Consider the following 57,671-nt stretch of genomic DNA (forward strand, 5'->3'; position numbering starts at 1 on the left):
CGCCTGTAACGGAAATCATAACTGTAAACCAAAGTTGATACTATATGGAATGTCCTTCTAGACACACTTAAATCATTTGTCTTAAAGGATCGGGCGCACTTACCCGGTTTTTCTTAGCAACGAATTATGTGAAAGTGCGTTGTAACGGAAATCACAAGTTTTGAATAGAAGGCTGTCTTATTCTTCAGGTTATAGTGCAGTAGGTTTGTATTTTCTTAAATGGACCGGACGTATTTTGTCAGGTTTTAATTACACTGAAAGGAAGAACAATAATGGACCAAGTATTTCAGCACTTTAGGAAAGATGAACAACCATTTATTGAACAAGTTAATGGTTGGTTAAGAGAAACGCATGATCGCTATGCACCGAAATTGATTGATTTTCTAGATCCAAGACAACAGTTTATTGTCCAATCTTTGGTTGGCCAATTTGATGATGTACTATTATCTTCTTTTGGTGAATTTCCAGAAGCTGAACGCAAACGAATGCTGATTTCCCCTCCTTACTTTGAAGCAACTGAAGAAGACTATAATATTTCAATGTTTTCAATTAGTTACCCATCAAAATTCGTTAAATTAGAACATCCAGATGTATTAGGTTCTCTTATGTCACTTGGTCTTGATAGATCTAAATTTGGAGATATACGTGTTGATGATAGTAGAGTTGAATTTGCTGTCGCATCAGAAGTGGCTGATTTTGTAAGTATGAATATAACTTCAATTGGTAAATTCAAAGTTAAAGTGGAAAAACTGTTACCTGATCATCCATATTTAGAAAATAATAATGTATGGGTGGATGAAACTTATACTGTGAGTTCGATGAGATTAGACAATATTACTGCATCATTATTTAATATTTCAAGACAAAAAGCTTCTATGCTTATTCATAGTGGGAAAGTTAAAGTGAATTGGGCAGTCCGTGAACAACCGGCGTTTGAACTTCATGAATTCGATTTATTATCTATTAGAGGATATGGGCGAATCCAAATAGGCTTAATTGAAGGAAGAACGAAAAAAGACAAAATTCGACTTCAAATTAGCAGAATCGATCAGAGATTATAAAAATTTCAAGAAAATTCGTATTTGTACTGCAAACAATGACAATGAACTGTATAATAGTTGGAAACGATGTAAGAATGAGAAGGGGAGAATATAAATGCCACTATCACCACTAGATATTCATAACAAAGAGTTTGGTCGTGGATTTCGAGGCTACAATGAAGACGAAGTTAACGAATTCTTGGAACAAGTGATTAAAGATGTTGAACTTCTATTAAAAGATAAGAAAGAACTTGAAGAGAAATTGAAATCGTCTAGTGAGCGCGTGGGACACTTTACTACTATCGAGATGACGCTACAAAAATCAATCGTCGTTGCCCAAGAAGCTGCAGAAGAATTACGCAGAAATTCTCAAAAAGAGGCGAAATTAATTGTAAAAGAAGCAGAGAAAAATGCAGATCGAATTGTCAATGAGTCCTTGACAAAAGCTCGTCGTATTGCGCTTGAAATTGAGGATTTGAAAAAACAATCAAAAGTATTCCGTAATCGTTTTAAGATGCTAATAGAAGCCCAACTTGATTTAATAAATACAGATGACTGGGATCATTTAATGCAATATGAAATAGATACAAGTGATTTAGATCGATTAAATTCAAAAGAAGATTAGGCTTAGCTTGACGACAGCGGAATCATTCCATATAATATCTACATATATTAATAATAAATAGTTTTGACAAAACGTTGATAGAGACAGTACTTTGAAAGCACAGTATAGCGATTCGAGGATAGTGAAAGCTCGAACAAGTTGCGAACAAAAGAAAATCACTCTTGAGTTAAATCACTGAACTTGATTATGTAAGTGATTTCGGTTTCACTCCGTTAATGTGATCTAAGCTGGCAACATGTAAATGGTGCAACTAGGGTGGTATCGCGAGTAATAACTTCTCGTCCCTTCATTGGGATGGGAAGTTATTTTTAGTTTTAAGAAAGAGCTTGGTGGTACTTTCCACTTGACTCTCACAGGAGGGTCATAAGACGGTGGGTAGTATCCACGTCTATAGGCTTCTAACATTATTGAGGAGGTTTTTTAGTTGGAATACAAAAATACATTATTAATGCCTAAAACAGAGTTTCCTATGCGTGGAGGTTTACCTACAAGTGAGCCTGCAATGCAAGCAAGATGGGATGATATGAAATTATATAAAAAAGTTTTAGATCGAACAAAAGATCGACCAAGTTTTATCTTACATGATGGTCCTCCATATGCTAACGGCGATTTACACATGGGTCATGCTTTAAATAAAGTATTAAAAGATATGGTCGTACGTCACAAATCGATGACTGGATTCTATGCACCATTTGTTCCGGGTTGGGACACACATGGCTTACCAATCGAGCAAGCATTAACAAACAAAGGCGTAAAACGTAAAGAAATGACGTTAGCTGAGTTTCGTAACTTATGTGAAACCTATGCATATGAACAAATTGATCGTCAACGAAATCAATTTAAACGACTAGGAGTTCGTGGAGATTGGGAAAATCCATACGTTACTTTAAAACCATCTTATGAATCCCGTCAAATTGAAGTTTTTGGTGAAATGGCAAGAAAAGGTTTTATTTTTAAGGGGTTAAAACCAGTATACTGGTCTCCATCAAGTGAGTCTGCGTTGGCTGAAGCAGAAATTGAATATAAAGACAAAAAATCTCCTTCGATCTATGTTAGTTTTGAACTAACAAATGGTAAAGGTATTGTTGCAGAAGGAACAAAAATTATTATATGGACGACTACACCATGGACAATTCCTGCTAATTTAGGAATTTCAGTACATCCAGAAATTGAATATGCAGTTGTGGACGTAGCTGGCACACACTATCTTTTAGCAAAAGACTTGTTAGAATCTGTAGCTTCTGTATTGGAATGGGAGTCTTATGAAACCGTTCAAATTGTTAAAGGTGAGCAAATGGATCGCATGGTTGCAAAACATCCGTTATACGAACGTGATTCTTTAGTGATGTTAGGTGATCACGTAACAACTGAATCAGGTACAGGTTGCGTTCATACGGCTCCTGGACACGGGGAAGAAGACTTTTATGTAGGGAAAGCTTATGGTCTTGAAGTATTATCACCACTTGATGATCGTGGAGTTATGACGGCTGAAGCACCAGGGTTTGAAGGTTTGTTTTATGATACAGCAAACAAAAAAATTACAGAAGCTTTAGAAGCTGTCGGTGCATTAGAAAAGTTAACATTCTTTACGCACTCGGCACCGCACGATTGGCGTACGAAAAAGCCTGTTATTTACCGTGCGACTTCCCAATGGTTTGCATCGATTGATGCATTCCGTGCTGAATTATTACAAGCAATTAAAGATACATCCTTTACACCGGCATGGGGAGAAATTCGTCTCTTCAACATGGTGCGTGACCGAGGAGATTGGTGTATTTCTCGCCAACGTGTTTGGGGAGTACCAATTCCAGTCTTTTACGCTGAAGATGGAGAGCCAATTATTACTGAAGAAACGATTTCACATGTATCAAGTCTCTTCCGCGAACATGGTTCAACAGTTTGGTTTGAACGACAAGCAAAAGAATTGTTACCACAAGGATTCTCACATCCAGGTAGCCCAAATGGTCTTTTCACAAAAGAGACGGATATAATGGACGTTTGGTTTGATTCAGGGTCATCCCATCAAGCAGTACTTGATGAACGTGATGATTTAGTTTACCCTGCTGATCTTTATTTAGAAGGATCAGACCAATATCGTGGATGGTTTAATTCATCATTAACAACAAGTGTAGCGATTAATGGGCACGCCCCTTACAAAGGAATATTGAGCCATGGATTTGCGCTAGATGGTGAAGGTCGCAAAATGAGTAAATCAATTGGTAATGTTATTGACCCGGCAAAAGTTATGAATCAATTAGGTGCTGATATTCTTCGTTTATGGGTTGCTTCTGTCGATTATACAGCTGACGTTCGAGTTTCTGATTCCAATTTTAAACAAGTCTCTGAAGTGTATCGTAAAATTCGTAACACTTGCCGATTCCTACATGGTAACGTAACAGACTTTAACCCAAAAGCTGATAGAGTAGCATTTGAAGATTTACGTGAAGTGGACCAATACATGTTCATGAAACTTCAAGAATTGATTGAAACAGTTCGTAAAGCATATGATAGATATGATTTTGCAAGTGTTTATAACGCAGTAAATAATTTTGTTGCTTCTGATTTAAGTTCTTTCTATCTCGATATTGCAAAAGATGTTGTATATATTGAAGGACAAGATCATTTACACCGACGTGCTATGCAAACCGTAATGTATGACACATTAATTGCACTATTAAAACTGACAACACCAATTCTCCCGCATACAACTGATGAACTTTGGGTCTTTTTGACACACGAAACAGAGGAAAGTATTCAATTGACGGACTTCCCAGAGGCAACAACTCATGCATCGTTTGAAAATCTACGGACGAAGTATCAACAATTGATGCTTGTACGCGATGATGTCTTGAAAGCTTTAGAAGAAGCTCGAAACGCAAAAATAATTGGGAAATCTTTAGAAGCGAAAGTAACAGTTTTCGTGAATAAAGAGTTATTAGATGCATTTGATACTAATAAAATTGATTTTGCTCAGTTCTTTATTGTTTCAGAGTTTGAGCTTGCAGGTCTTAAAGAAGAAGCTCCTGAAGATGCATTAAATCTTCATGTTGCAGCAGTTATTGTAACGAAAGCACAAGGCGAAAAATGCGAACGTTGTTGGACAATTTCGTCAAAAGTTGGCGACAATGACAAACATCCAACATTATGTCTTCGATGTGCAGATGTGGTTGAAAAGTATTACGTTTAAAAGAAAAGAGCTGTCCCCTTTGGACAGCTCTTTCTGTCTGTTTGTATTATGTGGTAAACTAGCTTAGATACTTGCGTAACGGGGGAAGATACTTGTATATGTTTTATTTAGTTGCAATTGTTATTGTGGCAATTGATCAGTGGACAAAATGGCTAGTAATAAAAAATATGGAACTAGGGGAACGAATTGTATTACTTGAACCAACATTTGCATTTCTATCTCACCGCAATCGTGGAGCAGCATGGGGAATGTTAGAAGGTCAAATGTGGTTATTTACAATCGTCACGATAATTGTAATCATAGGTATTTTATATTATTTCCATAAGGAAGCTAAAGGAAAGCCATACTTTCAACTTAGTTTAATGGTTTTACTTGGTGGAGCAATTGGGAATTTTATTGACCGTCTAATGCATGGTGAAGTCGTAGATTTTATTGATGTTCTTATTCCAATAATTAGGTATGATTTCCCTATTTTTAACATTGCAGATGCAGCATTAACAGTTGGGGTAATAATGTTGATTATCGTATTATATTTTGAAGAAAAAGCAGAAAAAGCTGCAAAGAGAAAAGGTGAATAGATGGAAGATTATACGTATAAAATTTCAGAAGAACAAAAAGGTGAACGTATCGATAAAGCTCTAGTTTTACTTGAGTCTGATTGGTCTCGTAGTCAAATTCAAATTTGGTTAAAAGATGGTGCTGTATTAGTAAATGGTGAAACTGCAAAACCAAATTATAAAGTAAAATTAAATGATGTCATTACCGTCAAAGTTCCTGACGTGGAAACACTTGATATTGAGGCAGAGAATTTAAATCTTGAAATTGTATATGAAGATGAGGATGTACTAGTTGTAAATAAACCTCGTGGTATGGTTGTACATCCAGCACCTGGTCATGCATCAGGTACTCTTGTTAATGGCTTAATGTATCAAGTAAAAGATTTATCTGGTATTAACGGAGTCTTGCGTCCAGGAATTGTACACCGTATTGATAAAGATACTTCAGGATTATTGATGGTTGCGAAGAATGATAAAGCACATGTGTCATTAGTTGATCAACTTGTTCATAAAACGGTTACTCGAAAATATACAGCCTTGGTTCATGGGCATATCCCTCATGATAAAGGAACGATTGAAGCACCAATTGGGCGTGATGCTCGTGATCGTCAGAATATGGCAGTAATTGATAAAGGAAAACATGCAGTTACTCATTTTCGTGTTATCGAACGTTTTGGTAATTTCACATTAGTCGAATGTCGTTTAGAAACAGGGCGTACTCACCAAATTCGTGTTCATATGAAATACATTGGATTCCCTTTAGCAGGAGATCCAAAATATGGACCGAAAAAAACGATAGATTTTGACGGGCAAGCGCTTCATGCTGGTGTTGTAGGTTTCATACATCCACGCACTGAAGAATACATGGAATTTGAAGCCCCATTACCAGAAGTATTTAATGTTCTACTTGAAGAATTAAAAATGAACGTTGACAGCACAGAGAAGTAAACCTATACTAAATAATAACGAACTGAATAGTACAACCTTTAAAGACAGTCCAGAGAGACTGAGAAGGTACAAGTGAAAAGTCATAAAAGCGCATATAATGTGTTTTTTTAGCAAACTTATTCTAAACTCACACCCTCTCATCCACTATGGACGAGAGGGTTTTTATTTTGAGGAAAGGAGTGTACGTGATGGTGGAAAAAGCAAACATACTTGATGGACAAGCTATTAATCGTGCGCTAACTAGAATTGCACATGAAATTATTGAACGTAATAAAGGAATTGAAACATGTATTTTAGTTGGTATCAAAACACGGGGAGCGTATTTAGCAAACCGTTTAGCTGAAAAAATCGAACAAATCGAAGGAAAACCTATAAAATCTGGAGAACTTGATATTACACTTTATAGAGATGATTTAACCATGAAAACAAAAAATAGAGAACCACTTGTTCAGCAAGTCGATATTCAACATATTGTAACTAATCAAAAAGTCATCTTAATCGATGATGTACTCTTTACAGGGCGCACCGTAAGAGCAGCAATGGACGCAGTGATGGATTTAGGTAGACCAGCTCAAATTCAATTAGCTGTATTAATTGACCGAGGTCATAGGGAATTACCGATACGAGCAGACTATGTAGGGAAAAACATCCCAACAGCAAGTTTGGAGCGAATTGTCGTTCGATTAAATGAAACTGATGACGAAGATAGCGTGACGATTCACGAATAACGAAATGGGGACAACGATATGACGAATATTCAAACGGTTTTAGACATACACGATAAACCATCACCAGGAAAATTAACCACACTGAGTATTCAACATATGTTCGCCATGTTTGGTGCAACTATCTTGGTTCCACAGTTAGTTGGATTAAGTCCAGCTATCGCACTTTTAACAAGTGGAATAGCAACTTTAATATTCTTGTTCGTAACGAAATGGCAAGTACCAGCTTATTTGGGATCATCTTTTGCCTTTATCGTGCCGATAATGGCGGTTACGGAGATATCAGGTATTGGCAGTGCGATGATAGGAAGTTTGTTTGTGGCACTTGTTTATTTTATTGTTTCATTGGTAATTTGGAAAACAGGTTATGAATGGATCATGAAATTATTACCGCCGATTGTTGTGGCTCCCGTAATAATTGTTATCGGATTAGCGTTATCACCTGTTGCAATTGACATGGCTATGAACATCGATACAAATGGTGACAATATAAAAGAATACAGCATGTTACACTTCTCCGCAGCTCTTGTCACATTGGCTGCTGCAGTAATCACTACACTTTTCTTTAAAGGTATTCTTAGTTTAATGCCAGTTCTTATAGGCATCATTGTTGGATATGTATATTCATTAATTATCGGCATTGTGGATTTTTCAACTGTATTAACTGCAAAATGGATTAGCGCACCGGATTTCTTACTTCCAGGAATTGATTATGAATTTATCGTAACTCCAACGTTACTATTTCTTATGGTGCCGATTGCGATTGTAACTATTTCTGAACACATCGGTCATCAGTTAGTTCTAGGTAAAATTGTCAATCGAGATTACATTAAAGAACCAGGCCTGAATCGTTCACTACTTGGTGATGGTTTGGGAACGTTTATAAGCGGACTAATTGGTGGACCACCTAAGACAACTTATGGAGAAAATATCGGCGTTCTTGCTATTACGAGAGTGTACAGTGTTTATGTTATTGCAGGTGCAGCTATTTTAGCCATATTATTTTCATTCCTTGGCAAAGTTATGGCTCTTATTGCTACTATCCCTACAGCAGTTCTTGGGGGAATCTCCATCTTGCTATTCGGGATCATTGCGTCTTCAGGTCTCCGTATGTTAGTTGATAACAATATTGATTTTGGAGATAAGCGAAATTTGGTTATTGCCTCGATTATATTAGTAATCGGTATTGGAGGAGCGAAACTTCACTTTTCGGATACATTTGAACTAGAAGGTATGGCATTAGCTGCAATCATAGGTGTTCTTTTAAATCTTTTATTACCTGGTAAATCTCAGGAAGCAGTTCAAATCGAAGATAACATCAAAAAAAAATAAATCCTTTTAAAACCTAGTCCAGAGAGGCAGGTAAAGGGAAACCAACTGTTAAAGTTCCAATGGATCTTTACTTAGGTTACCCCTTAAGCCTCTCAACATTGTTGAGAGGCTTTCTTTAGAGGTTGTTCAAAAAGACCACTGAAAATAGAACTCTTTTGAGATAATCTTTATTTAAAGAAGTAGGGAGGCAATATAGTGAAGAATCTCTTAAGCATGAATGACTTAGAAATAAATGAAATTGAAATGATTTTAGATAGAGCTCTAGAACTTCAGCAAAAAGCCTCTAGTAGTTTAAAAAAGCAATTTACAGTAGCGAATTTATTTTTTGAACCTAGCACGCGAACGAAATTGAGTTTTGAAATGGCAGAACGAAAACTTGGACTGCATGTATTATCTTTTGAAGCAGGAACATCTAGTACGATTAAAGGTGAAAGTTTGTATGATACCGTCAGAACATTGGAAGCAATCGGAGTCGACGCGGTAGTCATTCGTCATGAAAAAGATCAGTTTTATGAAGAACTCTTGTCAGGTTTAAACCTTGCCATCATTAACGCTGGTGATGGGACGGGACAACACCCATCCCAATGTTTATTAGACCTATATACGATTAAACAAGAATTTGGAAAGTTTGAAGGCATCAAAGTAACAATAGTAGGGGACATTTCACATAGTCGAGTTGCCAAATCAAACGCACTAGCACTAAAAAAACTAGGAGCTCATGTCACATTCCTATGTCCTCCAGAGTGGCAAGGTGAATTTCATTCAATTTCTAAATGGGAAAAAGTATTACCGACTACAGATGTTATTATGTTATTGAGAGTACAACATGAGCGGCATATAACAACAAGTTCTTATACTAGAGAAGCGTATCATGACCAATACGGTCTTACACAAGCGCGTTATGATCAATTAAAAGAAACCGCAATAATCATGCATCCTGCTCCTTTTAATCGAGATGTAGAAATCGCAAGTGAATTAGTTGAGAGTGACAAATCACGTATTTTTAAGCAAATGCACAACGGAGTTTTCGTTCGGATGGCGATACTAGAATCTGTATTAGAGGAGAGATAATGATGAAGAAATTCATTCACAACATTCAATTGCTAAATGATCAAAACTATTTAATAGAGGGTTCTTTATTAATTGAAAACGGCCGCATCATCGATGTGAACCCGAAATACCCTCCCCAAGTAGATGAAATTATTGATGGTAAAGGACATTTTGTCTCTGCAGGATTTATTGACATTCATGTGCATTTACGACAGCCGGGCGGAGAACAAAAAGAAACGATTGAAACAGGTACGCATGCCGCTGCAAAAGGTGGGTTTACTACAATTTGTACAATGCCAAATACAAGGCCAGTTCCAGATACAGTGGAAAACTTAGAGCATGTTAATCTTCTTATAAAAGAAAACGCTAAAATTCGAGTTCTTGCTTATGCATCAATCACCATCCGCGAAGCTGGAAAAGAACGAACAGATTTAGCTGCATTAAAGGAACATGGTGCATTTGCATTTACAGATGATGGTGTAGGGGTGCAGGAAGCGGGTATGATGTTTGAAGCGATGAAAGATGCAGCAAGTTTAAACATGCCAATTGTTGCACATTGTGAAGATAACTCCCTCATTTACGCTGGAGTTATGCATGATGGCAAGAGAAACAAAGAACTTGGATTAAAAGGTATACCAGCTATTGCAGAATCTGTTCATATCGCCCGAGATGTATTACTTGCTGAAGCAGCGGGTGCGCACTATCATGTTTGTCATGTTAGTACGAAAGAATCTGTTCGTGTAATCCGAGATGCAAAAAAGGCTGGTATTCATGTAACTGCTGAAGTCAGTCCTCATCACTTGTTACTGTGTGAAGATGATATTCCAGCAAACGATGCGAATTGGAAAATGAATCCCCCACTTCGAGGGAAAGAAGATTTACAAGCTTTATTAGAAGGATTAGAAGACGGAACACTTGATTTCATCGCAACAGACCATGCACCTCATACAGCACAAGAAAAAGGAAACGGGATGGAACAAGCTCCTTTTGGAATTGTTGGACTAGAAACAGCCTTCCCTCTTTTGTATACGCATTTTGTAAAGACAGGTAAGTGGACTTTAACTCAGTTAATTGATTGGTTGACTCAAAAGCCAGCAGATGTTTTTGGCCTACCATACGGACGCTTGAATATGGGAGAGTCAGCAGACCTAGTATTTATTGATCTAGCAAAAGAAAAAAACATAGATACTGCTGAATTTGTCTCGAAAGGAAAAAATACCCCTTTCCAAGATTGGACATGTACTGGGTGGCCCGTTAGAACGATGTTTGAAGGAAATATAATTTGGGAGGATGAGAAATCATGATGACAAGAAGTCTTATTTTAGAAACTGGCGATGTATTTAATGGAATTTCATTCGGTAGCGAGAAAGCAAGTGAAGGAGAAGTCGTATTTACGACTGGTATGACAGGCTACCAAGAAACTTTATCTGATCCATCTTACTGTGGACAAATTGTCACTATGACTTATCCATTAATCGGGAACTACGGAATTAACAGAGAAGATTTTGAGTCGATTGAACTTGCGATAAAAGGAATGGTTGTACGTGAAGTTGCTGATTCACCTTCAAACTTTAGAAGTAATGCCACGTTAAATGAATTGTTTGTTTTGAAAAATATCCCCGGCATCGAAGGGATTGATACACGGAAACTAACACGAATCATACGTGAATTAGGTTCTGTAAAAGGTATCTTAACCGAGGCGGGCGTTGAAGTAAATGTAGATGAAGTAGTAACTAAATTAAAAAATACTACATTTAGAACAGATCAAGTAGCGCAAGTATCTACGAAACGTCCTTACCCAAGTCCAGGTCGAGGACAACGTGTAGTATTAGTTGATTTTGGCATGAAACATGGTATTTTACGTGAACTAAATAAACGAAACTGTGATGTAGTAGTAGTTCCTTATAACACTACTGCAGAAGAAATATTGGCTATTTCTCCTGATGGTATTATGTTGTCAAATGGACCTGGAGATCCAAAAGATGTACCAGAGGCTATTACAATGTTACAAAACTTAATTGGGAAGATTCCGATTTTTGGAATATGTTTAGGTCATCAACTCTTTGCTCTTGCATGTGGAGGAGATACATTTAAATTGAAATTTGGTCACCGAGGCTCAAATCATCCAGTCAAGGACTTAGAATCTGGTCGTACCGATATCACGTCTCAGAATCACGGTTTTTCTGTAGATCCAGACTCCTTAATAGGGACTCGTCTAAAAGTGACACATATCGCATTAAATGATGGCACTGTAGAAGGTTTAAAGCATTTAGATGTAGCAGCATTCACTGTCCAGTATCACCCTGAAGCTTCACCAGGACCAGAAGATTCCAACCACTTATTTGATCGTTTTATCGAATTAATGCGTGCCAATGTGAAAGGAGACAAACAACATGCCTAAACGTCAAGATATAAAAACAATTCTCGTTATTGGGTCTGGCCCAATCGTTATTGGACAAGCAGCTGAATTTGATTATGCGGGAACACAAGCTTGTCTTGCATTGAAAGAAGAAGGATATCGGGTAATATTGATTAACTCCAATCCAGCAACCATTATGACAGATACAGAAATTGCAGAGAAAGTGTATATTGAACCCATAACACTTGAATTTGTAAGTCGTATTCTTCGAAAAGAACGTCCAGATGCGTTACTTCCAACTCTTGGAGGTCAAACTGGTTTGAATATGGCGATCGAATTAGATCAATCAGGCATATTAGATGAATTAAATATTGAAATATTAGGTACAAAATTAGAAGCAATTCATAAAGCTGAAGATCGCGATCTCTTTAGAACATTAATGAATGAATTAAATGAGCCAGTACCAGAAAGTGATATTATTCATAACTTGGATGAGGCTCATAATTTTGTGAAACGAATTGGATACCCGGTTATTGTGCGCCCGGCATTCACTCTTGGAGGTACAGGTGGAGGAATTTGTCACAATGATGAAGATCTTCAGGAAATAGTCACAAGTGGCCTTAAATATAGCCCAGTTACCCAATGTTTATTGGAAAAATCGATTGCAGGGTATAAAGAAATTGAATACGAAGTAATGCGAGATTCTAAAGATAACGCTATTGTTGTGTGTAACATGGAAAACGTTGACCCCGTGGGTATTCATACGGGAGATTCAATTGTTGTCGCACCCAGTCAAACACTATCTGACCGAGAATATCAAATGTTACGTAATGTGTCATTAAAAATTATTCGTGCCTTGAAAATTGAAGGTGGATGTAATGTTCAGTTAGCGCTAGATCCTCATAGCTTTAACTACTTCATCATCGAAGTGAATCCACGTGTTAGCCGTTCTTCTGCATTAGCATCAAAAGCAACTGGTTATCCAATTGCAAAATTAGCTGCTAAAATTGCTATCGGCTTAACATTAGATGAAATGATGAACCCAGTTACGGGTAAGACTTACGCATGTTTTGAACCCGCATTAGACTATGTTGTTACAAAAATACCTCGTTGGCCATTTGATAAATTCGAATCGGCAAAGCGAAACTTAGGAACACAAATGAAAGCAACAGGCGAAGTGATGGCGATGGGCAGAACCTTTGAAGAATCAATACTGAAGGCTGTACGGTCTCTTGAAACAGGCCAATTCCACTTAGAATTAAAAAATGCAGATAAAATGAGCGATGAATGGATTGAAAAAAGGATTCGACGTGCTGGAGATGAGCGTTTATTCTTCATAGGAGAAGCTTTAAGACGCGGTGTGACAATTAATACGATTAATGAATGGAGTCAAATCGATTTATTTTTCCTTCAAAAATTTAAAAATATTGTAGATTTTGAACAAGTTCTTGCTGCACATCCATTTGACTTTACAGTTGCCAAAAAAGCTAAGCGTATAGGGTTTGCAGATCCTACTATAGCAAAATTATGGGGAACTACTGAACTAGAGATTTACTATTGGAGAAAGGAACACAACTTGGTTCCGGTTTACAAAATGGTTGACACTTGTGCAGCCGAATTCGAATCAGAAACACCTTATTTTTATGGCACATATGAAGATGAAAATGAGTCCATTAAAACAGATAAGGAAAGTGTTATTGTTCTTGGATCAGGTCCTATCCGGATTGGGCAGGGCGTAGAATTTGATTATGCTACAGTTCACTCCGTCTGGGCAATTAAAGAAGCAGGGTATGAAGCCATTATTATTAATAGTAATCCAGAAACAGTTTCTACTGATTTCTCGATATCAGACAAGCTTTACTTTGAACCATTAACGATTGAAGATGTTATGCATATCGTTGACCTTGAGCAACCAAAAGGGGTAGTCGTTCAATTTGGTGGGCAAACAGCAATTAATTTGGCTGCTAAATTAGAAGAACGTGGTGTTCGCATCCTTGGTACTACTTTGGAAGATTTAGATCGAGCTGAAAACAGAAACAAATTTGAGCGTGCTCTTCATGAAATTGGAATTCCGCAGCCTATGGGTAAAACAGCAGTCTCACCAGATGAAGCAGTATTGATAGGAAACATGATTGGTTATCCTGTACTTGTTCGTCCTTCATATGTATTAGGAGGACGTGCTATGCAAATTGTCTACAATCAAGAAGAACTAGCGCATTATATGGAAAATGCCGTTGAGGCGAGTCCAGAGCAGCCTGTATTAGTTGATAGGTACTTAACAGGAATCGAAATCGAAGTAGATGCTATCTCAGATGGAGAAAATGTTTGTATACCAGGAATTATGGAACACATAGAGAGAGCTGGAGTCCACTCAGGAGATTCAATAGCTGTGTACCCTCCTCAAAATTTATCAAAAGAACATATTGAAACGCTCGTAGATTATACAACACGTTTAGCAAAAGGATTAAATATTATTGGGTTATTAAATATTCAATACGTAATCTCTAAAGGAGAGGTTTATGTAATAGAGGTAAATCCTCGTTCAAGTCGAACTGTGCCTTTCTTAAGCAAAATCACGAATATTCAAATGGCTAAAATTGCTACGAAAGCAATATTAGGACAATCCTTACCTTCACAAGGAATTGCTAATGGTCTTGCGCCTTCTCCACGTGGTGTATTTGTGAAAGTTCCAGTATTCAGTTTTGCGAAACTACGCAGAGTTGATATTACTTTAGGACCTGAGATGAAATCAACGGGTGAAGTTATGGGGAAAGATAGCACATTAGAAAAAGCTCTCTATAAGGGATTAATTGCTGCAGGAATGGAAATCAAAGATCATGGTAATGTTCTGATGACTATTGCTGATAAAGACAAAGAAGAAGCAGTTTCTATTGCTAAACGATTTATATCGATTGGTTACCAAATCTTTGCTACAGAAGGTACAGCAGAATTATTAGAACAGGCTGGAATTCAAGTTAGAACGGTTAATAAAATTGGTAGCAAACAGCCTACACTGCTTGATTACATTCAAAAAGGCGAGGTACAGTTTGTCATTAACACGTTTACAAAAGGACAAAAACATGAGAGTGATGGTTTCAGAATACGAAGAGAATCTGTTGAAAATGGAATTGCCTGTTTCACTTCATTAGACACAGCTGAAGCAATGCTTCGAGTCATTGAATCTATGACATTCCAAGCAGAGGAAATGCCGAAACAGGGGGTGTTTAAATGATTCGACAAGAGCGCATGCGTGTCGTAAAGATTAAGGAAATTGCTCATAATATTTTTGAGATGATATTAAGTGGACAACTCGTTCATGATATGAAGAGTCCTGGACAATTTGTTCATATACGTGTCTCAGACAGCTATGAACCCTTATTACGACGTCCGATCAGTATTGCCTCTATCGACCGTGACAAATCGGAATTCACTATCATTTACCGTGCAGAAGGAAGAGGTACTACACTTCTTTCATTAAAAAGTATAGGACAAGAAGTCGATGTACTTGGTCCACTAGGGAATGGTTTCCCTGTTCATGAAGCAATAGCTGGAGAGACAGTTTTATTAGTGGGAGGAGGAATTGGAGTTCCCCCTCTTTACGAATTATCAAAAAAACTTGTTGAAAAAGGTGTTAAACCTATCCATATTCTAGGTTTTCAAACTAAAGAAGTTGTTTTCTATGAAGAGGAATTTCTTGAACTTGGAGAAACACATATTGTCACTGTCGATGGGACGAGTGGTCATCAAGGTTTTGTGACAACTGTCTTAGCGGATTTAAAACCAGACTTTACAACATATTTCACATGTGGTCCAACAGCAATGCTTGTCGCTATGGAAAACATGTTTCCTGATAAAAAAGGATTTTTATCGTTTGAAGAACGTATGGGGTGTGGACTTGGTGCATGTTTTGCATGCGTTTGTAGAACTACAGAACAAACAGCCGTCGATTATGTGAAAGTTTGCAGCGATGGGCCAGTATTTCCAGCTGGGGTGGTGCAAATATGAATCGTTTAGCTGTAAATTTACCAGGATTATCATTAAAAAACCCAATAATGCCGGCTTCAGGTTGCTTTGGATTTGGTAAGGAATACGCACAGCTTTATGACCTTTCAAAACTAGGTGCGATTATGATTAAAGCAACTACACTTGAAACACGATTGGGCAATCCGACTCCTCGGGTAGCTGAAACATCATCAGGAATGCTAAACGCAATTGGGCTTCAAAATCCAGGTTTGGAAAAAGTGATTTCTAATGAACTTAAATGGCTCGAGCAGTTCGAAGTACCAATCATTGCAAATGTTGCGGGTACCTTAACGGAAGATTATGTTGAAGTTGCCAAACACATTTCAAAATCCAAAAATGTTCATGCACTTGAATTAAATATCTCGTGTCCTAACGTCAAATGTGGGGGAATTACATTTGGTACAGATCCAATTGTAGCTGCTGAACTTACAGCAGCAGTAAAAGCGGTATCACAAGTACCTGTATATGTAAAATTATCCCCTAATGTAACTGATATAGGAGAAATAGCTCGAGCTGTAGAAGCTGCTGGAGCGGATGGTATCACTATGATTAATACACTTGTAGGCATGCGATTAGATACAAGAACGGGGAAACCAGTCATTGCGAATGGAACAGGGGGGTTATCGGGCCCTGCTATTAAACCTGTTGCGCTAAGAATGGTATATGAAGTAGCCAAACAAGTCTCCATTCCAATTATCGGTATGGGCGGAATTGCAACAGTAGATGATGTCATTGATTTTATGTCTGCAGGAGCAAGTGCAGTAGCAGTTGGAACAGCAAACTTCGTAGATCCATTTGTTTGTCCAACTATTATCGAACAATTGCCTGAGAAGTTAGATTGGTTAGGCTTAAACCATGTCACTGAATTGATTGGTAGGAGTCACTTATGAATATTAAAAACCCAATAATTGCACTTGATTTTTCAACTAAAGCAGAGGTATTTAAATTTTTGGAACCCTTTGATGAAAGACTGTTTGTGAAGGTTGGAATGGAACTTTATTTTCAAGAGGGTCCAACAATTGTCAATGAGTTAAAAAATCGAGGGTATGATGTTTTTTTAGATTTAAAATTGCATGATATTCCTAATACCGTTAAATCTGCAATGAGAGGACTTGCAAGTCTTGGAGCAGATTTGGTTAACGTCCATGCAGCTGGTGGCATTCAGATGATGGAAAGTGCGTTAGAAGGCTTAGAAGCAGGCACTCCAGCAGGACAACAACGCCCTTTAATTATTGGTGTAACACAATTAACATCAACAAGTGAACAGCAAATGAAAGAAGAGCAACAAATTAACCTATCTTTACAAAATTCAGTTCTACATTATGCAGCTCTTTGTAAACAATCGGGGCTAGATGGAGTTGTTTGTTCAGTTTTGGAAGCGGCAGATATTAAGAATCAATGTGGAGATGACTTCCTACGTGTAACACCAGGCATTCGCCTACATGAAGGACTGGGACATGATCAAATCCGAATTGCTACTCCAAGAATAGCAAAAGTGGAAGGTTCTTCGTTAATCGTAGTTGGCAGAGCTATTACACAATCAGCAAATCCGGTAGAAGCATACAAACAAGTGAAACAACAATGGGAGGCAAAATAATGACAAGTCAACAACATGAAATTGCGAAAGCTTTACTATCAATTGGTGCTGTTGAATTACGCCCACAAGATCCGTTTACATGGACGTCTGGAATAAAATCCCCTGTTTATTGTGACAATCGATTAACGATGTCAAGTCCAGTTGTTAGAAAAAAAATTGCAGAGGCATTGGCCAAGAATATTCAAGAATTTTTTCCGGAAACTAATGTGATTGCAGGAACAGCAACTGCTGGAATTCCACACGCTGCTTGGGTGAGTGATGTACTCAATTTACCCATGGTATATGTTCGTTCAAAGGCCAAAGAACATGGTCGTGGAAATCAAATTGAAGGAAAAATTGAATCTGGTCAAAAGGTAATTGTTGTGGAAGACTTAATTTCCACCGGTGGTAGCAGTATTGATGCAGTTCGAGCTCTTGAAAGACAAGGGTGTGAAGTACTAGGTGTGGTCTGTATTTTTACCTATCATTTAAACCGAGCGGATGAACTGTTTAAAGAAGCTGGAGTTCCTTATGTTAGCTTAACCAACTTTGACGCTTTGATCGAAGAAGCTACACTTGCCAATCAAATTAGCAAAGAAGACAAACCTCAACTAATTGCATGGCATGAAAAATTAAAGCATGGACAATTATAAGGTTGAATATGAAAAGGGCTGTCCCAAAAGTCATTAAAAATGACTTTAAGGATTGCCCTCTTTTAAATAACCAGTATTCCCGGTATTTTAAGGAGTAGGTTCTAGTATGATACCGCTGATTTGCGCTCCAGGCGGACGCTTTCCACGGGGCGGATGGCGAGCCTCCTCAGGCCAACAGGGTGTTGGCCCGAGGAGACTGAAACCATGCCCGCGAAAAGCGTCCACCGTAGCGGAAATAAACGGGTTTCTATGGTTACCCTTCTTAAAAGGACCAGGCGCACTTACCCGGTTATTCTTACAAGATAAGAAACCACCATAGCTTACGTTTCACGTTAGCACCATCTACCATGAAAAGTATTCCTCAATCAAAAAAAGGTTAGTGGTATTCGATAATACATATAATAACAATACGACCAGACCGAACATAATGTGGTGGATACTGAAATAATATATTCTTCATAAGAAACTGGTTGTGACAGTAAAGAAAGAAGTACCATTTACGGTGTTAAGAGCACGTATACAAAAAAGACTATAGAGTGCCAAGAACCCCGTGTTCATGGTGTTTTTAGTATATGGAGACTTACATGATAAAACAGAATTTCTTTAATTGACTCTCGTTAACCTGATTAATGTTAGTCGCGATTTCCTTTTTTAGCAACGCAGGTTTCTTCTCAGAGAAAGTAAATTTTTTTCAGTGATATATTCTTGTTTAGAAATTCTATTTAATTTAGGTATGAGAACAGATCGGACGATTTTTTATATATATTTTTAAATCTATATTTGATCACGGTTATTTTAAACAGGTGAATAATTGTAGTGCAAGGTGGCGACTCCAGCGGAAAAAGCGAGTCCAGTGAGACCCCGCAGGAGCGCACAATGGAACAAAGGCGAAAGAACGCCTCAACGCGAGGCAACGCCTTCGTGACCAACACCCTGTTGGCCTGAGGAGGCTCACGGACCGCCCGCGGAAAGCGTCCGCCTGTAACGGAAATTACAAGATATCAATAGAAGGCTGTCATATTCTACAGGTTATAGTGCAGTAGGTTTGTGATTTCTTAAAGGACCTGGCGTACTTTGCCCGCTTTTTCTAAGGGACTTATTCTCTTCCGTTAGCAAATTGCAACCTTCTTACATCAATTAATATTGCCCATCATGGGATGGGAGATATTCTAAAAATGAATCTAAAGCTTAATCTTTATCAACATATAATCATTGAGAAAAAAGCAACTTGAGCGTATGAACTTACTTCGGTTGTATATCTTATCTAGAAGTTTCTTCATATTTGATATCAACTACTTTTTCGGTTTTGGTAATGTATTCAATTCTTACAAAAACCCCAAATTCCTTGTTAGCCTCTTTTAACCATAGCTTAAATGTTTCAATTGTTGATTCGCCTACAATCTCGCTTCCTACATGCTTATAGTCAATAATGTTCGCATTGGGATATGTTGATTGCGTCTCTTTCATAGCAATCTGACCCCACTTAGCGTAGGATGGGATTTTTTGTATTACATGAGCAACAGTTGAGAAATGTGTTGGTGCTGGATTAAATGTAATCAAAATGAGTGCTGTTCCAAGTACAATCAATATTTTAAGCATATGATTTCATCTCCTTTTTTATAGGATGAGTTATATGCTTAAAATCATCCCAAATCGTGACGTTTTAAAAACAATTACTTTCATATGAGTATTTATTTCGTTTTAGGAGAAACTTGTGTAACCGATGAGTTTTTTAAAGTTAACTTAGTTGCTGAGTTTGGTAATTCAATTGAAATGTACTAATAAAATAAATGAGATGGGAGATATATTTCCAGGCTCTTTTTAAAATTCAATAGTGGAAAATTGTGATTACCTAATAGAGATTAGAAAACCTAGAAGAATAGATTGTTGTATATAGAGGGAATTTTATATGGAGTCATGGTCCTTGTATACAATATAAAAGAAGAAAAAAGCCGAGGAAGTGACGAAGTCACTTTCCTCGGCTTTCATTCAATAGTTTATGATGCAGTGGATTTGTCGTCCAAAGCGATCCTGAAACTAAAGCTGATGAAGTATAAGAAATCCTTTTACAACTGATTATCATTTGTACTTCCTACAAATACCGGAAAAAATTTATCCATTTCTCTTACATTGTATTTGCAATAACTAAGGACCATTACTTCCGTAATTTCCTCACAATATCCTCACTAGGTGTCACAAATACTGTCTTTTGTTCAAAATAAATAACGAAGCCTGGTTTGGACCCATTTGGTTTTTTTACATGACGAACTTGGGTATAATCGACAGGCACTGAAGAAGATTCACGCGCTTTGCTAAAGTATGCAGCTAACATAGCGGCTTCTAAAATTGACTCTTCATCTGGTTCAATATCATGTATTACAACATGGGACCCTGGAATATCTTTCGTATGGAACCACGTTTGAGATTTGCTTGCAAGTTTAAAGGTTAAATAATCATTTTGCTTGTTGTTTTTCCCAACTGAAATTGGCAATCCTGTAGAAGACACAAAAGACTCTGGTGTTGGCTTAACTATTTTTTTCTTCTTCTTAGAAATTTTTGCCTTCATCCAGCCTTGTTCTGCTAATTCTTCACGAATTTCGTTAATGTCTTGAGGTGATGATTGCATCACTTGTTGTTGTAGCATTTCTAAATAATCAATATCATCTTTTGTTTTATCAAGTTGTTGTTGCGTTTTTAATAAAGCAGTTTTTGCTTTGTTATATTTCGTATAAAAACCTTGTGCATTCTCAACAGGAGTTTTTCTAGGACTTAATGCAATTTTTACTACCGCATTATTCTCGTCATAGTAATTCACGACCTCAGCTTCTGCCATCCCTTTTTCAAGAGTGTATAAGTTTGCCATTAACAGTTCACCATGAAGTTGGAATGTTTCCAGTTTTTCAGCGTTCGTTTTATCTTTTGTAAGTTTTTTCGTTTTTAATTTCAACTTGCCAAGTTCATTTTGTAACCAGCGTTCTAAGTCACCAGCCTGTTGTTTCACTCGGTCACGTTCAGCACGTGCAAAGTATACTTTATCAAGTAGGCCTCCAAGAGACTGATAAGGTGTTTTATTTCCATCAATATGTTTCAAGTCGATACTTGAAAAAATTGCTTTGTTTCCACTTTCTATATACATGCCAGATGGAGTGTTTTGATCAAAACTTTCTAGGAAATTAGTATACACTTTGTAGCTTTCCTGTTTAACATTTCCAAGACGATAAGCAAGTTCTTTTGCATGTAAAGGAGAAAACCCTGCAAGTTGTGAAAGAAATTCATGAGGTAAATCCTCAGATTCCAAAATAGATAGAAATGTTGATTCATCCACTGTATATGGATTGACCTTATCTTGTTTTGGAGGTGCAATATGAGGCTGACCTGGTAATATAGTTCTATAGCTATTAACAGATGGTGATAAATGTTTTAAACTATCTAAAATAAGATTTCGAGAAGGGTCTACTAATATAACATTACTATGTCTACCCATTATTTCGATATGTAATTCTCTTACCATATCGTCACCGATTTCATTTTTACTCTCAACACGTAATATAATTACTCGATCCATATCAAGTTGAGAAACTGAAGAAATAAAACCACCTTCTATATGTTTTCTAAGTAGCATACAAAACATAGGTGGTTCTGAAGGGTTATCAATGCTTTCGTTCGTAACATGTATTCTTGAATATGAAGGGTGAATCGATATAAGCAACCGGCTATTCTTACCACCAGCACGAATTTGTAATATAATTTCTTGTGAGTTAGGTTGATGTATTTTAGAAATTCTTCCAGATACAAGATGCTGAAGTTCATGTGTCATTGCTTTTGTAAATAAACCATCAAATGCCATAAGTACTCCTCTTTCAAAACGTTTTGCTCTATCTTATCATTTTATAAGGGGAATGTGATATAATTATCTTAGTTTGTAACAAAGATAGTTGGAGTTCTGATAGGAGAAATGGCCGTAAAGAATTAGAGATTTAATAAAATAGGTTTGGTAAAGTTATAGTAGCCGAACTAATCATCTCTATTTTTCATCAGAGTTAGCGCTTTCTAAGCGTCTAGTTCAAGATATAACGAAAAAGATTTCCAATTGACACAACCTATGGTATAAACCCGAGCTATGCTTATATGTATAGTGAACAATGCTTTGATGACCCTTTTATGGTGAATTAAAGTACAGTGTAGGTTATGATAAGGCAGAATAGATAAAAAGAGGGATTGAATGCTAAAAGAGCGTGGATTGTTAATCGTCCTTTCAGGACCATCTGGCGTTGGGAAAGGCACTGTGCGAAAAGAACTGTTTTCTCAACCCGACACAAATTATGAATATTCGATTTCTATGACGACAAGAAAGCCTCGTATAGGCGAAGTCGATGGTGTTGATTATTTTTTTAAATCCCATGAGGATTTTGAAGAACTAATTGGGGAAGGTCGTTTATTGGAATACGCTTCTTATGTAGGTAATTATTATGGCACACCATTGGATTACGTAAATGAGACGCTAGACGCAGGTAGAGATGTATTTTTAGAAATTGAAGTACAAGGTGCATCGCAAGTTCGGGATAAAGTACCTGACGGATTATTTATTTTTTTAGCACCACCAAGTCTTTCTGAATTAGAGCAGCGTTTAATAGGTCGCGGTACAGAAACAAATGAAGTAATTGCTTCGCGTATTTTTGCTGCAAGACAAGAACTTGAAATGATGAACTTGTATGATTTTGTCGTCGAAAATGACGAGGTGCAATTAGCATGCGATCGCATTAATGCGATTGTCACTGCTGAACATTGCCGTAGAGAACGTGTTGAAAGAAGATATCTGTCTATGTTGGAAGGGGAATGTTAATGTTATATCCATCAGTTGATGAACTAAAAAGCAAAATCGATTCAAAATACTCACTAGTGAGTTTGGCATCAAAACGTGCACGCCAATTACAAGAAGAAGGCGGAGAACGATTATCTTCTTATAAATCCGTAAAATATGTTGGAAAAGCATTAGAAGAGGTAGCTTGTGGTGCTCTAACCAAAGAAGACCAAGATGAATCAGCTATTTACGAAGACGAAATATAAACCCTATTAGTAACGAAAACTCCCTAAGACAGATAGATGCTTTGGGAGTTTGTTGTTTGAGAAAGGAAGAATGGTCATGCTAGCAAACAAAAAAATCTTATTGTGCGTATCTGGTGGTATTGCAGTTTATAAAGCTGTTGCGCTCGCTAGTAAATTATCACAAGCTGGAGCAGATGTTAAAGTTATTATGACGGAATCAGCTACAAAGTTTGTACAGCCCCTGAGCTTTCAAGTTATGTCTCGAAATGATGTGTATACGGATACGTTTGATGAACAAAATTCAAAAGTCATTGCTCATATCGACTTAGCTGATTGGGCAGAGTTAGTTATTGTTGCTCCCGCGACCGCGAATGTTATCGGCAAACTAGCAAATGGATTTGGCGACGATATGATGACTACAACACTTTTAGCAACAACTGCGAAGGTATGGATTGCCCCAGCAATGAATGTACATATGTATGATCACCCAGCAGTAAAACGCAACATAGAGACACTTGCCCAGGATGGTTATCAATTTATTGAGCCATCAGAAGGGTTTTTAGCATGTGGCTATGTGGGTAAAGGAAGACTAGAAGAACCAGAAAAAATTGTGTCGTTAGTGGGATCATTTTTTCAACATAGCAATTTTCTTTTAAAAGGGAAGAAAGTAATCATTACAGCAGGTCCAACTCGTGAGCTAATAGATCCTGTAAGATATTTAACTAATTTTTCTTCTGGAAAAATGGGATATGCCCTTGCCGAAGCGGCCGTCAAAATGGGTGCTGAAACCATCCTTATATCAGGTCCAGTTTCTCTACCAATCCCTTATGGGGTGAAAGTTGAGCATGTGGAAAGTGCAGAACAAATGTTGCAAGCCGTTTTAAATCATTATGTTGGTGCTGACATTGTAGTCAAGACAGCAGCAGTAGCTGATTATCGACCTAAAGTTATTTATGACAAGAAAATGAAAAAAAAGGTTGGCGACTCAACTTTAGAACTAGAACGGACAAGCGATATTTTAATGACACTTGGTCAAAAGAAAACGACTCAACTTTTAGTAGGTTTTGCTGCTGAAACAAACAACGTCGAAACGTATGCTAAAGAAAAGCTATATAAGAAAAATGCTGACTATATTATTGCGAATGATGTTACACAAGCAGATAGTGGTTTTGGTACAGATAAAAATACAGTTACCGTTATCGGCAAAGAAAATTATGTTCAACATTTTGATAACATGACTAAAAAAGAATTAGCCTTAAAACTATTTGAAACAATATTGGCACACCAACAGGAATTGCAACATGTACGCTGAGGTAATTGTTGACGTATCAGCTTACCCTATTGACAGGCCGTTTGATTACTTGGTTCCAGAGGTGTATCAAGCAATAATTGAAAGTGGAAGTCGCGTAAAAGTCCCTTTTGGTAATCGCCAAGTTCTTGGGTACATTACAGCCCTAAAAAACGAGACAGATGTTCCAACAGATAAACAAAAACCAATTGGTGAATTATTAGATATTGAACCTGTTTTAACGCAGGAGATGCTTGCAATGACCAAGTGGTTAAAACGACAAACATTATGTTATGAGATTGATGCGCTTCAAGTAATGCTTCCATCTGCGATGCGTGCAAAATACGAAAAAATGCTACGAATTGTAGACGTTAATGCAGAGTTGCCTGAAAGTGTTCAAGCGCTGTTTCAACATAAAGACAGTGTCGAACTAAAAGCAGATGAATCAAAAGAGCTACTATCTATTATTAAGAAATTAGTGAAAGCAAAGATTCTCGTTTTAGAAACATCTGTTAAACAAAAGACTGCTGTGAAAAAAGTGAGAATGGTCAATATTGAACCGGATGTAGATCGCTTACAAATGATTTATGAAAGTATTTCTAATCAAGCCAAAAAGCAAAAAGATGTAGTCAAATGGATGATGGATAATGTAGGTACATGTATTGCTTCAACGGACCTGTTAAAGCTACTTAATACTTCAAATGTTGTCTTAAACGCGGTTATTGAGAAAGGTGCAGCCACTTTTGAAATGGAAGAAGTGTACCGAGATCCGTATGCAGAAAGAACAATTGACGTTTCTACAAAGCACTCATTAACGGATGAACAACAGCTCGCATTGAATGAAATTATTCATTCATATAATAAACATGAGGCCAGGACATTTCTTTTGCACGGAATCACTGGCAGTGGTAAAACCGAAGTTTATTTACAAGCAATTGAGCGTTCATTAAGTGATGACAAAGAAGCCATTGTCCTTGTTCCCGAAATTTCACTTACTCCTCAAATGACCAATCGATTTAAAGAACGTTTTGGTTCTCTTGTTGCTGTATTACATAGTGGTTTATCTGTGGGAGAAAAGTATGATGAGTGGCGTAAAATTAAACGTGGTGAAGTAAAAGTAGTAGTTGGTGCTCGTTCAGCAATCTTTGCTCCTTTTCAAAATATTGGTTTGATCATTTTAGATGAGGAACATGAAGGTACCTACAAACAGGATGATTCCCCTCGCTACCATGCAAGAGATGTTGCTATATGGAGAAGTGAATTTCATAACTGTCCTGTCATTTTAGGAAGTGCAACTCCTTCCCTTGAATCCTACGCACGAGCCAAGAAAGGTAATTACACTTTGTTAACCTTGGAAAATAGGGCAAGAGGTCAAGAACTACCACAAGTATCAGTTATTGATATGCGCGAACAACTAAAAAATGGGAATAGATCTATGTTTTCATTAGAATTAGCTGAAGCTATTCACAGTCGCCTTGAAAAAGAAGAGCAAATGGTATTGTTCTTAAACAGACGGGGCCACTCATCATTTGTCTTGTGTAGAGATTGCGGTACCGTGGTAGAGTGTCCAAATTGTGATATTTCTCTGACGTATCATAGGCATCAAGAACGGTTAAAATGTCATTATTGTGGAGAAGAATCCCGAGTACCGAATATATGTCCAGAGTGTAATAGTGAACATATCCGATTTTTTGGAACGGGGACCCAAAAAGTTGAAGAGGAAATTGCTCGTTTGTTTCCAACCGCTCGAGTACTACGTATGGATGTAGATACAACGCGTAAAAAAGGTTCCCATGAGCATATATTAAACTCGTTTGGAGAAATGAAAGCGGATATTTTGCTTGGTACTCAAATGATAGCGAAAGGGCTTGATTTTCCAAATATCACGTTAGTAGGAGTATTATCTGCAGATACAACTCTTCACCTAGCAGATTTTCGAGCTGCAGAAAAGACATTCCAGTTGTTAACACAGGTAAGTGGACGAGCTGGAAGACATGATAAAAAAGGTGAAGTAATTGTTCAGACATATAGTCCTGAACACTATGCAATTCAATTTGCACAACACCACGATTTTATCGCTTTTTACCACCAAGAAATGATTAATCGCAAACAATTTACTTATCCACCTTTTAGCTATGTAGTACTTATTCAATTCACGCATGAAGACGTTTTAATGACAGCTGAATATTCTCATAAAGCAGCTAAGTGGCTCAACGAAAATCTATCCGATACAGTAGAAATTATTGGACCTACAGCTTCATCAATAAGTCGAGTACAAAATAGATATCGCTATCAATGTTTGATAAAATACAAAAAAGAACCTATGCTCCCGGATATATTACAACAATTAATTCGTATTTACCGTACAGATTGGATGAAAAAAGGAATTTTGATGTCAATTGACTTGAATCCTTCTTCTATCATGTGAGCAGAAACGAAATGAGGAATGACCGTTGACCGTTAGAACTATAGTGAAACATCCAAGTGAAATATTAACAACTCCGACAAAAAAAGTAACTAAGTTTGATCGTAATCTCTCTTCATTATTAAAAGATATGTACGACACTATGCTTGATGCAGATGGCATCGGAATTGCAGCGCCGCAAGTCGGCGAGTCGATTAGTGTTGCTATTGTCGATCTTGGCGAAGGTGATGACATAATCGAAATGATTAATCCCGAAGTGCTACAAGTAGAAGGTGCTGTAGTTGAAGTAGAAGGCTGTTTGAGCTTTCCAGAATTGTACGGGGAAGTTGAACGTCCATTTTTCGTGCGTATTAAAGCACAGGAAAGAGACGGCAGTTGGTATGAACTTGAGGCAGAAGATTATGAGGCAAGAGCAATCCTACACGAAATAGATCATCTAGATGGTATTTTATTTGATTCAAAAATCTTACGTGTAGTAGATCCTTCTGAGCTTGAAGCGGATGAGGAGGACAAGATATGACCTCACTAGTGTTTATGGGGACTCCTGATTTTTCTGTACCTATTTTGACCATGCTAAAAGAAGAAGGTTATTCAATCTTAGCAGTAGTGACACAGCCAGATCGGCCTGTAGGACGCAAGAAAGTGTTAATGCATACCCCTGTAAAAAAAGAGGCATTACGACTTGGATTACCTGTTTTGCAACCTGAAAAGTTAAAAGGCTCGAAGCAATTAGATGAAATTTTGTCTTTAAAACCAGATCTTATTGTAACAGCTGCATTTGGGCAAATACTTCCAAACGAGTTATTAGAATCACCGGAGTTTGGCTGTATAAATGTACATGCCTCTTTACTTCCAGCATATCGCGGAGGGGCGCCTATTCACCAAGCCATTATTGATGGGCAACAAGAAACGGGTGTAACCATTATGTATATGGCTCAAAAATTAGATGCTGGAGATATAATTTCACAAAAATCAATACCAATTGAACAAAATGACACAACAGGAATTCTTTTTGAGAAATTAAGTATTGTAGGTAGAGACTTACTAAGGGAAACGTTACCTACAATTTTTAACAAATCAAATGCAAGGTCTGTACAAAATGAAGAACTTGTAACATTTGCTCGCAACATCTCTAGAGAACAAGAGCGAATTGATTGGAATCAGTCAGCACAGGACATTTTTAACCAAGTGCGAGGTTTAAATCCATGGCCAGTGGCTTATACAACTCTAAATCTAGAAGCTGTAAAAGTCTGGTGGGGACAACCGAGTCAACGAAGCTATACCCAACCAGTTGGGACGGTGGTTGGAATCAAGGTGGATCGACTTCTTGTACAAACAGGAAACGAACAAGCCTTTGAAATACTAGAATTACAGCCAGCTGGGAAGAAAAAAATGTCTGCTGAAGAATTCCTGCGAGGCACTGGTTCTAAATTACAGATTGGGGATCAGTTTCAATGAACAGTAAATCATATAGAATGTGGAATGGAAATGTACGCGATGCCGCATTATCAATATTAATGGCGATAGAAAAAAATCAAGCGTATAGTAATTTATTACTTCACCAAACTATTGAAAAATATGATATAGAATTAAAAGATCGTGCACTTTTAACTGAAATAACCTATGGGACACTTCAACATAAGATGACACTTGATTATTATTTACAACCTTTTATTAAAGGGAAACTAGATGATTGGGTTCGTCAATTATTACGTCTATCACTGTACCAAATTCATTACTTAGATCGAATACCTAATCATGCAGCTGTTAATGAAGCAGTTGAGATTGCCAAGAAGCGAAGCCATAAAGGAACAGCTGGCTTAGTGAACGGAATTTTAAGAGCTATTTTGCGACAAGGAGTTCGTTCAACTGAAGCGATCGTTGACCCGATTGAACGATTATCAATAGAAGCAAGCCACCCACTATGGCTAATCGAACGCTGGGTGAAACAATTTGGTTTTGAAAAAGCTGAAACCATGGCTTTTGAAAATAATATTCCTCCTGCACATACTGTCCGAGTAAACACGACACGTAGTACAATACAAGAGGCAATTGATATGCTGTTAGATGAAGGAATCATTGCTTATCAAAGTGATGTAATTGCTGAATGTTTACATATTGAAAAGGGACAAGTTGCGAAAACGAAGGCTTATCAATATGGAATTATTTCAATTCAAGATGAAAGTTCTATGATTCCAACGTATGCCCTCCGAGTTGAACCAGGTCAACGGGTGTTGGATATGTGTGCAGCACCAGGCGGAAAATCAATGCATATTGCAGAGAAATTAAATAATGAGGGATCGCTTGTTTCCATAGACTTACATCCTCATAAAGTGAAGCTTATTTCGGATCAAGCTATTCGACTAGGTTTTGAAAATATTGAAACACGTACATGGGACAGCAGAGAATTAACCAATGAATATGAGGAACATTCGTTTGATCGCATTCTTGTAGATGCGCCTTGTAGTGGTTTAGGTGTTATTCGTAGAAAACCGGACATAAAGTATACAAAAAAACAGGAAGATTTTGACTCGCTGCATAAAATCCAAATTGACTTATTAGCTGAAGCCTACAAGTTAATGAAGCCAGATGGATTGATTGTATATAGTACTTGTACAATAGACGATGTTGAAAATAACGGGACAGTACAAGCATTTCTTGCTAACCATTCGGACATGATGTTAGATGATATAAATGTCCTTCCTGAAGCCTACCAACATTTAACGAAAAATGGCATGGTACATGTTTTTCCACAAGACTTTAACAGCGATGGTTTTTTTGTTGCAGCGTTCAGGAAGAAAGCTGACCACATATCAAACTAAGTACTTTGCAAAAAAGTAAAACTAGGCTCTTATATTGATGTGCCTTGCAGACAACTTCGTGTGAAGAAGCGTCAACAAGAAACGGAGTGATTAGTTGATGAAATACACTGTATTAAGTGATATTGGGCAGAAACGATCGGTAAATGAAGATTGTGCTGCGATGTTCGTGCGGCCGGATTTTGTCCGTTTAGGCGTTATTGCTGATGGGATGGGTGGACACAATGCAGGTGATGTTGCAAGTAATATGGCAGTTACAAAGATTGGTGAATACTTTGAAAACGCTAGCTCGCAACAGTTTTCTTCCGAAGAAGCTATTAAACATTGGTTTATAGAAGCAGTAAAAAACATTAATAGCTTAATCTTTGATTATTCATTAACTCATGAAGACTGCCAAGGGATGGGTACCACATTTTTGGCAGTAGTATTAACAGAAGACCAAAAAGTGCTTTGCCACATAGGCGATAGTCGTGCCTATGAATGGGATTTAGGTGATATGAAACAAATTACGAAAGACCATTCATATGTTAACGTGTTAGTTGAAAACGGCGAAATCAGCCCTGAAGAAGCAGAAAGACATCCTAGGAAAAATTTAATTACAAAATCACTAGGAACTGAGAAAACAATTGAACCTGACTTTATATCAATCATGTTACCTTTAAATTCATACTTACTATTATGCTCTGATGGATTAAGTAATAAGTTAACTGTTGATGACATGGCCAATATTCTGTTAACATCCATTCCTGTTAGTGAAAAAGCTAGCCAGTTAGTACAACTGGCGAATACAAAAGGTGGAGAAGATAACATCTCTCTCGTTTTAATTACAAACACACAAGAGGAGGTGTAGACATGCTCCTAGGTAAAAGAATAAGTGGAAGATATAAAATTCTCGAAGTAATTGGTGGGGGGGGCATGTCAAATGTTTACCTCGCTCATGACATGATTCTCGATCGAGATGTAGCTATAAAAGTTTTGCGCTATGATTTTTCAAGTGAGGACGATTTACATCGAAGGTTTCAACGTGAAGCTCTTTCTGCTACTAGTCTAACCCATCCGAATATTGTCAATATATTTGATGTTGGTGAAGATCTGGACTTACAGTATTTGGTTATGGAATACGTAGAAGGTAAAACTTTAAAACACTATATTGTTGATGCAGCTCCATTGTCACCTGTTGAGACAGTGGACATCATGAAACAATTAACGTCAGCAATTGCTTACGCTCACCAAAATCAAATTGTTCACAGAGATATTAAACCACAAAATATTTTAATGGATGACAATCACCACCTAAAAATTACGGACTTTGGGATTGCAATGGCTTTAAGTGCGACTTCATTTACTCAAACCAATTCAGTCTTAGGAACTGTACATTATTTATCTCCCGAACAAGCACGTGGAGGAACTGCCACGAAAAGATCTGATATTTATGCTCTCGGTATCGTTCTTTATGAATTACTTACAGGGAAACTACCTTTTTTAGGAGAAACGGCTGTATCCATTGCATTAAAACATTTACAAACAGAGACTCCTTCAGTACGAGCTGTTGTGCCAAGCATTCCACAAAGCTTAGAAAATGTGGTGATGAAAGCGACTGCAAAAGATCCGAGAAATCGTTATCAAACCGTTGAAGAAATGGAATATGATTTGAATAATGTTTTATCTGCAGAACGCGCAAATGAAACAGCATTTGTAGTACCTGGTGACGATGGTGCAACCAAAGCAATGCCTATCATTCAAGGTGGTGGCAATTACGATCAACTAGCTGAAACGAAACCTCTCACAAGAGAAAATTTCACATCATCCCAAGTCAATGATGAAAAGAAGAAGAAAAAATGGCCTTGGATTGTAGGAATACTTGCATTGCTTTTATTTATTAGTTTAGTAGGTATATTTGCATTCCCACAACTTTTTGGAACAGAAAAGAAAGAAGTACCAGACGTAGTAAACATGCCATTAGATGAGGCAATTGAAATGGTTGAAGAAACAGGATTTGTTGCTGGAAATGAAACTGAAGAATCGTCTGAAGAAGTTGAAGTAGGTCATGTTATTCGTACAAATCCTCAAGATGGTAAAATAAGAGATATAGGAACTGAAATTGAATTTTTTGTATCGAGCGGGAAGAAAGCGGACTACCTAGCTAATTATGTTGGACGTGATATAGATGAAGTTAAGGAGCTCTTAGCTACTCAAAAATTTAAGTCCATCGAGATAAATGAAAAATTTTCAAATGATCCTGAAGGTAGGATACTTTTGCAAAGACCAACTGGAAATTCGGAGTTTATTCTAGATGAAACCGAGCTTATTTTCGAAGTAAGTAAAGGACCAAACTTACTTACTGTCATTGATTTAACAAAAGAATATAACGAGAGAACATTGAATGATTATGCTAGGTCATCTGGGTTTAACATTCGAATTGTAGATGAAGAATTCTCTCCAGATGTGCCTGATGGATTTGTTATTTCTCAAAACCCAGTAGAAGGTACAAAACTCGAGCCGGGAAGTTTGATAGAGATTGTTTTGTCAAAAGGCCAAGCAGCAGCTAAAATGAAAACCTTTGTAAAGTTGATAGAAATACCATATAATCCCGAAACACCGGGCATTGGACAAATTGTTCGTATTTATCTTCAAGATCAGACGCATTCACTGGCTGAGCCGGTTGAAGAATTTGTCATTACGGAATCTACAATACATCAAATTAAACTAGAAATTGAAGAAGGTCAAAAAGGAGCATATCGAATAATGGTTGACTCAAAGGTCATCGTAGATGAAGTTATTGAGTATAGCAGTTTCGAATAGGGAGGCATACGATGCCAAAAGGGCAAATACGTAAAGCGCTTAGCGGGTTTTATTATGTTCAAGATGGAGACCAATTTATACAATGTCGTGGGCGTGGTGTCTTTAGGAACCGCGGAGTGAATCCCCTTGTAGGTGACTTTGTCGACTATGAGGTGGAGAGTGGCTCTGATGGTACAATCACTGTCGTACACGAACGAAAGAATGCACTTGTCCGTCCACCAATCGCCAATATTGATCAAGCTTTGCTCGTGTTCTCGTTAACCGAACCCGATTTTAACCCTTTATTGTTGGATCGTTTTCTAGTTGTCGTAGAGTCATTCAATGTGACCCCGATTATTTGTTTCACTAAAACCGATTTATTATCTGAAAAAGAGTTGTCTAAAATACAACCTTTTTTAGATGATTATCGTGCAATTGGTTATCAAATGATTGAAACTTTCAAAGATGATGAAGCTTTATTTGGCAAAATAGCACCAATTCTTGAAGGGAAAATAAGTGTTTTAGCTGGGCAGTCGGGCGTGGGTAAGTCTACGTTATTGAATACTCTGTTGCCTTCGTTAAAACTAAAGACAGGAATTATATCCCAAGCACTTGGTAGAGGGAAGCATACAACACGCCATGTCGAGCTGCTTGAAGTTTGTGAAGGACTGTTAGCCGACACACCAGGTTTCAGTTCGTTTGATTTTGATGATATTAGTAAAGAGCAGTTATCTGAATGTTTTCCAGAGTTTCAAAAAACATCTGAAGACTGTAAGTTTAGAGAATGTTTACACATCAGTGAACCAAAATGTGCAGTACTTGCTTTGGTTAAATCAGGTAAGATTAAAGAATACAGATATAAACATTATGTAAAATTTTTAGAAGAAATAAACGATAGAAAGCCGAGGTATTAATGTGATTAGAATAGCTCCATCAATTTTAGCTGCTAATTTTTCGAAATTAGCTGAAGAAGTACGAGAAGTAGAACTAGCGGGTGCAGAATTAATTCATATTGATGTAATGGATGGACATTTCGTTCCTAATATTACAATGGGACCAATTGTTGTCGAGGCTTTAAGACCTTTGACACGACTTCCATTAGATGTACATCTAATGGTTGAAAATCCTGATTTGTTTATAGAGTCATTTGCAAAAGCAGGAGCTGATTATATTTCTGTCCATGTAGAAACATGTCCCCACCTACACAGAACCATTCAACTAATTCGTTCATTTGGAGTTAAGCCTGGCGTTGTATTAAACCCGCACACACCTATTGAAACAATTCAACATGTATTAGAAGACATCGATATGGTTCTATTCATGACGGTTAATCCAGGATTTGGCGGTCAAAAGTTTATTCAATCTGTTGTACCGAAAGTGAAGCAACTTTCTACAATTATAAAAGAAAAAGGGTTAAACATTGAGATTGAAATTGATGGGGGCATTAATGCTGATACTATCGTTCCTTGTGCACAAGCAGGTGCTACAATATTCGTTGCTGGATCAGCCATTTATAATCAAAAAGATCGTGCTAAAGCTCTACAAGATATAAAAGAAGCTGGGGAGAGAGCAATTCTAACATGACAACTGTTGTAATTTGTGCAGGAGGTCCTGAGGATGAATTAGCCTACCTGGAGCCATTTAAATCATCTGATGAAGTTGTTTTTATTGGAGCGGATAAAGGTGCAATTTATTTAATCAATGAAGGTATTAATCCAGATGTAGCTGTTGGCGATTTTGATTCAATAACTCAAAAAGAATTTTCTGATCTAGAAAAATCAGTCCCTGTAGTAAAAGTAACATCTGCTGAGAAGGATGAAACAGATACTGATTTGGCACTCGTTCAATCACTTGATTTTAATCCTCAACAAGTTGTGGTAACGGGTGTTACAGGAGGTCGTTTGGATCATTTTACTGCTGTTCTCCACAGTGTCTATAGAATTCAATTGGACAACCCTAAAATTAAATTTATTATACGAAACAAATGGAATGAAATAAGGTTTCTAGTACCAGGTACCACTCCAATACTGAAAGATAATCACTTTCCATTTGTATCTTTCTTTGCTTTTCAAGGGATGGTTAAACAAATCACTTTAACTGGTATGAAATATAATGTTATGAAGGAAACGATAGAAATTGGAAATTCTCGTTTTACTAGTAACGAAGTATTAGATGAACAAGGGTCTATCTTCTTTACATCTGGCATATGTTTATTAATACGTAGCTCAGATAAATAAGAAGGAGTGAAAAACATGCGTGTTTATACATTTAGATTACCGAAAGTTGTTAGTGGGTTTGCAAAAATGTGTTTGGGTTTGATGTACAAAGAAGATAAGGCGAAAAAAAGGAATGAAAAAATGCCAGACTGACAATTGTCAGTTTGGCATTTTTTTTTGGACGCGAGGATTAAACGCGCTCAACTTTTCCAGATTTCAATGCTCTCGTAGAAACCCATACACGTTTAGGGCTACCGTTTACAAGAATACGAACTTTTTGTAAGTTAGCTCCCCAAGTGCGTTTTGTTTTGTTCATTGCGTGAGATCGAGCATTACCAGCACGGGACTTACGCCCTGAGATTACACATACTTTTGGCATTATATTTCCTCCTCAAAAAAGAAGCTGAAAGTTTTTTTCAGTTCGATATTTCACATACTTAAATATTTTAACATATAGTTGTTTTGTTAGCAATAAAAATTTGGTCTTTGTGTAAGAATAAAACCTTTACAGACGAAAGTAGCAGAATGTTAACGTTTTCTTTTAATACCGCACATTGTGTAGTACAATTATTGAAGTCAAAAAGGATTAATAAGGAGGTATTCTGTATGTCAATTGAATTGAAAAATGAATTTGGACAAATTGATATTTCAAATGATGTCGTGGCCCAGATAGCAGGGGGAGCAGCAATTGAATGTTATGGAATTGTCGGAATGGCGACTAAACATCAAATCCGAGACGGTTTAACTGATATTTTACGTAAAGAAAACTTTGCAAAAGGTGTATTAGTACGCCAAAATAACGAAGACCTTCACATAGACATGTATATCATCGTCAGTTACGGTACAAAAGTTTCAGAAGTAGCTTATCAAATTCAATCAAAAGTGAAATACACTTTAAATAAGACATTAGGACTTGCAGTAAACTCAGTAAATATTTACGTTCAAGGGGTTCGTGTGACGAACCCATAAGAGGAGGAAGTAGGATATGAAGTCTTTAGACGGAATACAATTTGCAGAAATGGTGAAAATGGGTGCCCATCACTTATTTCAGAATGCAGATTATGTGGATGCTCTAAATGTCTTTCCTGTTCCCGATGGTGACACGGGAACGAACATGAACTTATCAATGTCTTCTGGCTCAAAAGAAACAGAAGTACATGCAGTTGCTCATATTGGAAAAACAGCTCAAGCACTTTCAAAAGGTTTATTAATGGGAGCTCGTGGGAACTCTGGGGTTATTTTATCTCAACTTTTCCGTGGATTTGGGAAAGATGTTGAAACGAAATCAACGCTATCTGCAAAAGAATTTGCTCATGCTTTCCAACATGGTGTAGATATGGCGTATAAAGCAGTCATGAAACCGGTTGAAGGTACCATTTTAACAGTTGCAAAAGATTCAGCGAAAAAAGCGGTAGAAGTCTCAGAACATGAAGATAATATAATAGTGGTAATGGAAGAATTATTGAAAGAAGCAAAAGCATCACTAGAGAGAACACCGGATTTATTACCTGTCTTAAAAGAGGTAGGGGTTGTGGATTCTGGTGGACAAGGTCTCGTATACGTTTACGAAGGTTTTATTGCTGCCATGAAAGGTGAAAAGCTACCAGAAAAAATGTCATCTTATTCAATGGATGATTTGGTAAGCGCAGAACACCATAAAAAGGTTCAAGGGTATATGGATACTGCAGATATCGAGTTCGGCTATTGTACAGAGTTTATGGTGAAGTTTATGCCAGAAAAAGTTGCGGTAAATCCTTTTAATGAACATGCTTTCCGTGAAGGATTAAGTCAGTTTGGTGATTCACTACTTGTTATTTCTGATGACGAAATTGCAAAGGTACATATTCACTCTGAACAACCAGGAAATTGTTTAGATTACGGACAAAAGTTCGGAGATCTAATTAAAATAAAAATTGACAATATGCGTCAACAACATTCCGAAATTGTTGGAGACGATTATAAGAAAGCCGATTCTACAAAAGCGACTGTCAAGAAACACCCTTATGCTATTGTAACGGTTGCGATGGGTGAAGGAATTTCAGAACTTCTTAAAAGCGTAGGAGCAAGCGCAGTTATAGAAGGCGGTCAGACGATGAATCCATCGACAGAAGATATCGTCAAAGCGATTGAATCTATTGGCGCTGAAAAAGTACTTATCTTGCCAAACAATAAAAATATTATTATGGCAGCTCAACAAGCAGCCGAAGTGATTGGAATTGAAGCTGCTGTTGTACCAACAAAATCAGTACCTGAAGGGTTGGCTGCAATTTTATCATTTAATCCTGATGATTCAGTTGAAGTTAATCAAGCAAATATGACTGAAGCATATGCTCATGTGAAAACAGGACAAGTTACTTTTGCTGTACGTGATACAACAATTGATGGAGTTGCAATTCAAAAAGATGACTACATGGCCATCTCTCAAGGTAAGATAATTCTTTCAACATCTTCATTGCAAGAAGTTTCACAATCATTAATCCATGACTTGATTGATGAAGATTCAGAAATTATTACAATTATATATGGGGAAGATACGACTAAGGCAGATGCCTATGAATTAGCTGCATTTGCAGAACAACATTACTCGAATGCAGAAGTAGAAGTATACAATGGAAAACAACCACTGTACCCTTATATTATTTCAGTAGAATAAGAATTTAAAACAGTGAATCATATGGTTCACTGTTTTTTCTAGGATTCGCTCACTTTGTGAACTACAACGTTGTCATTTTAGATATAGTGAACCTCAGGTGAAATTTCAATATAAAGGAGTCCTCTAAATGAAGTTTAAATCAGTTTTTGATATCATTGGTCCGATAATGATTGGACCATCTTCTTCCCACACTGCTGGTGCAGCAAGAATTGGTCTTGTTACACGTGAATTATTCGGTAGGCAACCCAAATGGGCGAAAATCTATTTATACGGTTCTTTTGCTGAGACATACAAAGGTCATGGCACTGACATTGCAATAATTGGTGGTTTACTAGGTTTTGATACATTTGATGAACGTATTAAAACGTCGTTTGAACTCGCCAAAGATGCAAACTTGTCATTTGAGTTTATTCCAGAGACTGGCCATACTGAACATCCAAATACAGCACGTCTTGTTATAGGTGATGAGTCAGGGGAAATGGAACTTATCGGTATTTCAATAGGTGGAGGTAAAATTGAAATTAGTGAACTAAATGGTTTTCCTCTACGATTATCAGGAAATCATTCTGCGATTTTAGTTGTCCATGAAGATAAGTCAGGAAGCATTGCGAAGGTAGCAACTTGTTTAGCGGAACAAAATATTAACATTGGGCATATGGAAGTATCTCGTAAAGAGCAGGGGAAAATGGCATTGATGGTAATTGAAGTCGATGAACCCATTGAAGATTACGTGTTAAAACAAATTGCATTGTTGCCTTATATTAATCAGGTAACTAAAATCTCAGATTAGGAGGGTTATAAATGAAGTTCTTATTTCGTAACGTAAAAGAATTAGTTGCATTGGCGACAAGTGAAAATAAATTAATTTCTGAGTTAATGATAGAGCAAGAAATGTTAGTAACTAGAAGAAGTCGCGAAGATATTATGAAACAAATGGATAGGAATTTAACTGTTATGGAAGAAGCAGTGGAAAAAGGTCTAAAGGGCGTTCAATCGACTTCAGGTTTAACAGGTGGAGACGCGGTTCTCCTGCACAACTATATGAAAAAAGGCAACACACTTTCTGGGGCATTACTAATTGATGCTGTGAGTAAAGCAGTTGCTACGAATGAAGTAAATGCAGCAATGGGAACAATTTGTGCAACACCAACTGCAGGTTCTGCGGGTGTAGTGCCAGGTACTTTATTTGCGGTTCAAAACAAACTAAATCCTACTCGTGAAGAAATGATCCGTTATTTATTTACTGCAGGAGCGTTTGGATTCGTTGTAGCAAACAATGCGTCTATCTCCGGTGCTGCAGGCGGGTGTCAAGCAGAAGTTGGTTCAGCTGCTGCTATGGCTGCTGCTGCTATTGTCGAAATGTCTGGGGGGACACCACAGCAATGTTCTGAGGCTTTTGCCATTTCAATGAAGAACATGCTTGGATTAGTATGTGACCCAGTTGCAGGATTAGTAGAAGTGCCATGTGTTAAACGTAATGCTATGGGAGCTGCTAATGCATTAGTTTCAGCTGATATGGCACTTGCAGGTGTGACTAGCCGTATTCCATGTGATGAAGTTATTGATGCTATGTACAAAATTGGTCAAACAATGCCGTCTAGTTTAAGAGAAACTGGGCAAGGCGGTTTAGCAGCAACTCCAACAGGAAGAGCACTTGCCGAGAGAATTTTTGGTGCTGATTTTGTAAAAGGTGTCTAATAAATTACTTCAATCTGTAAGTAGTTTAAAAGGAATTGGCGGAGAAACAGAAAAAACACTAGCTGATATGGGGATTCTCACTTTACAAGACTTAGTCATGACTTTCCCTTATCGTCATGAAGATTTTAGATTGAAGAACATTGCAGAAACACCACATAATGAGCGGATTACAGTAGAGGGTAGGGTTGAAAGTGAACCCACCATTCAATTCTTAGGAAGAAATAAATCCCGGTTACAATTTCGTCTCTTAGTTGGTCCACATTTAATAAAAGTATTCTTTTTTAACCAAGGATACTTAAAGAATAAAATAATACCAGGTGAAATCGTAACAATTACCGGCAAGTGGGATCGTGGTCGTCAAGCAATTAGTGGATCCCATTATTTTCTTGGACCAAAAACTGACCATGTTGATTACGAACCCATGTATAGTTTAAAAGGTTCTTTACAGCAAAAAAAATTCCGGAAATTTATGCAAAAAGCACTACAAGAAGTTGGATTAGACATAGAAGAATGTCTGCCACTTGATGTAAGAGAAATCTACAAGCTTTTACCGGTACTAGAAGCACTTGAAGGGATTCATTTCCCCAAAAATGCTGAACATGTAAAACAAGCACGTAGACGTTTTGTTTATGAAGAGTTACTAATATTTCAATTGAAAATGCAAGCGTTAAAAAAAATCCGTAAAGAACAAACCCAGGGAATTTCAATTTCTTATGATATTCAAAAAATTAAGGAATTAATTGCGACCTTACCTTATGAGTTAACAGCTGCTCAAAAACGAGTAGTCAATGAAATTTGTAAAGATTTAAAAGAACCTCACCGTATGAACCGGTTAATCCAAGGTGATGTAGGATCAGGTAAAACAGTAGTAGCTGCTATCGCTTTGTACGCAGTGATTACAGCAGGTTTTCAAGGTGTACTGATGGCACCTACTGAAATATTGGCAGAACAACATGTTGTTTCTTTAAATGAATGGTTATCACCAGTTGGTGTCCGTATCGCATTATTAACAGGGTCTACAAAACCAAAAGTTCGTAAAATATTACATGAACAACTTCAAAATGGAGAAGTAGATTTATTGGTTGGTACACATGCATTGATTCAACCAGACGTAGAATTCCTTAAATTAGGTCTCGTCATAACGGATGAACAACATCGATTTGGTGTTGAACAAAGGCGTGTCTTACGGGACAAAGGAATGAATCCAGATGTGTTGTTTATGACTGCTACGCCTATTCCGCGTACTCTTGCCATTACGGCTTTTGGAGAAATGGATGTATCAACTATTGACGAAATGCCTGCTGGACGAAAGGAAATTGAAACACACTGGGTCAAAAAGGAACTGTTTGATCAAACCATTAAACGCATGGCTTCGGAATTGCAAAATGGAAGACAAGCTTATGTTATTTGCCCACTCATCGAAGAATCTGACAAGCTGGATGTTCAAAATACGGTCGATGTGTATAATCAATTATCTTCCATCTTTCATAATCAGTATAAGATTGGCCTTATGCATGGTAGATTACATTCAAGTGAAAAAGATGAAGTAATGCGGGCTTTTAGTGATGGGAAGATTCAAGTGCTAGTTTCTACAACAGTAGTAGAAGTTGGTGTGAATGTGCCTAATGCCACATTTATGATTATTTACGATGCAGAGCGTTTTGGACTTGCTCAACTTCACCAACTTCGAGGACGAGTAGGACGTGGTTCTGAACAGTCTTACTGTGTTTTATTAGCTGACCCCAAATCAGAAGATGGTAAAGAACGTATGAAGTCGATGACAGAAACGAATGATGGTTTTAAATTAGCCGAGAAAGATTTAGAACTTCGAGGTCCAGGAGACTTTTTTGGTCGAAAACAAAGTGGTGTACCTGAATTTAAAATGGCTGACTTGGTTCATGATTACAGAGCGTTAGAAACTGCAAGACAGGATGCTGAAAAACATCTTGCATCTGATGAATTTTGGATGAGTGATGAGACCAAGTGTTTACGGACCAACTTGGAGCAATCCGGAGTATTAGATGGGGATCGTATTGATTAGAAAATGCGATACTGTTTAGATTTTAAAAATAGTCGATGTTCGCACGAAGCGGATTATACAGGGCTGTCTTTTAAGTCCCTAAAAATAAAACAGGTGAAGGAAAACGAGTTGTTTTTCTTCGCCTGTTTTGATGTTTTTACTTATGGCTCTTGAAAGTAGATGTGATGCGATCCCTTTTCCTTGTTGGTTATTGTATGGAAAGTGTGTTGTAACGGAAATTCACAGCCTCGTATTCCTTTAAGGTTAGTCAATCTGGTGTGTCACAAAGTGGATCCTTCATCTGAATTTCAAAAAGCTGTTGTTTTTATGCTTATTGTTGTCCATGAAATTAGAGACAATCCTTGCATTCTTTTTCTTGTATTTATATACTGATATTAGTACCAAGTGCTAATATCGGACGGTGAACTTATGAAACAAACAAAAAAAGAACGTCAGCAACTATTAATAGATACAATAAAAAACAATCTATTTATCACTGACGATGAACTTTCAAAACAGTTTACGGTCAGTGTTCAAACAATTAGATTAGATCGTCTAGAATTATCAATACCTGAGCTACGTGAACGTATTAAACATGCAGCCACAAAATCATTTAAAGACGAAGTTCGATCTCTTGCTTTAAATGAAGTTATTGGTGAAATGGTTGATATTGAACTAGACGAACGAGCTATTTCAATATTTGACGTAAAATCAGAACATATATTTAAACGACATCAAATTGCGCGGGGCCATCATTTATTTGCACAAGCTAACTCCTTAGCGGTTGCGGTCATTAATGAAGAATTGGCATTAACAGTAAAATCAAATTTATCTTTTGTGAAACCAGTAAAACTTGGTGAACGAGTCGTTGCGAAAGCAATCGTTATTCGAAAAGATCATGAAAAAAAACGCACATTTGTTGAGGTCACTTCAACAGTTGAAAATAACATTGTGTTTAAAGGACAATTTGAAATGTATCAAACAAATGAGACAAGTGATGGTGATTTTAAATGAAGATTGCAGTAGATGCAATGGGGGGCGACCATGCTCCTAAAGAAATAGTAGAAGGTGTTTTTAAAGCATTAGAACAATTTGATGATATACATATACTTTTATATGGAAATGAAGAACTAGTAAAACCATTTCTAAAAAAACATGACAGGTTAACAGTTATTCATACAGAAGAAAAAATAGAGGCGGAAGATGAACCAGTGAGAGCAATTCGTCGAAAAAAAGATTCCTCAATGGTACGTATGGCTGAAGCTGTGAAAAGTGGAGAAGCAGATGCATGTGTATCAGCCGGTAACACAGGGGCTCTTATGGCTGCAGGGCTCTTTATCGTTGGTCGTATTGAAGGGATTGATAGACCTGCCCTTGCTCCTACCTTACCAACTATTGATGGACAAGGTTTTGTAATGCTAGACTTAGGTGCAAATTCTGATGCTAAAGCTGACCATTTATTGCAGTTTGGCATTATGGGGAGTATTTATGCAGCAAAAGTCCGTGGGATTGAATCGCCTCGTGTTGGCTTACTTAACATTGGAACTGAAGAAACGAAAGGCAATGAGTTGACGAAGGCGACATTTAATCTTTTAAAACAAGCTCCTATCAATTTTGTAGGGAATGTAGAATCTCGTGATTTGCTTTTAGGTGTAGCTGATGTGGTGGTAACAGACGGATTTACTGGCAATATAGTATTAAAAACGATTGAAGGAACCGCTTCTAGTTTCTTTAGTATGTTAAAGGAAGTCTATAGTTCATCAACCAAGTCAAAACTATCTGCCTATCTAGTAAAAGATGATTTACGTGGGCTGAAAAACAAAATGGATTATACCGAGTATGGTGGTGCAGCTTTATTTGGTCTTAAAGCACCCGTAATCAAAGCACACGGTTCTTCAAATGCAAATGCAGTGATGAACGCCATACGCCAAGCACGTACAATGGTTGAATATGATGTATGCGGAACAATCCATTCAACTATTACAGGAGGTAAAACACAATGACAAAAATCGTATTTATTTTTCCAGGACAAGGTTCTCAAAGTGTTGGGATGGGAGAAGAACTTGTAAAGTCAAATCCAGGAAATAAAACATTTTATGATAAAGCAGACGAGCAATTAGGTTATGCCCTTTCAAAATTAATGTTAGAGGGTCCTGCACAAGAATTAACATATACATACAATGCTCAACCTGCACTATTAACAACTAGTACAATGGTTTCTGAAATTCTCCAAGCCGCTGGTTTGAAACCTGATTATACAATTGGTCATAGTTTAGGAGAGTATTCAGCTCTTGTTGCATCAGGAGTTATGTCCTTTGAAGACGGCGTTAAAATTGTTCATAAGCGGGGGTTATATATGAATGAAGTAGTACCTGCAGGAAAAGGAGCCATGGCGGCTATTCTTGGGATGCAGGCAGATGTATTAAAAGAATTAACGGATCAAGTTACTGCTGAAGGTGATGTTGTCCAATTAGCAAACTTGAATTGTCCAGGTCAAATCGTGATCTCCGGAACAAAAGAAGGTGTGGAAAAAGCTTCTGTACTTGCAAAAGAAGCTGGAGCTAAACGGGCCATCCCCCTGGTTGTAAGTGGACCATTCCATTCAGAACTAATGAGACCAGCAACGTCCCATTTACAACAAGCGTTAAATCAATTAGAAATGCAGGATACAGATATTCCTGTAATTTCTAATGTTACAGCAAGTCCTGTTACAAAAGCTGAAGCAATGAAGGATTTACTTGTTCAACAACTTTATTCACCAGTTCAATTCGAACAATCCATTCGTACATTACTGGATTTAGGAGTTGACACATTTATAGAATGTGGGCCTGGTAAAGTTCTGAGTGGATTAGTGAAGAAAATTGACCGTTCTGCAGTGATTTATGCAGCATACGATTTAGAGTCAATCGAGCAAGTGATTGAAGCATCGAAGGAGTGGAAATAATGGGGAAATTAAACGGTAAAACAGCAATCGTTACTGGAGCTTCACGTGGGATTGGTGCTGAGATTGCAAAGTACCTAGCTAAAGAAGGTGCTCGAATTGCAGTGAACTATAGCGGGAGCGAAGCGAGAGCAATGGAAGTTGTAAACGAAATCATTGAAAATGGTGGCGAAGCATTTGCTATTCAAGCTAGTGTTAGTGACGCAGATAGCGTATCAGCCATGGTTTCTGAAACAATAAGCCGTTTCGGAAGCATTGATATTTTAGTTAATAATGCTGGGATTACACGTGATAATCTATTAATGCGTATGAAAGAAAATGAATGGGACGATGTTATCAACACCAACTTAAAAGGGGTATTTCTGTGCACAAAAGCTGTCACACGCCAAATGATGAAACAACGATCAGGACGAATTATTAATATTTCATCAATCGTTGGAGTATCTGGGAATGCTGGTCAAGCTAACTATGTAGCTGCAAAAGCAGGTGTCATTGGTCTAACAAAGACAACTGCAAAAGAATTAGCGAGTCGCAACATTAATGTAAATGCAATAGCACCAGGATTTATCACAACCGAGATGACAGAAAAGTTATCTGATGATGTGAAAGCGCAGATGCTAATACAAATACCTTTAGCGAAACTGGGTAGTCCACAAGATGTTGCAAAAGCAGTACTATTTTTTGCATCTGAAGACTCGAACTATATTACTGGTCAAACACTTCATATAGATGGTGGAATGGTAATGTAACTTTTCTCTAAAAAATTAGACTTGTTTTTTGTACTGAAAAAAGTATATATTTTAGGATATCAGTACAAGAAAAGACAACAGCTAGCACTTTTTTCGGTGCAAACTGTGTTTTTCTAGTATAATCATTGAGGGGAGGTGACTTTAGTGGCAACAGTAGTAGAACGCGTAACAAAAGTAATCGTAGATCGATTAGGTGTAGATGAGAGTGAAGTGAAAATGGAAGCTTCTTTCCGTGATGATTTAGGTGCTGACTCTCTTGATGTAGTAGAACTTGTTATGGAATTAGAAGATGAGTTCGATATGGAAATTTCAGATGAAGATGCTGAACAAATTAGTACTGTAGGAAGTGCAGTTACTTTTATTGAAAGCAAACAAGGATAAGCAATTATTCCATTGCGAGACGTGGTAGCCATTCTTCTTGAATGGCCTTCTACGTCTCTATTTCTTTTTGCACAAAAGAAGACAAACAGGTAAACTAGACCGTAGAAACTAATGGAAGGCAGATTATATAGATGACTGATAAACGTAGAGGCTTTCCTCAAAATAAAGGAACATTTTCTGAAACAGTGAAACAATCATTTACAATATTACAACAAGAATTAGGAGTTAAATTTAATAATCCAGAACTTCTATATCAATCATTTACCCATTCATCCTATGTGAATGAGCATCGACGGAAACTTTATACAGACAATGAGCGACTTGAATTTTTAGGTGACGCTGTCCTTGAACTGTCTGTCTCTCAATATTTATTTCAAAAGTTTGCTTCCATGAGCGAAGGCGAATTGACAAAACTACGTGCGACAATCGTATGTGAACCGTCACTCGTTTTATTTGCTCATGAACTAAACTTTGGGAAATATGTCCTTTTAGGTAAAGGAGAAGAGGTAACAGGTGGACGGGAGCGCCCTGCACTTCTAGCAGATGTATTTGAGTCTTTTGTTGGAGCGCTATACTTAGACCAAGGCTTACAACCTGTTGTAACGTTTTTAGAGCAAGTTGTCTTTCCAAAAGTGGAAATCGGTGCTTTTTCTCATGTGATGGATTATAAGAGTCAATTACAAGAAATTGTTCAACAAATGAACAATGGGGTGTTAAGCTACGAAATTGTCGAAGAACAAGGTCCCGCTCATAATAGGACATTTGTTTCAAATGTTCGACTCGAAAACAACGAGTTAGGTGTAGGAAAAGGAAAATCTAAAAAAGAAGCTGAACAAAAGGCCGCTCAAGTAGCTATCATTCTGCTACAAAGCCAAGCTGTAAACAGACAGGAGGGCTAATTTTGTTCCTAAAACGACTTGAAGTTATTGGATTTAAATCGTTTGCGGATCGAATTGGCATTGATTTTGTACCAGGAGTTACCGCGGTGGTTGGACCTAACGGTAGTGGGAAAAGTAATGTAACAGATGCCATACGGTGGGTTCTTGGGGAGCAATCTGCAAAATCACTTCGTGGAGCTAAAATGGAAGATGTGATTTTTGCAGGTAGTGAGTCAAGAAAGCCGTTAAATTTTGCGGAAGTTACACTCATACTAGATAACTCAGATCAACGCTTACCGTTAGATTACAATGAAGTCAGTGTCACGAGACGCGTGTTTCGTTCAGGAGACAGCGAATATTTATTAAATAAGCAAACGTGTCGATTAAAAGATATTACCGATTTATTTATGGATTCCGGATTAGGTAAAGAAGCATTTTCCATCATTTCCCAAGGTCGAGTTGATGAAATTTTAAACAGCCGTCCTGAAGATCGTCGAGCAATCTTTGAAGAGGCAGCCGGTGTTCTTAAATACAAGCTGAGGAAAAAGAAAGCTGAACACAAACTTTTTGAAACAGATGATAATCTTCACAGAGTATTGGATATTCTACATGAATTAGATGAACGGATGGAGCCGCTTCAAATGCAAGCGTCTTCAGCTTCGGATTATTTACGTATGTCTGAAGAATTAAAAGAAATAGATCTGGGATTAATTGCATACGACTTAAATAGTGTTGAAAAGCGATTAGGTGATTTAAAACTAGAAGTTGAGAATTATGAACATCAGCAAAAGGAACTTGAAGATGTTATTGAGAAAAAAGACCATGAGTTGCAATCAGTACGAACACAATTAATCAATCAAGATAAATTAATTGATGACTCTCAAGAATCCTTAGTTGAAGCTAGTTCAGAACTTGAACGTTGGGATGGTCGTAAACAACTGATGGCAGAAAAACGCCACAATATGGACCAACAACTAGACAAACTTAGATCAACTACTATTGAATTACAACAAGAAAAATTCCAGTTAACTACTGATATAGAGCAAAAGCATCTAGAGAAAACGAAGACGAGCATTGAATTAAGAAATGTTCAAAGTGAAGTCAAAAAGTTAGGCTATATGCTAAAACAATCGAGTTCTGAAATTGAAGAAGAAATAGAGAACTCAAAATCTAACTATATCGATTTATTAAATGAAGAAGCGACTGTCAAAAATGAGTTAAAACATTTAGAACAACAGCTCCTTCAGCAACATGAGTTCAAAGGTAAAATGACTAACGAAAACGCAAAAATCAAAGCTGAATTAGCGATAACTAAAGAACAAAAGAAACAAGTAGAGCAACAGTTATCTGACATACGTAGTCAAATAGACGAGATATTAACTCACTATAAAGAACTTCAACAAACTTTCTCTAAAGAAAAAGAGACCTTAGAATCAAAACAAGCCATGTTGTATCAAGCGTACCAACATCAACAGCAATTAAAAGCTAGAAAAGAATCGTTAGAAGCTCTTGAGGCAGACTTCTCGGGGTTTTTCCAAGGTGTTAAAGAAGTATTAGTTGCCCGTCAAAATGGTCACCTAAAGGGAATTACAGGCGCCGTCGCCGAACTTATACAAGTGAAGCCTGGATATGCTAAAGCACTCGAAACAGCTCTTGGTGGAGCGATGCAACACATAGCAACTGAAACAGATCAAGATGCTAGAAAAGCAATCGCCTTTTTAAAAAATAAAAGGTCTGGTCGAGCAACTTTTTTACCGAAAACGGTTATGAAATCTCGTAAAATACAATCTGAGACACTGTATAGCATTAAGAGCCATCCTTCGTTTATTCAAACGGCAGACGAAGTTGTTACTTTTGATCAAGCTTCTAAATCAATTGTAGAGAATTTGCTTGGTAATGTAATTGTCGTTAAAGATATACAAGGAGCTTCTGAGATTGCCAAATCTATTCAATACCGTTACCGTGTGGTGACATTAGATGGGGATATTGTAAACGCTGGCGGTTCATTAACTGGTGGTTTCACTAAACAACAATCATCAGTATTTTCTAGAAAAGCTGAATTAGATGAGCTTTCAGTGAAATTACTAGAGATGGATCAATCGATTCAAGTAGCTGAAAATCAAGTGACCAATTTGAAAAAAATAATTGACAGTCAAGCTGACCGTCTTGAAAATTTGAAATCTAATGGTGAAGAGAGTAGAGCTCATGAATTAGAACTTAGTTCAAATTCACGTGAACTTGAAACTACATTTAAACGTCTTAATGAAAGGGTTTATATTACTAACTCGGAAACCAAAGACGTATTAAGTCAACACGAACAAGCAATAGATAAAAAGAAACAAGCACAAGAAAGATTACTCGAATTAAAACAAGAATTAGATAAAATTAATGAAACAATTATTGTGTTAACAAACCTTAAGTCAAAAAACTTGAGTGAACGTGACGCATTAACCGAACAAATGGCTGAACTACGCTTAAAACAGGCTGTATTAACAGAACAACAAAAAGTTTCAGAGCAAACTATAGCCGAGTTGCAAGAGAAACAACAAAAAGTCACCCTCAAGCTTGATAACGCAGAGAAAGAAATGTTGTGGTATACATCTGGTGACAACCAAATGGGCCCGACACCTGATGAAATAGAACTGCAACTAGCAGATTGGATGAAAAAGAAACACTCATTAATCCAAGTTATTGAGGAAGGCAAAGAGAAGCGTTCGCAAATCCATATACAACTACAACATGTGGAGCTCCAATTAAAGAAAAACCAACATTTGCTTAAACAACAATTGGATGGCTTACGCGCTGTAGAAATTAAGATAAGTCGTTTGGATGTTGAACAATCTACTTTGCAAATGCAACTAGAAGATAATTACCACCTAACTATCGAGGACTTAGAAATTCCAAATATGGATATATTCAAGGAAGAGATAGCTCGTAAAAAAGTGAAACTGCTTAAACGGTCAATTGAGGAATTAGGCCCTGTTAATATAGCCTCAATAGAAGAATTTGATCGAGTTTCTGAACGTCATGCTTTCTTAACGGAACAAAGTCAAGACTTATTGGATGCAAAATCTACTTTGCATGAAGCTATTAAAGAAATGGATCAAGAGATGACAATGCGTTTCAGTGAGACTTTCTATGCCATACGTGATCATTTTGGTCGTGTCTTCAGAGAATTGTTTGGTGGAGGACAAGCTGATTTAGTATTAACGAATTCTTCAGATATGCTTGAGACTGGGATTGATATTATTGCACAGCCTCCAGGGAAAAAACAACAACATTTGAATTTGCTTTCAGGAGGAGAACGAGCATTGACAGCAATTGCATTATTATTTGCTATTCTGAACACTCGCCCTGTACCATTTTGCATACTGGATGAAGTTGAAGCATCTCTGGATGAAACAAACGTCGTTCGCTATAGCCAATACTTGAAAAAATTTAGTCATGATACACAATTTATTGTTATCACACACCGTAAGGGAACAATGGAAGGTGCAGATGTTTTATATGGAATTACGATGCAGGAATCGGGAATTTCAAAATTGGTATCTGTTAAAATGCAAGAGGATAAAAAACCAACACTTGTCACACAAGGGAGTGGAAATGCTTGAGTTTCTTGAAAAAAATGAAAGAAAAATTAACTGGTACGAGTGAATCCGAAACTGTTTCCAAAAAATTCAAAGATGGACTATCAAAAACACGTACCCAATTTACTTCAAAAGTAAATGATCTAGTTGCCAAATATCGTAAAGTTGATGAAGACTTTTTTGAAGAGTTAGAAGATTTATTGCTTCAGGCAGATGTAGGTGTCGAAACTGTTATGGAATTGATGGATTCATTACGTTTTGAAGTACAACGTAAAAATATGAAAGACACCGCAGGTATTCAATCAGTGATTTCTGAAAAGTTAGTTGAAATCTATGAAACTGGCGAAGAGGAATTAAACGAACTTCTAATTCAAGATAATGGATTAACAGTTATTTTATTCGTGGGTGTTAATGGAGTAGGAAAAACAACGTCCATCGGTAAATTAGCACATCGTTTAAAACAACAAGGAAAAACTGTAATGTTAGCAGCTGGTGATACTTTCAGAGCAGGCGCAATTGAACAATTGCAAGTATGGGGAGATCGTGTCGGTGTTGAAGTGATTAAACAATCTGAAGGGTCAGATCCTGCCGCGGTCATGTATGATGCAGTTCGTTCTGCAAAAAGCCGAGGGGTCAATGTGTTAATTTGTGATACTGCTGGTCGCTTGCAAAATAAAGTGAATTTGATGAAAGAATTACAAAAAATTCATAAAGTACTCGAACGAGAAGTACCAGGTGCACCACATGAAGTTTTACTAGCACTTGATGCGACAACAGGTCAAAATGCCATGATTCAAGCTCAAGCTTTTAAAGAAGCCACAAACGTAACAGGCATAGTCTTAACCAAGTTAGACGGTACTGCAAAAGGTGGAATTGTATTGGCCATTCGCAACAAATTGCATATCCCTGTTAAGTTTGTTGGACTCGGTGAGCAAATGGATGATCTACAACCTTTTGATACTGAAAAATATGTATACGGCTTATTTGCAGAGGGATTAGAACAAGAAGAAGGTAATGATTTTAAAAACTAGACAAGTAAAAACACTTGACGCATTAAGTGCAGGGCTATATGATAATATAGAAAGCAGTAGGGGGAGAAATCATGATCTTACTTGAAAAGACAACTCGCATGAATTTCTTGTATGATTTTTATCAGTCTTTACTGACGGATAAGCAACGAAGTTATATGCATCTCTATTATCTAGATGATCACTCACTTGGTGAAATTGCAGGTGAATATGAAATTTCTAGACAAGCAGTCTATGATAATATCCGACGTACTGAAGCAATGCTAGAAGAGTACGAAAATAAACTACGCCTATTAGAAAAATTTCAACAACGCCAAGTTGTCATGGATAAATTGCAACAAGTAATTCTAGCGGAATCTGTTAATACAGAGGAAGCATTTGAGTTGATAGCTCAGCTAAAAGAATCGGATTAGGAGGCTGCATACATGGCATTTGAAGGGTTAGCCGAGCGGCTGCAAGGAACAATCCAACGCATTAAAGGTAAAGGTAAAGTTTCTGAAGCAGACGTCAAAGAAATGATGAAAGAAGTTCGTTTTGCTTTAATCGAAGCGGACGTTAACTTGAAAGTTGTCAAAGAATTTGTTAAAAAAGTAAGTGAACGTGCGGTTGGCGTTGATGTTATGAAGAGTTTAACACCAGGTCAACAAGTCATCAAAATTGTAAAAGACGAACTAACTCAATTAATGGGTGGCGAACAAAGTTCAATTCAATTTGCTAGCAAACCACCAACTATTATTATGATGGTTGGTTTACAAGGTGCTGGTAAAACAACAACCACTGGTAAACTTGCGAATATTATACGTAAGAAATACAATCGTAATCCTTTATTAGTAGCTGCTGATATTTATCGACCAGCAGCTATTCAGCAACTAGAAACTATCGGCAAGCAATTATCTTTACCGGTTTTTTCTATGGGTATAGATGTATCACCAGTTGAAATTGTTAGACAAGCACTTGAAAAAGCAAAAGAAGACCACAATGATGTGATTATTATCGATACAGCCGGACGTTTACATATCGATGAAAAACTCATGCAAGAATTGAAAGATATTACTTCAATCAAACAACCAGATGAAGTATTTTTAGTTGTTGACGCGATGACAGGTCAAGATGCTGTTAATGTTGCGCAAAGTTTCAATGAAACAGTGGGCATTACCGGCGTTATATTAACAAAACTTGATGGCGATACTCGTGGTGGTGCTGCTTTATCAATTCGTTCAGTTGCTGGTAAACCGATTAAATTTGTCGGGATGGGCGAAAAAATGGATGCACTTGAATCATTTCACCCTGAGCGCATGGCGTCCCGTATACTTGGTATGGGTGACATGTTGTCCTTGATTGAAAAAGCACAAGAAAATGTTGATGTAGAAAAAGCAAAAGAGCTTGAAGAAAAGTTTAGAACTCAGAGCTTTACATTTGACGATTTCATTGAACAAATGAACCAAGTAAAAAAGATGGGTCCTTTAGAGGACATCATTAAAATGCTCCCTGGTGCTGGTAAAATTAAAGGATTAGAAAACGCTAAAGTCGATGAGAAACAGATGGTGCGCGTGGAGGCCATTATTTATGCAATGACCCCCCATGAGAAAACGACACCTAGTATTATTAACTCAAGTCGAAAAAAGCGTATTGCTAAGGGGTCGGGTACATCGATTCAAGATATAAACCGTTTATTAAAGCAATTTGAAGACATGAAAAAAATGATGAAACAAATGTCTTCGAATATGCAACAACAAAAAGGCAAGAAAAAAATGAAAATGCCTGGCTTAGACTCTCTTTTTAAATGATTTTTTAAATTAAATTTAATGCTGTTAAGAAAAAATACTTTACAAACAAATAAATTCTTGATAATATACTATCTTGTGTGAAACTATTCGGAGGTGCAATTAAAAATGGCAGTAAAAATTCGCTTAAAACGTATGGGAGCTAATAAATCTCCTTTCTATCGTATTGTTGTTGCTGACGCTCGTGCTCCACGTGACGGCCGTCAAATCGAAACAGTTGGAACTTACAACCCACTAACAAAACCAGCTGAAATTAAAATCAATGAAGAATTAGCATTGAAATGGTTATCAAATGGTGCTAAACCATCTGATACAGTACGTAACTTGTTCTCTCAACAAGGCATTATGGAAAAATACCATACAGCAAAAAACAGTAAGTAATCGGGGGCAGCATTAATGAAGCAGCTGATTGAAACAATTGTGAAACCATTAGTTGATTATCCGGATGAAGTTCGTGTTGAACTCGACGAAAATGCAAACCGTGTTGTCTATAAGTTATCTGTACATGCAGAAGATATGGGGAAAGTAATTGGTAAGCAGGGACGTGTTGCGAAAGCGATTCGTGCAATTGTTTATTCAGCAGCAAGCAGTCACCACAAAAAGAAGACATATGTAGATATTTCAAATTAAGATTAAAAGGAGGGAGCTCATGTTCCTTCCTTTTTTGTACTTTGAAAAGTATAAATTTTTAAAAGAAGTTCAACTTACTAAGATATATTTAATTTCGAGGGTAGCTTGCGTGTTCTTCAATTTAGGCTCACCAAAAGTGTTTAGCTTCAAGAGTCAACAAGCGGTTGTTCTACAAGGAGTCTGAAGATTTCAAGTTAGAATATCGCTTTGTGTTTTTCTTAAAAGGAGTGATTTAATTGAATTGGTATAATGTGGGTAAAATTGTCAATACACATGGGATTAAAGGAGAGGTCCGTGTTATTTCAAGTACGGATTTCCCTGAAGAGCGTTATGTAGTTGGCAACAAGCTTAATTTATTTAAAGAAGATATAAAGACACCTACGGTATTGACTATAGCGAGCCACCGTACACATAAAAATTTTGATCTTTTGACATTTGAAGGTTACTTAACACTCGAGATGGTACAAGACCTGCGAGATGGAGTTTTAAAAATATCTGAAAATCAATTGTCTGAACTAGAAGGACATGAATACTACTTCCATGAAATTATTGGTTGTACGGTATTTGGAGAAGATGGTCAAGAAATTGGTGTTATTACTGATATTTTACAAACTGGTGCAAACGATGTTTGGACTGTAAAACCTGCACAGGGTAAAGATCATTATATTCCATATATTGAAGATGTCGTAAAAGAAATTGACATTGCTGAAAAGAAAATCACTATCGAAATTTTGGATGGTTTATTGTCATGATCAACATTCATGTCTTGTCCCTTTTTCCAGAAATGTTTACAGGTGTCTTTGGGACCTCCATTTTAAAAAAAGCACAAGATAAAGAAGCTGTTTCGATAGAAGTAACTGATTTTAGAGCGTATTCGGGTAATAAACACAACCAGGTTGATGATTATCCTTATGGTGGTGGTGCAGGTATGGTTTTAAAAGCAGAGCCCTTATTTCAAGCTGTAGAGGCAATAACTGTATCCACTACTAAACCTCGAATAATTTTAATGTGTCCACAAGGTCAGCGATTTACCCAAGCGAAAGCAGAAGAGTTAGCCCAAGAAAAAGAGTTGATTTTCCTATGTGGTCACTATGAGGGGTATGATGAACGAGTTCGAGAATACTTGGTTACTGATGAAATCTCTATTGGTGATTTTGTTTTAACAGGAGGAGAACTTGGTGCAATGACTGTCATCGATAGTGTTGTAAGGTTATTACCCGGGGTGCTAGGTAATGGTGAGTCGCCCGTGCAAGACTCTTTTTCTACTGGTATACTCGAACACCCACACTATACTAGACCTGCAGAGTTTAGAGGAATGAAAGTTCCTGATGTTCTACTTTCTGGCAATCATGCCAAAATCAACTTATGGCGGCGTGAACAATCTTTATATCGCACATGGAATAGGCGTGCTGACCTGTTAGGGAATACTGAACTAACCCCTGCTGAAAAAGAATTAATTGTTCAATGGGAAAAAGAAAAATATAATTGATGCTGTCTTGCTTACTTAAGAAAAAAGTGGTATAATTTATTCTGTACTTCTATGTGAAGTACCGAACTACGGTGTTCCGCTGCAGCCACAGTCGCTGGCAAGAACATCTGTCTAAGGAGAGAAAAAAATGCAAAATATTATTACAGAGATTACTAAAGAACAACTTCGTACGGATCTTCCAAACTTCCGTCCTGGTGACACAGTACGTGTCCACGTTAAGGTCGTTGAGGGAACTCGCGAACGTATCCAAATGTATGAAGGCGTTGTAATTAAACGTCGTGGTGGTGGAGTAAGTTCTACTTTCACTGTGCGTAAAATTTCCTATGGTGTAGGTGTTGAACGTACATTCCCAGTACACACACCAAAAATCGCTCAATTAGAAGTTCTTCGTCGTGGTAAAGTACGTCGTGCGAAATTGTACTACTTACGTGAATTACGTGGTAAAGCAGCTCGTATTAAAGAAATTCGATAATAGTCAATTCAGAAAGAGAGCTTGGAAATCAAGCTCTCTTTCTTTTTGCTTGTCATTACAATTACTTGTACAATAAATATAACTGAACCTAGGAGGCAAGAATATGGAAGAAACCCAAAAGAAGAAAAATGAGGTTTGGGAATGGACGAAAGCATTACTAATTGCATTTGGCCTTGCCTGGTTCATCCGTTATTTTTTATTTACACCAATTATAGTTGATGGTCAATCGATGATGCCAACTCTTGAAGACGGAGATCGTATGATTGTAAACAAAATTGGCTATCAAGTAGGAGAGCCAGACCGCTATGATATTGTAGTGTTTCATGCGCCTGAGAAAAAAGATTACATAAAACGTATTATTGGATTACCAGGTGATCATGTTGCATATAAAAATGATCAGTTATATATAAATGGGAAAGAACAACCTGAATACTATTTAGATGTGTATAAAGAAGGAATATCAGAGGGTACATTAACTGAAGATTTCACTCTTGAAGAAACACCTGCTCAGGTGTCAATTATTCCTGAAGGGTATGTATTTGTCATGGGAGATAATCGCAGGAACAGTAAAGACAGTCGTCATATTGGTGTGATTTCAACAGAAGAAATAATAGGGTACACAAGTGTTATCTTTTGGCCAATACAAGAAATAGGACTTGTCGAGTAACGTAGGAGGAGATTAATACATGACCATTCAATGGTTTCCAGGTCATATGGCCAAAGCACGTCGTGAAGTAACGGAAAAATTAAAATTAGTTGATATTATTTTTGAATTGATTGATGCAAGATTGCCTCTTTCTTCAAGAAATCCAATGATTGATGAAGTTATTGGTCAAAAGACAAGGTTATTGATATTAAATAAAGCTGATATGGCAGATGACTTCCAAACGAGGAAATGGATAAACTATTTTGAAGAGCGTGGTCATCGTGCTGTAGCTATTAACTCATTTGAAGGTAAAGGCCTTCAACAGGTAACCAATGCTGCGAAAGAATTGTTATTTGAAAAATGGGAACGCATGCGTCTTCGTGGGATTAAACCTCGTGCAATACGAGCTATGATTGTTGGAATTCCAAACGTTGGGAAATCAACATTAATCAATCGTTTAGCCAAGAAAAATCTTGCGAAAACAGGCAATACTCCCGGTATAACTAAAGCTCAACAATGGATTAAAGTAGAGAAGGAACTTGACCTATTAGATACACCAGGTATCTTATGGCCAAAGTTTGAAGATCCAGCAGTAGGCTACAAATTAGCTTTAACAGGTGCAATTAAGGATACGATTATTAATATGGAAGATTTGGCTGTATACGGCTTGCGATTTTTGGCGGAAAACTACCCAAAACGTATGGAGGAACGCTATAAATTGACTGGCATAGATGAAGAATTGGTCGATACCTTTGACCACATCGGAAAACTAAGACGTGTTTTTTCAGGCGGTGGCGAAGTTGATTATGATAAAGTAGCAGAACTTATTGTACGTGATATCCGCGGTCAACATCTTGGGAAATTGACTTTTGATATTGTAGAAGAAATGGTTGAGCCTTCTTAAAAAAACCTTTTTTGCCTGTTCAAGGGTAAAAAAGGTTTTTTTGTGGTAAATAAAAGTATAAACTGTGATAAGGGTTTGACTAGCTCTTATTTAGCTATAGGATAGTCTGTGAGCCGTGCTATGGGCTGAAAGATGGATTTATACGTCTTTCGTCCCTTTATGCGCAGGGGGATTGCTACAAGGGGCTCTTCACATGGGCGGGCTCGCAATAGAAGACGTGCGAGAATGAAAATTCGCTGTTCTTATAAATGTAATAGAGGTGAAATACATGGAAACAATAAAATCAATTGCTTTACAGCTTAAACAAGTCTCTCACCCGAATGAATGGACCAACAACCTTATACATGATAATCGGGAGGGTGTAAAAAAATTAATTGCTTCTTGGCAAAAACAACAGCAACAACAAAAAGATCTACAATCAGCTCATTTAGAGAAAATTAATTACGATATAAGTTTTAAGCAATATAAACTAGACTTAGTCGCAGGAATTGATGAGGCAGGGAGGGGGCCGCTTGCTGGTCCAGTCGTAACAGCAGCAGTCATATTTGGAGAGTATCCAATTGAACTCATGGGAATTAATGATTCCAAACAGTTATCGCGTTTAAAGAGAGATAATTACGCAGAGATAATAAAGAAACACGCACTCTCGTATTCAATACATATTCAACCAGTTGAACAGATTGATGAACATAATATATACCAAGCGACCAAAGCCTCAATGACGCTAGCTGTCAAAAGTCTATCAATAGAACCTGATGTGCTATTAGTGGATGCAATGACACTTCCACTCCCGATTACTCAACATTCTATTATAAAAGGAGATACACAAAGTTTAGCAATTGCTGCTGCGTCGATATTAGCAAAAACAACACGTGATAACATAATGATTGAATTCGACAAAATCTATCCGGAATATAATTTTGCGAAAAATGCTGGATACGGGACATCTGACCATTTAGATGCATTAAAACAATATGGAGCAACAAATATTCATAGAAAAACCTTTGAACCAATAAAAACGATGATTCGATAAGAATTTCGAATATTTGTTGTTTACTATAAACTGATAGTCTTATGTGGACAATGCGTGATAGGTTTAATACAATGGTTAAGGTAGTAAATTACTTGACAGAAGTTTGATTGGAGGACTTTAGATGAATA

55 protein-coding genes and 1 other annotated feature (1 of these 56 running past the window's edge) are annotated in these 57,671 nt (G+C 37.2%); of the genes, 52 read left to right on the top strand and 3 right to left on the bottom strand.

Annotated features, from left to right (window positions below):
• Positions 1 to 272: 272 nt before the first annotated feature.
• From B371_RS0119505 to pyrE, 15 genes are all read left to right on the top strand, one after another.
• Positions 273 to 1,061: an RNA-binding protein gene (locus B371_RS0119505; RefSeq protein ID WP_019416010.1), complete on the top strand. Its 789-nt coding sequence runs from the start codon at positions 273 to 275 to the stop codon at positions 1,059 to 1,061.
• 94 nt (positions 1,062 to 1,155) lie between these two features.
• Positions 1,156 to 1,665, top strand: coding sequence for a DivIVA domain-containing protein (locus B371_RS0119510; RefSeq protein ID WP_019416011.1), 510 nt, complete (start codon positions 1,156 to 1,158; stop codon positions 1,663 to 1,665).
• A 65-nt stretch (positions 1,666 to 1,730) separates the two neighbouring features.
• Positions 1,731 to 1,954: a binding site (T-box leader), on the top strand.
• A gap of 135 nt (positions 1,955 to 2,089) precedes the next feature.
• A complete protein-coding gene (gene ileS / locus B371_RS0119515) occupies positions 2,090 to 4,852 on the top strand; it encodes an isoleucine--tRNA ligase (RefSeq protein WP_019416012.1) in 2,763 nt (920 codons plus the stop codon).
• A gap of 92 nt (positions 4,853 to 4,944) precedes the next feature.
• Positions 4,945 to 5,430 (top strand): signal peptidase II, encoded by a 486-nt coding sequence (lspA, locus tag B371_RS0119520; protein WP_019416013.1) that lies wholly within the window; start codon positions 4,945 to 4,947, stop codon positions 5,428 to 5,430.
• Positions 5,431 to 6,357, top strand: coding sequence for an RluA family pseudouridine synthase (locus B371_RS0119525; protein WP_019416014.1), 927 nt, complete (start codon positions 5,431 to 5,433; stop codon positions 6,355 to 6,357). It abuts the gene before it with no gap.
• Positions 6,358 to 6,548: 191 nt separating this feature from the next.
• On the top strand, positions 6,549 to 7,085 hold the full coding sequence (gene pyrR / locus B371_RS0119530; RefSeq protein WP_026023144.1) for a bifunctional pyr operon transcriptional regulator/uracil phosphoribosyltransferase PyrR: 537 nt from the start codon (positions 6,549 to 6,551) through the stop codon (positions 7,083 to 7,085).
• 18 nt (positions 7,086 to 7,103) lie between these two features.
• On the top strand, positions 7,104 to 8,414 hold the full coding sequence (locus B371_RS0119535; protein ID WP_019416016.1) for a uracil-xanthine permease family protein: 1,311 nt from the start codon (positions 7,104 to 7,106) through the stop codon (positions 8,412 to 8,414).
• 195 nt (positions 8,415 to 8,609) lie between these two features.
• The gene (locus B371_RS0119540) at positions 8,610 to 9,485 is read left to right on the top strand and encodes an aspartate carbamoyltransferase catalytic subunit (RefSeq protein WP_019416017.1); all 876 of its coding nucleotides are present in this window, start codon (positions 8,610 to 8,612) and stop codon (positions 9,483 to 9,485) included.
• A 2-nt stretch (positions 9,486 to 9,487) separates the two neighbouring features.
• Entirely contained in the window at positions 9,488 to 10,768 is a 1,281-nt protein-coding gene (locus B371_RS0119545) for a dihydroorotase (protein WP_026023145.1), read from the top strand.
• Complete coding sequence (locus tag B371_RS0119550; protein WP_019416019.1) at positions 10,765 to 11,865, top strand: carbamoyl phosphate synthase small subunit; 1,101 nt, start codon at positions 10,765 to 10,767, stop codon at positions 11,863 to 11,865. Before B371_RS0119545 ends, B371_RS0119550 begins: the two co-directional genes overlap by 4 nt.
• Positions 11,858 to 15,055: a carbamoyl-phosphate synthase large subunit gene (gene carB / locus B371_RS0119555; protein WP_019416020.1), complete on the top strand. Its 3,198-nt coding sequence runs from the start codon at positions 11,858 to 11,860 to the stop codon at positions 15,053 to 15,055. Before B371_RS0119550 ends, carB begins: the two co-directional genes overlap by 8 nt.
• Complete coding sequence (locus tag B371_RS0119560) at positions 15,052 to 15,828, top strand: dihydroorotate dehydrogenase electron transfer subunit (protein ID WP_019416021.1); 777 nt, start codon at positions 15,052 to 15,054, stop codon at positions 15,826 to 15,828. Before carB ends, B371_RS0119560 begins: the two co-directional genes overlap by 4 nt.
• Complete coding sequence (locus tag B371_RS0119565; RefSeq protein ID WP_019416022.1) at positions 15,825 to 16,736, top strand: dihydroorotate dehydrogenase; 912 nt, start codon at positions 15,825 to 15,827, stop codon at positions 16,734 to 16,736. The genes B371_RS0119560 and B371_RS0119565 overlap by 4 nt, the downstream gene beginning before the upstream one ends.
• Entirely contained in the window at positions 16,733 to 17,443 is a 711-nt protein-coding gene (gene pyrF / locus B371_RS0119570) for an orotidine-5'-phosphate decarboxylase (protein WP_019416023.1), read from the top strand. Before B371_RS0119565 ends, pyrF begins: the two co-directional genes overlap by 4 nt.
• Entirely contained in the window at positions 17,443 to 18,075 is a 633-nt protein-coding gene (gene pyrE / locus B371_RS0119575; RefSeq protein WP_019416024.1) for an orotate phosphoribosyltransferase, read from the top strand. The genes pyrF and pyrE overlap by 1 nt, the downstream gene beginning before the upstream one ends.
• A gap of 1,260 nt (positions 18,076 to 19,335) precedes the next feature.
• Here the strand turns inward: pyrE and B371_RS0119585 are convergent.
• Together B371_RS0119585 and B371_RS0119595 are read right to left on the bottom strand one after the other, a co-directional pair.
• Complete coding sequence (locus tag B371_RS0119585; RefSeq protein WP_019416026.1) at positions 19,336 to 19,674, bottom strand: DUF3889 domain-containing protein; 339 nt, start codon at positions 19,672 to 19,674, stop codon at positions 19,336 to 19,338.
• A gap of 556 nt (positions 19,675 to 20,230) precedes the next feature.
• On the bottom strand, positions 20,231 to 21,922 hold the full coding sequence (locus B371_RS0119595) for an NFACT family protein (protein ID WP_019416028.1): 1,692 nt from the start codon (positions 21,920 to 21,922) through the stop codon (positions 20,231 to 20,233).
• A 375-nt stretch (positions 21,923 to 22,297) separates the two neighbouring features.
• Here B371_RS0119595 and gmk point away from each other — a divergent pair, with 375 nt between their 5' ends.
• The 13 genes from gmk to spoVM all read left to right on the top strand — a co-directional run bounded on the left by gmk (position 22,298) and on the right by spoVM (position 34,803).
• On the top strand, positions 22,298 to 22,918 hold the full coding sequence (gmk, locus tag B371_RS0119600) for a guanylate kinase (protein WP_019416029.1): 621 nt from the start codon (positions 22,298 to 22,300) through the stop codon (positions 22,916 to 22,918).
• Positions 22,918 to 23,142, top strand: coding sequence for a DNA-directed RNA polymerase subunit omega (gene rpoZ / locus B371_RS0119605; RefSeq protein WP_019416030.1), 225 nt, complete (start codon positions 22,918 to 22,920; stop codon positions 23,140 to 23,142). Before gmk ends, rpoZ begins: the two co-directional genes overlap by 1 nt.
• 76 nt (positions 23,143 to 23,218) lie before the next feature.
• Positions 23,219 to 24,433 (top strand): bifunctional phosphopantothenoylcysteine decarboxylase/phosphopantothenate--cysteine ligase CoaBC, encoded by a 1,215-nt coding sequence (gene coaBC / locus B371_RS0119610; protein ID WP_019416031.1) that lies wholly within the window; start codon positions 23,219 to 23,221, stop codon positions 24,431 to 24,433.
• Positions 24,423 to 26,837, top strand: coding sequence for a primosomal protein N' (priA, locus tag B371_RS0119615; protein ID WP_019416032.1), 2,415 nt, complete (start codon positions 24,423 to 24,425; stop codon positions 26,835 to 26,837). Before coaBC ends, priA begins: the two co-directional genes overlap by 11 nt.
• Positions 26,838 to 26,862: 25 nt before the next feature.
• Entirely contained in the window at positions 26,863 to 27,354 is a 492-nt protein-coding gene (gene def / locus B371_RS0119620) for a peptide deformylase (RefSeq protein ID WP_019416033.1), read from the top strand.
• Positions 27,351 to 28,292, top strand: coding sequence for a methionyl-tRNA formyltransferase (gene fmt, locus B371_RS0119625; protein WP_019416034.1), 942 nt, complete (start codon positions 27,351 to 27,353; stop codon positions 28,290 to 28,292). The genes def and fmt overlap by 4 nt, the downstream gene beginning before the upstream one ends.
• Complete coding sequence (rsmB, locus tag B371_RS0119630) at positions 28,289 to 29,656, top strand: 16S rRNA (cytosine(967)-C(5))-methyltransferase RsmB (RefSeq protein WP_019416035.1); 1,368 nt, start codon at positions 28,289 to 28,291, stop codon at positions 29,654 to 29,656. Before fmt ends, rsmB begins: the two co-directional genes overlap by 4 nt.
• Positions 29,657 to 29,753: 97 nt before the next feature.
• Positions 29,754 to 30,503, top strand: a complete 750-nt coding sequence (locus B371_RS0119635) for a Stp1/IreP family PP2C-type Ser/Thr phosphatase (protein ID WP_019416036.1) — start codon at positions 29,754 to 29,756, stop codon at positions 30,501 to 30,503.
• 2 nt (positions 30,504 to 30,505) lie between these two features.
• On the top strand, positions 30,506 to 32,455 hold the full coding sequence (pknB, locus tag B371_RS0119640; protein ID WP_019416037.1) for a Stk1 family PASTA domain-containing Ser/Thr kinase: 1,950 nt from the start codon (positions 30,506 to 30,508) through the stop codon (positions 32,453 to 32,455).
• An 11-nt stretch (positions 32,456 to 32,466) separates the two neighbouring features.
• A complete protein-coding gene (rsgA, locus tag B371_RS0119645) occupies positions 32,467 to 33,348 on the top strand; it encodes a ribosome small subunit-dependent GTPase A (RefSeq protein WP_019416038.1) in 882 nt (293 codons plus the stop codon).
• A 1-nt stretch (position 33,349) separates the two neighbouring features.
• Positions 33,350 to 34,018 (top strand): ribulose-phosphate 3-epimerase, encoded by a 669-nt coding sequence (rpe, locus tag B371_RS0119650; protein ID WP_019416039.1) that lies wholly within the window; start codon positions 33,350 to 33,352, stop codon positions 34,016 to 34,018.
• A complete protein-coding gene (locus tag B371_RS0119655) occupies positions 34,015 to 34,671 on the top strand; it encodes a thiamine diphosphokinase (protein ID WP_019416040.1) in 657 nt (218 codons plus the stop codon). The genes rpe and B371_RS0119655 overlap by 4 nt, the downstream gene beginning before the upstream one ends.
• Positions 34,672 to 34,686: 15 nt before the next feature.
• Entirely contained in the window at positions 34,687 to 34,803 is a 117-nt protein-coding gene (spoVM, locus tag B371_RS23145; protein WP_019416041.1) for a stage V sporulation protein SpoVM, read from the top strand.
• Between the two features lie 37 nt (positions 34,804 to 34,840).
• Here the strand turns inward: spoVM and rpmB are convergent, their stop codons facing one another.
• Positions 34,841 to 35,029 (bottom strand): 50S ribosomal protein L28, encoded by a 189-nt coding sequence (gene rpmB / locus B371_RS0119665; RefSeq protein ID WP_019416042.1) that lies wholly within the window; start codon positions 35,027 to 35,029, stop codon positions 34,841 to 34,843.
• 227 nt (positions 35,030 to 35,256) lie between these two features.
• Between rpmB and B371_RS0119670 the strand changes: the two genes are divergently transcribed.
• From B371_RS0119670 to sucC, 24 genes are all read left to right on the top strand, one after another.
• Complete coding sequence (locus B371_RS0119670) at positions 35,257 to 35,619, top strand: Asp23/Gls24 family envelope stress response protein (protein WP_019416043.1); 363 nt, start codon at positions 35,257 to 35,259, stop codon at positions 35,617 to 35,619.
• A 16-nt stretch (positions 35,620 to 35,635) separates the two neighbouring features.
• Complete coding sequence (locus B371_RS0119675; RefSeq protein WP_019416044.1) at positions 35,636 to 37,303, top strand: DAK2 domain-containing protein; 1,668 nt, start codon at positions 35,636 to 35,638, stop codon at positions 37,301 to 37,303.
• Positions 37,304 to 37,430: 127 nt separating this feature from the next.
• On the top strand, positions 37,431 to 38,093 hold the full coding sequence (gene sdaAB / locus B371_RS0119680) for an L-serine ammonia-lyase, iron-sulfur-dependent subunit beta (RefSeq protein ID WP_019416045.1): 663 nt from the start codon (positions 37,431 to 37,433) through the stop codon (positions 38,091 to 38,093).
• Positions 38,094 to 38,104: 11 nt separating this feature from the next.
• On the top strand, positions 38,105 to 39,001 hold the full coding sequence (gene sdaAA / locus B371_RS0119685) for an L-serine ammonia-lyase, iron-sulfur-dependent, subunit alpha (RefSeq protein ID WP_019416046.1): 897 nt from the start codon (positions 38,105 to 38,107) through the stop codon (positions 38,999 to 39,001).
• Positions 38,994 to 41,042, top strand: a complete 2,049-nt coding sequence (gene recG, locus B371_RS0119690; protein ID WP_019416047.1) for an ATP-dependent DNA helicase RecG — start codon at positions 38,994 to 38,996, stop codon at positions 41,040 to 41,042. The genes sdaAA and recG overlap by 8 nt, the downstream gene beginning before the upstream one ends.
• Before the next feature lie 408 nt (positions 41,043 to 41,450).
• Positions 41,451 to 42,035 (top strand): transcription factor FapR, encoded by a 585-nt coding sequence (fapR, locus tag B371_RS0119695; protein ID WP_019416048.1) that lies wholly within the window; start codon positions 41,451 to 41,453, stop codon positions 42,033 to 42,035.
• Positions 42,032 to 43,024: a phosphate acyltransferase PlsX gene (plsX, locus tag B371_RS0119700; RefSeq protein WP_019416049.1), complete on the top strand. Its 993-nt coding sequence runs from the start codon at positions 42,032 to 42,034 to the stop codon at positions 43,022 to 43,024. Before fapR ends, plsX begins: the two co-directional genes overlap by 4 nt.
• Complete coding sequence (gene fabD / locus B371_RS0119705; RefSeq protein WP_019416050.1) at positions 43,021 to 43,965, top strand: ACP S-malonyltransferase; 945 nt, start codon at positions 43,021 to 43,023, stop codon at positions 43,963 to 43,965. Before plsX ends, fabD begins: the two co-directional genes overlap by 4 nt.
• Positions 43,965 to 44,711, top strand: a complete 747-nt coding sequence (gene fabG / locus B371_RS0119710) for a 3-oxoacyl-[acyl-carrier-protein] reductase (protein WP_019416051.1) — start codon at positions 43,965 to 43,967, stop codon at positions 44,709 to 44,711. Before fabD ends, fabG begins: the two co-directional genes overlap by 1 nt.
• Before the next feature lie 144 nt (positions 44,712 to 44,855).
• On the top strand, positions 44,856 to 45,092 hold the full coding sequence (acpP, locus tag B371_RS0119715) for an acyl carrier protein (protein ID WP_019416052.1): 237 nt from the start codon (positions 44,856 to 44,858) through the stop codon (positions 45,090 to 45,092).
• 131 nt (positions 45,093 to 45,223) lie between these two features.
• Positions 45,224 to 45,991, top strand: coding sequence for a ribonuclease III (gene rnc / locus B371_RS0119720; protein ID WP_019416053.1), 768 nt, complete (start codon positions 45,224 to 45,226; stop codon positions 45,989 to 45,991).
• Between the two features lie 2 nt (positions 45,992 to 45,993).
• Positions 45,994 to 49,581, top strand: coding sequence for a chromosome segregation protein SMC (gene smc, locus B371_RS0119725; RefSeq protein ID WP_019416054.1), 3,588 nt, complete (start codon positions 45,994 to 45,996; stop codon positions 49,579 to 49,581).
• Positions 49,578 to 50,588, top strand: a complete 1,011-nt coding sequence (ftsY, locus tag B371_RS0119730; protein WP_019416055.1) for a signal recognition particle-docking protein FtsY — start codon at positions 49,578 to 49,580, stop codon at positions 50,586 to 50,588. The genes smc and ftsY overlap by 4 nt, the downstream gene beginning before the upstream one ends.
• Before the next feature lie 74 nt (positions 50,589 to 50,662).
• On the top strand, positions 50,663 to 50,998 hold the full coding sequence (locus B371_RS0119740) for a putative DNA-binding protein (RefSeq protein WP_026023146.1): 336 nt from the start codon (positions 50,663 to 50,665) through the stop codon (positions 50,996 to 50,998).
• A 12-nt stretch (positions 50,999 to 51,010) separates the two neighbouring features.
• Positions 51,011 to 52,372, top strand: coding sequence for a signal recognition particle protein (gene ffh, locus B371_RS0119745; RefSeq protein WP_019416058.1), 1,362 nt, complete (start codon positions 51,011 to 51,013; stop codon positions 52,370 to 52,372).
• Positions 52,373 to 52,477: 105 nt separating this feature from the next.
• On the top strand, positions 52,478 to 52,750 hold the full coding sequence (rpsP, locus tag B371_RS0119750; RefSeq protein ID WP_019416059.1) for a 30S ribosomal protein S16: 273 nt from the start codon (positions 52,478 to 52,480) through the stop codon (positions 52,748 to 52,750).
• A 15-nt stretch (positions 52,751 to 52,765) separates the two neighbouring features.
• Complete coding sequence (locus tag B371_RS0119755) at positions 52,766 to 52,999, top strand: KH domain-containing protein (RefSeq protein ID WP_019416060.1); 234 nt, start codon at positions 52,766 to 52,768, stop codon at positions 52,997 to 52,999.
• A gap of 236 nt (positions 53,000 to 53,235) precedes the next feature.
• The gene (rimM, locus tag B371_RS0119765; protein ID WP_019416062.1) at positions 53,236 to 53,751 is read left to right on the top strand and encodes a ribosome maturation factor RimM; all 516 of its coding nucleotides are present in this window, start codon (positions 53,236 to 53,238) and stop codon (positions 53,749 to 53,751) included.
• Positions 53,748 to 54,488: a tRNA (guanosine(37)-N1)-methyltransferase TrmD gene (trmD, locus tag B371_RS0119770; protein ID WP_019416063.1), complete on the top strand. Its 741-nt coding sequence runs from the start codon at positions 53,748 to 53,750 to the stop codon at positions 54,486 to 54,488. The genes rimM and trmD overlap by 4 nt, the downstream gene beginning before the upstream one ends.
• Positions 54,489 to 54,615: 127 nt before the next feature.
• On the top strand, positions 54,616 to 54,960 hold the full coding sequence (rplS, locus tag B371_RS0119775; RefSeq protein WP_019416064.1) for a 50S ribosomal protein L19: 345 nt from the start codon (positions 54,616 to 54,618) through the stop codon (positions 54,958 to 54,960).
• Positions 54,961 to 55,063: 103 nt separating this feature from the next.
• Positions 55,064 to 55,627 (top strand): signal peptidase I, encoded by a 564-nt coding sequence (lepB, locus tag B371_RS0119780; protein ID WP_019416065.1) that lies wholly within the window; start codon positions 55,064 to 55,066, stop codon positions 55,625 to 55,627.
• 19 nt (positions 55,628 to 55,646) lie between these two features.
• Entirely contained in the window at positions 55,647 to 56,510 is an 864-nt protein-coding gene (gene ylqF, locus B371_RS0119785; protein ID WP_019416066.1) for a ribosome biogenesis GTPase YlqF, read from the top strand.
• Between the two features lie 268 nt (positions 56,511 to 56,778).
• On the top strand, positions 56,779 to 57,543 hold the full coding sequence (locus tag B371_RS0119790) for a ribonuclease HII (protein WP_019416067.1): 765 nt from the start codon (positions 56,779 to 56,781) through the stop codon (positions 57,541 to 57,543).
• Between the two features lie 121 nt (positions 57,544 to 57,664).
• Positions 57,665 to 57,671, top strand: the 5' end (the start) of a protein-coding gene (sucC, locus tag B371_RS0119795; protein ID WP_019416068.1) for an ADP-forming succinate--CoA ligase subunit beta. The gene runs 1,154 nt beyond the window's last position; only the first 7 of its 1,161 coding nucleotides appear in the window; it begins with the start codon at positions 57,665 to 57,667; its stop codon lies off the right edge, out of view.

This window comes from Paenisporosarcina sp. TG20 (assembly GCF_000286315.1).
Lineage (GTDB): Bacteria > Bacillota > Bacilli > Bacillales_A > Planococcaceae > Paenisporosarcina.

Excerpts from the sequence above, each read along its gene's own strand:
- pyrE (WP_019416024.1), top strand. The coding sequence starts at position 17,443 with ATGACAAGTCAACAACATGAAATTGCGAAAGCTTTACTATCAATTGGT.
- B371_RS0119790 (WP_019416067.1), top strand. The coding sequence starts at position 56,779 with ATGGAAACAATAAAATCAATTGCTTTACAGCTTAAACAAGTCTCTCAC.
- rsgA (WP_019416038.1), top strand. The coding sequence starts at position 32,467 with ATGCCAAAAGGGCAAATACGTAAAGCGCTTAGCGGGTTTTATTATGTT.
- B371_RS0119525 (WP_019416014.1), top strand. The coding sequence starts at position 5,431 with ATGGAAGATTATACGTATAAAATTTCAGAAGAACAAAAAGGTGAACGT.
- rpoZ (WP_019416030.1), top strand. The coding sequence starts at position 22,918 with ATGTTATATCCATCAGTTGATGAACTAAAAAGCAAAATCGATTCAAAA.
- rsmB (WP_019416035.1), top strand. The coding sequence starts at position 28,289 with ATGAACAGTAAATCATATAGAATGTGGAATGGAAATGTACGCGATGCC.
- B371_RS0119550 (WP_019416019.1), top strand. The coding sequence starts at position 10,765 with ATGATGACAAGAAGTCTTATTTTAGAAACTGGCGATGTATTTAATGGA.
- carB (WP_019416020.1), top strand. The coding sequence starts at position 11,858 with ATGCCTAAACGTCAAGATATAAAAACAATTCTCGTTATTGGGTCTGGC.
- gmk (WP_019416029.1), top strand. The coding sequence starts at position 22,298 with ATGCTAAAAGAGCGTGGATTGTTAATCGTCCTTTCAGGACCATCTGGC.
- fabD (WP_019416050.1), top strand. The coding sequence starts at position 43,021 with ATGACAAAAATCGTATTTATTTTTCCAGGACAAGGTTCTCAAAGTGTT.
- sdaAA (WP_019416046.1), top strand. The coding sequence starts at position 38,105 with ATGAAGTTCTTATTTCGTAACGTAAAAGAATTAGTTGCATTGGCGACA.
- rpmB (WP_019416042.1), bottom strand. The coding sequence starts at position 35,029 with ATGCCAAAAGTATGTGTAATCTCAGGGCGTAAGTCCCGTGCTGGTAAT.
- spoVM (WP_019416041.1), top strand. The coding sequence starts at position 34,687 with ATGCGTGTTTATACATTTAGATTACCGAAAGTTGTTAGTGGGTTTGCA.
- B371_RS0119505 (WP_019416010.1), top strand. The coding sequence starts at position 273 with ATGGACCAAGTATTTCAGCACTTTAGGAAAGATGAACAACCATTTATT.
- B371_RS0119655 (WP_019416040.1), top strand. The coding sequence starts at position 34,015 with ATGACAACTGTTGTAATTTGTGCAGGAGGTCCTGAGGATGAATTAGCC.
- B371_RS0119675 (WP_019416044.1), top strand. The coding sequence starts at position 35,636 with ATGAAGTCTTTAGACGGAATACAATTTGCAGAAATGGTGAAAATGGGT.
- priA (WP_019416032.1), top strand. The coding sequence starts at position 24,423 with ATGTACGCTGAGGTAATTGTTGACGTATCAGCTTACCCTATTGACAGG.
- pknB (WP_019416037.1), top strand. The coding sequence starts at position 30,506 with ATGCTCCTAGGTAAAAGAATAAGTGGAAGATATAAAATTCTCGAAGTA.
- ffh (WP_019416058.1), top strand. The coding sequence starts at position 51,011 with ATGGCATTTGAAGGGTTAGCCGAGCGGCTGCAAGGAACAATCCAACGC.
- fapR (WP_019416048.1), top strand. The coding sequence starts at position 41,451 with ATGAAACAAACAAAAAAAGAACGTCAGCAACTATTAATAGATACAATA.
- B371_RS0119585 (WP_019416026.1), bottom strand. The coding sequence starts at position 19,674 with ATGCTTAAAATATTGATTGTACTTGGAACAGCACTCATTTTGATTACA.
- sdaAB (WP_019416045.1), top strand. The coding sequence starts at position 37,431 with ATGAAGTTTAAATCAGTTTTTGATATCATTGGTCCGATAATGATTGGA.
- B371_RS0119755 (WP_019416060.1), top strand. The coding sequence starts at position 52,766 with ATGAAGCAGCTGATTGAAACAATTGTGAAACCATTAGTTGATTATCCG.
- B371_RS0119560 (WP_019416021.1), top strand. The coding sequence starts at position 15,052 with ATGATTCGACAAGAGCGCATGCGTGTCGTAAAGATTAAGGAAATTGCT.
- plsX (WP_019416049.1), top strand. The coding sequence starts at position 42,032 with ATGAAGATTGCAGTAGATGCAATGGGGGGCGACCATGCTCCTAAAGAA.
- lepB (WP_019416065.1), top strand. The coding sequence starts at position 55,064 with ATGGAAGAAACCCAAAAGAAGAAAAATGAGGTTTGGGAATGGACGAAA.
- B371_RS0119635 (WP_019416036.1), top strand. The coding sequence starts at position 29,754 with ATGAAATACACTGTATTAAGTGATATTGGGCAGAAACGATCGGTAAAT.
- coaBC (WP_019416031.1), top strand. The coding sequence starts at position 23,219 with ATGCTAGCAAACAAAAAAATCTTATTGTGCGTATCTGGTGGTATTGCA.
- rplS (WP_019416064.1), top strand. The coding sequence starts at position 54,616 with ATGCAAAATATTATTACAGAGATTACTAAAGAACAACTTCGTACGGAT.
- B371_RS0119565 (WP_019416022.1), top strand. The coding sequence starts at position 15,825 with ATGAATCGTTTAGCTGTAAATTTACCAGGATTATCATTAAAAAACCCA.
- B371_RS0119670 (WP_019416043.1), top strand. The coding sequence starts at position 35,257 with ATGTCAATTGAATTGAAAAATGAATTTGGACAAATTGATATTTCAAAT.
- B371_RS0119510 (WP_019416011.1), top strand. The coding sequence starts at position 1,156 with ATGCCACTATCACCACTAGATATTCATAACAAAGAGTTTGGTCGTGGA.
- rnc (WP_019416053.1), top strand. The coding sequence starts at position 45,224 with ATGACTGATAAACGTAGAGGCTTTCCTCAAAATAAAGGAACATTTTCT.
- B371_RS0119535 (WP_019416016.1), top strand. The coding sequence starts at position 7,104 with ATGACGAATATTCAAACGGTTTTAGACATACACGATAAACCATCACCA.
- pyrF (WP_019416023.1), top strand. The coding sequence starts at position 16,733 with ATGAATATTAAAAACCCAATAATTGCACTTGATTTTTCAACTAAAGCA.
- trmD (WP_019416063.1), top strand. The coding sequence starts at position 53,748 with ATGATCAACATTCATGTCTTGTCCCTTTTTCCAGAAATGTTTACAGGT.
- B371_RS0119545 (WP_026023145.1), top strand. The coding sequence starts at position 9,488 with ATGAAGAAATTCATTCACAACATTCAATTGCTAAATGATCAAAACTAT.
- fabG (WP_019416051.1), top strand. The coding sequence starts at position 43,965 with ATGGGGAAATTAAACGGTAAAACAGCAATCGTTACTGGAGCTTCACGT.
- ylqF (WP_019416066.1), top strand. The coding sequence starts at position 55,647 with ATGACCATTCAATGGTTTCCAGGTCATATGGCCAAAGCACGTCGTGAA.
- fmt (WP_019416034.1), top strand. The coding sequence starts at position 27,351 with ATGACCTCACTAGTGTTTATGGGGACTCCTGATTTTTCTGTACCTATT.
- B371_RS0119595 (WP_019416028.1), bottom strand. The coding sequence starts at position 21,922 with ATGGCATTTGATGGTTTATTTACAAAAGCAATGACACATGAACTTCAG.
- rpsP (WP_019416059.1), top strand. The coding sequence starts at position 52,478 with ATGGCAGTAAAAATTCGCTTAAAACGTATGGGAGCTAATAAATCTCCT.